The organism is Pseudomonas sp. S4_EA_1b (assembly GCF_016307435.1).
In the GTDB taxonomy this organism is placed as follows: domain Bacteria; phylum Pseudomonadota; class Gammaproteobacteria; order Pseudomonadales; family Pseudomonadaceae; genus Aquipseudomonas; species Aquipseudomonas rhodesiae.
Map to the genome: position 1 here is coordinate 1 of NZ_JAEILC010000098.1, position 51,163 is coordinate 51,163.

Here is a 51,163-nt window from a genome sequence, read left to right on the forward strand (position 1 = left end):
CACAACACTTGCCGTGTCGCTGGCACGAATGCCGGATCCTGGGCAAGTGATTTGGGCCGAGTCACTTGCGTGGCGGCCGCGGCGTATTTCGGTTCCTGTCAGGGTGTTGCGGGCCGCAACACTTGCTGTGTAGCTGGCACAGATTCCGGTCACGACCGCTTCGCTCTGGGCCGCGTTACCACGATATTCTGGTTGTCCACCTGACATCATGGATGTGTACCCCGATTAGGCTTCAGCAGATGCAGCATTCCGCTGAGTGTGTGTTTTGCGGTTTGTATCGACTCAGGGCTACGCGTCTGCGTTAGCGTCTTCGTCGGCTGCTCTGCGCCCTCTGGCGGGGCTGAAGCGTCTTGACGCTCGGGGCTCGCTTTTGCCTTGTCGTCAGGGTTCCATTGGCTGTTGAAATCGCCGCGAACGGCCATGCCGACGAGCGTCATTAAGTATCCAAGCGGGTTTCGGACCCCTCCCGAGTCACAGCGGTGGACCCATTGTTTGATGAGCGCGGTTTTCAACTCTGCTGGAACCTTTTGCAGCGCCAGGACCGCGTTCTGTTTTTGCTCGACCGGTAGTCGATGCAGTGCACCGAGCAAATCGGCAGCGATGTCGTTTGGTGTGGGCGGTACATGTACAGAGCTTTTACAAACATCTTTGTGTGTATCTGTATACGTACTATATGAGTTCGGATGCCGAACTAAGTCCGAACTCAGTGATTTACGGCTGAGTTCGGCATCCGAACTCTGCTCCAAAGCGATTCGCTCTTCGCCTTTTTCACTGAGTTCGGTATCCGAACTCAGTGGAGATAGAGCTATATTTTGCTGAGTTCGGATTCCGAACTCAGTCGCTTTAAGAACGACTGGAGCCTGCGCTTTGGTCCAGGCCTGGCTATTCATGCGGGATTCGATGATGTCCAGCCTGCTAGGTAAGCGTTGGCCAACATCAGGATCAGCTGCAAATTCCTTCCAGGCAATTTCTGCCACTTCGCGAATCACCTTGGTCTGGTGCTGCATTGACTGCGCGAGTAGCTGCAAGTAGTCCTTGTCGAACTCTATAGCTTCGGCCGGTGTGACCGGTTCGTCGTGAAGCAGGTAGACGTTGCCTTGCACTTGTCCACTCAGATCATTGCGCACCCGTCGCCCCAGGCTAAGCCAACGGGTGAGACGTAAGGTCACTAATGCTTTTGATACAGTTTCACGCGAGGCAGGCCTACCGGGTTGCATACCCAAATATGGCCGCAGTTGGTCATAGGTAGGGAACGCCGTAAGGCCGTCGTCATTGATCAGTAGGCGAAATACCTGCCAGGTGTTTCTTTCAAGCGGGGTTAAGCGATCATCCAAAAGCAATCGGCGAGGAACCGTTTCGTGTGGGTTCCCGCTGAAAATAATTCCGGAGTAGGGGGAAGACCCTTCAATCCCCGGAGGCGCCGACTCTTTTTTCTGAAGCAAATGAGCTTCAAGGTGACCCGAGGCCGAGTCTAAAAGCGTCGACAAGGGAAGCCGAGACAACCTCATAATACAGAGTCACCTTCCACCGATGTCGCTGCAGGCTGTGCAAGTCGTTGAGAAGACACAAGCTGTAGCCTTCTCGGAAGGCCAGGGTTTGCAGGAGGGTAAAGCCCTTCCTTTATCCAGGACTGAATGCGATGCCAGATGATGGCCAGGCTGAGGTTTTCGTGGGTCTCATCTGGGCTAGTATCCTGTGGAGCATTGAGTTCCTCGGCGACCAACATGGCGATGTCCAGCAACGCGAGACTGTCGCCAAGCTCTACCTGATGCTCTTGCATTAGGTGCGTCCATCGGTACCAAAGCTGAGCGTCCATCTCCTCACTGAATTCGCGCCAACGGCCACGACGTGCCGTCACGCCGATCATTAGGCGTTGAAGGGCCACATCCTGCGGAGACAGCCCGAAGAACTGTTGCAGCATTTGAGTGGTCGCGCCAAGTCGCAGCGCACGTTCAATCATGCGCACTTCTTCATCAGAACGCTGCGCGCCTGACAGTAGTTTTTTTACCATGTCCCCATCAATGGTGACGTTGCACCAAGACACGGGAGTGTTAAGCAGCAAGCTCAGTACTGAAGGTTGTTGGAGCTGAGCCAATATCTCTGGCTCCAGGCCCATTTCGATGCAGCGCCGAAGTTGGCCATTACGCATGTGATGAAGCACCTGTGACAGGATTGCTTCATTTATTGGTGTCTTGGACATGACGACTCCCCCTTGTAGAGTCCGTGTGTTAACTGGCTGAATTCGGACCGTTGTTGGCGACTGACTGGATTTCCAGGTCAATCAAACGTCTTGCGAGACGAATAATGCGGAACAGCTTCACTAGAGCGCCGTCGCTGAGACGGCATTCACTTTCAGGGGGCTGATCTTTTGTGTGAGGCTGGCCCAGTAAGATCTGGCCCAGTCCGGCTGCGAACTCAAAGTCAGCCAACGCGTCGATTTGAAGCTTGGGTTGCTGCTGAATCATTTTCAGTACGATGGCCATCGAGCCGCTCAAAGACTGGAGCAGCGTCAAGGTATGTTGGGCTGTGGCAGTAATTTCGACTTCCGCTTCGGGGTGTCGGTAGCTGAACCCGACGCCACCATCGATATCGATAAATTGACCTGGGGCTTTGACCGAGCTGGCTATTTCGCGAGCCAATTGAGCGATGTGCTGACGCAGGGTCGCGGTATTGTCTATTTCGCGTTCGATGTACCAAAGGTCAGAAATGGGATTGAGTCCGCCAGCTTGAACAGGGATGGCCACCAAGGCATTGGAGGCGAAGTCGGGCAAGACCTCACCGTCAAGCGCAGCGAGCTCCCGTTTCATCTTGTCGACTCTGGGAGAAGTCTTCACAGGGCTCGCAACGTGCCCATCGATACGTGCTTGGCGCTCTTGTGGGCTCATTTGCTCCTGCGGAGTTGGGGCCAGTTGCTGTTGCACCCCTTGAGGTGAAGGACTCTCTTTGGAGGGCGTCGTCTTATGTGTGCTGCCCCCCGAAGTAGTAGGGGGTAGTTGTAGAGGGTTCTGATTAGCCTCAATGCCATTGTTCGAAACGTTAAGTTGAGTCCCCCCCTCAAATTGCGATGCAGGGTACTGTGGCAGCTCAAGAACCGGCGTAGACCGGCGCAATTGGTCCTGGTTCTGAGTGATTTCCAACAGTATTTGCTCGTAGCCGAGGTTCAGCGGCTTTTTAAGGTGATCTATCAGTTCGTCCTGAAATCGCTGGAATAGAAATTCTTCAGCGTCGCCCTCAAACTGGGACAGTACATCTTGGAAAAGCGTATCGAAATCAAGGTGCTGCTCCTGCTCTTGATAATTGCGATCCCAGCACTGAAGAGCTGTTTTGCGCAAAGACAGAAGCTTTATGATTCTGTCTACTCCCAGTCCAGAGTACAGCGCGCCTGGAATTGCTGGCAGTAAGTACCGAATGGTGTCGTGCATACGACTCAAGTGAGACGCGGAGACCGGGTAGCCATCCGCTGACAGCCGCCGTGAAAGCTCACGTAATGAGATAGACTCCCCTGCCTCTGTTTCATACAGCGCTCTCGCTTTTTCGACCCCAATAGCCCGCTCAATGAACAGGAGCTGGCCTTGGAGGTCGTTTTCAGCCAAGTGGCCGGTGAGCGAGATGATTTCGCCCCGAACGGCGTCCCAGGGTCGAAATAGGCAGTGAAACTTGAAGTACTTCTCGTCGCCGGTCTCACGATACAACTCGTTTAAAATTGCCAGGCGAGTGTTGCCGCCGTTGCGGATCCGGTACTTATCTTCCCCAGGTTTACGAGTGACGGGAGGTGGCGTATCGAGTCCCCGATTTCGTATCGACTCTTTAATTTCATCGTACTTCGGGTTACGAGTCGTCCTTGGGTTTTCGTCATACGGCAGCGTTTCGTCGAGAGTCAACAGCATGGGGGTATCGACGATGGGGTCGCTCATTCGCGCTGCCACCGGCGACTTCGATTCAAACGCCGGCAGCAACAGCTTATCTTTCATGGTTTGGGCCAAAGACGCTTTCATACTCTGGCTCCTGGCTGCTCATAAGCCGGGCTTGCCGCCAAAAGCTGGTCAATGATTTTCAAAGCACGATCCAGAGCAGCTTCAAGTTCGGCAGTTGTCTCCAGCCGATAAACAATTTCTGAGTTCATCGACCTGGCGTTTTCACGTGCTTCCAACGCGATGCGTTCGCGCATCCCGTCGGGCAGGCGAATAACGAATTTTTCTTCATGCAGACGCTGTGGTTTGTTACTCATGGTGGGCTCCGATGCCTAGGGTAGAAAGTGTGTTCAGCGACGTTTCAACTGATCAGTGAGTTGGGTAGGTAACCCCTTGATGACTAATGAATTGGACGCCTCGTCGTACTCGATCTTGTCCCCTAGCAGATGCGCTTCAAAACTGATGGACAAGCCTTCGGCACGGCCGGTGAACCGACGGAATTGGTTGAGAGTGCGTTTATCCAGGGGGATTTCCGGCGACAGGCCGTAGTCCTTATTGCGGATATGGTCGTAGAACGCCTTGGGGCGATCTTCATCGATCAAGCCTGACAGTTCCTCCAGGCCCATGGGTTCACCGAGCTTGGCCTGGCTGGTGGCGTAGTCCACCAGGGCCTTGGTTTTCTCGCGGGCCGATTCGTCTGGCAGGTCTTCGTTTTCAACGAAGTCGCTGAACGCCTTGAGGAGGGCGCGGGTTTCGCCCGGGCCGTCGACGCCTTCCATGCAGCCAATGAAGTCGCTGAAATACCCCGAGATCTTCTTACCGTTTTTGCCTTTGATGTACGAGATGTACTGCTTGGATTGCTTGTTGTTCTGCCACTCGGACAAGTTGATACGCGCTGCCAGGTGCAACTGGCCAACGTCCAGGTGGCGTGAAGGAGTGACGTCCAGATCGTCAGTAACCACCACGCCTTCACTGTGGTGGAGCAGGGCGACAGTTAGGTAGTCGGTCATGCCTTGCTGGTAATGGGCAAACAGTACGTGGCCACCGGTGGAGAGGTTGGACTCTTCCATCAGCTTTTGCAGATGCTCGACCGCCGTGTGGCTGAAGGCGGTGAAGTCCTGGTCACCTTCAAAGTACTGCTTTAACCAGCCGCTAAACGGGTGCGCGCCGGACTCGGCATGGAAGAAACCCCAGGCCTTGCCTTGTTTGGCGTTATAGCTCTCGTTGAGGTCGGCAAGCATGTTCTCGATGGCGACCGATTCGGATAGCTCCGAATCGCGTGCCTGGAGAACAGCAGGTGTGCCATCGGGTTTTTTGTCGATCAGGTGGACGATGCAATGACGGATAGGCATTAGATTGCCTCCTGCGAGTGTAGGGTTTGAGCTCGATCAGCACGACGAATACGGGCTTTGGCGTTGAGGCCTGAGCGGTAATCGCTTGCGGTTGATGAGGTGTAAATCGATCCAAGGCCAGATTTCGTGAACTTGATATGGCCACCTTGAGTGCGAGACACCGTCCAGCCATTCGCTTCAGCAAACTTCACGAGTACACGAAGGCTCTCGCTTTTTCCGCGTAGGAGATTGGTGGTCATAGCTCTGCATCCCTGTCTGCCAGAACGTTACCGGTCTGGATCGCGATGATTTCAGCCTGATCGCCAGGAAACTTGGTACCGAGCTCATGCAAAAAGTGACGCGTAGCCTCACGTGCTCCAGGCACGCGGAACACCACGCTGCAGTGCTGAACTTCCGCGGGGTGTTGCAGGTGAGACATGACGGCCACTTTCAGCGAGCAGCACTGGAGGTAGCGGGGCACCCAAACCGACCAGAAGTAGCTGGATAGCAAGGCGCCCGCACAGAGCAGTTCAACGGTAATTGTTGCGCTGGGCGTGTTGGTCAGCTCGACGTAGCCGAGCTTCTCAAACTCCAACAGATCCTCACGCATGCTCATTGGGACCACGGTGCTGTGGTCACGAGCAAGGCGGCCGATCGCTTGAGCTAATGCGTCGAGCTCCACCGGGTTGATCCCAGATTTATGGGCATGAGCCACAGCAGAGGCTTCGAACACGGCACCGGCATGGATACTAGGAAATAGCTCGGCGCTACTGTGCATCCGACACCTCCTGAAGCTCCTCGATGTCATAGCTATTGCAAGTAGGGCAAATAAGCTCGTCCACTTCACCGCCGGGTAAGGCTGGAGCGCCACTCACTTGATGTTTCGGGTGGTGGCTATCGCATTGAAGGCACCAGTGAGTGATGCGTACGAGAGTATTCATCGCTGAGGTGTGCTTTTTCATAGTTGAGCCCCTTGCCAGCCGGCGTTGGGACTGAGGTTGGCAAACCGGGTCTGATTGGCGATGAAGGCTGTTCGTACGGTCCCAGTTGGGCCGTTACGCGCCTTGCCGAGAATGATTTCTGCAATGCCTTTGTGTTCGCTCTGAGGGTGGTACACCTCGTCCCGGTAGACGAACATAATCAGGTCCGCGTCCTGTTCAATCGCACCGCTATCACGCAGGTCTGCGTTGATCGGACGCTTATTTGGCCGTCGCTCCAGTTCTCGGTTGAGCTGGGAAAGCGCAACCACCGGGCAATTCATCTCTTTCGCTAGGGCCTTGAGGGACTGGGATATAGCGCTGATCTCGTTGGCCCTGTTTTCCTGACCTGGGCAGCGCATGAGCTGCAGGTAATCGATCAGGATCAAGCTCGGGTGTCCGAAGCGACGAGCTGCTCGACGAGATTTAGCTCTGATTACTGCAGGCGTGAGCGCTGATGAGTCGTCGATGACCAGCCGCTCTCCATAGCCATTAATACGAGAAACCGCTGCAGTCAGCTTCGGCCAATCATCATCATCGAGCTTGCCCTTCAATAGCCTGCCCAGATCGATATGGCCTAGGATGCCCATCAATCGATACATCAGTGCTTTGGCCGGCATTTCCATGCTGAAAACCTGAACTGTACGATCAAGCTTTGCCTGCAGAGCCGTATCTATGAAGTTCAAGGCCAGAGAGGTCTTCCCCATAGACGGGCGCGCGCCGAGGATGATCAGGTCGGCTTTTTGAAAACCCGACGTCAGCTCGTCCAGGTCCTCCAGGCCTGAAGGCAGGCCGGTCACGGTGATATTGCCGTTGAAATGTTCGTCTATTTGTTCGACGACGTTCGTCAGGCATTGGTTGATATTGACGAATTCCGTTGCGCTCTTGCCTTCACCCAGAGCGAACAGTTGCTGTTCAATTGATTCTTGAACATCCTCCGCACTTGCCAACGGGTCTGTCGCCTCGCGAGAGCATTGGTATCCAAGGGACATGAGCTGTCTGAGCCGAGAGCGATTACGCACGATGGATGCGTAATGCTCGATGTTGGCTACAGACGGCGTGTTTTTGGCCAGCTCGCCCAGATAGCTCAGCCCTCCGGCTTCGTCTGGCTCCTCCAACGCGTTGTGGACGGTGACGATGTCGAACGGAATGGACTTGTCAGCAAGGCTTGCCATTGTCCGGAACAGCAACCGATGGTCGTGTCGGAAAAAATCAGAGGCATCCAGTTTGTCTGCGACGAGATCCCAGGTGTTGTTGTCGAGCAGTAGCCCACCTAACACACCTTGTTCAGCCTCTACGGAGTAGGGAGGTGAGAGGTCAAGGTGATTCATTTCCCAGACTCCTGGCCTATCTGAAGAAAACCACTCCCGTTGCGTGCCCCCAGGGCTTTGACCATGTCGACTTCAACCTTCGCTGAATTGATCATGACCTGAGCAACCTCGGCAACCGCTTTGGCCCGTTCGATTTCCATTGGTCTTTCTGGGTCCAGGAGGCTCTCGATCGCGACGAACAGGTGATTACGTAGATCTTCAATCTTGTTCTTCATGTTCAACCTCCCGGATGGTGCGTTTGAGTTTGCCGATAGCGCGTATTGCGGATTTCAGCTCTTCCGGATACCGATGAATGGTGTTCCGACGCATACGTTCTGCTCTCGTCAGCAACTCCAGGTTATTCAGGGCTATATGGGCCTTGTTGCCGTCCTTGAAGCACACGCACATGTTTATAGGGACTGGTCCGTGATGCTCCTCCCAAAGCAGTACATGCACGGCTTTCCAGTCAACGGGTGGGTAACCGGTATCGGTGATTTTCTTCTGCTGATAACCGTCAGGAGTTGTGCGCAGGCTGCCAATAGGCAGCCAGTTCCCCGGTTTATTGCCGGCCTTAAACTGCGTCTGAGTCATACGGCCAGAGGAGGGGAGCCCCTTAAGGCCCTTATTCCATGGGACGGATCCCTTGGGAAAGCGGAATTCTGCGCCCAACTTGCCGTCAAGCCGGCCACAGAGACTACTGCGAAGAAACTCGGCGCTTTTGCTCAAGCCCAGCCGTTTGGCTTTGGCATAGACCTGATAGACGCTGAGCCCCAATTCGGCGGCTAGGACCTGAGTCGGTTCATTGGGATAGCGGGCAATGAGCGAGCGCTCTTCTGCCTCACTCCAAACATGGTGTTTGTGAACCGGGGCAAGCCCAAGTTGGGATCTGGCTTGTTCCAGCGCCGCCATGGCCAAAGGTGAAAGCGAATGAGTTCTCATTGGCTCCCTCCATGCCCAAGGGCTCCTTGTGACTGCTGTCCGACACCACGATGCAGCCTGGCATGCTTGCCCTGGTCCCATCCCGCTTGCAAAGAGCGGGTGTCATGACCTTTGGCTTCGATGGGCTTGATAATGGCTAGCGTTAGTTTTGGATGATGCCATTCCAGGTAGGCTTGGATCTCCAGCGCAGTGTTTTCGTCTATCCCACCTGCAAACTGGTTCACCTTAGAGGCGACGGCATTGAGCCAGCCCTCGGCAAACAGTTGGCCGCGGTGACGTTTGGTTTTCAGTTGGCAGCGCTTCTGCTGGGCAACATGAGCTCGTCGGGCTGCGACAAGCTGGTGATGCAGCGTTGAATAGGTGTGAGCTGCCAGATCGGGTGAAATACCTTTCCCCAAGAACTTGAAGGACCAGCCAAGTAGCGGATTGAAATACGCCAAGTGGCTGCAATCGAAGGCTTGGGAACAGATTGAGGCCAGGTTGTGCAGCCAATCCTGCGGTGCCCGACGGGTTTTGGTACCCACAATGGATTCTTCGATTGTATGGGCAGCGACTTCGGTGTGTTCCAAGTTGTACTGATTCATCAAATGGCGAGCTTGACGAAGTGCAATTTCCACTTCGTTTGGGGCAGCGCCTTGTGACTTGGCCAGCGCCATGAGTTTGGCGACCTTGCTGAGGACTTTTTGCTTGTCCATCATTCACCCCCTTCCTGTTGGAGGCGGGGGGAGAGCGCCTCTGACCACAGGCGAAGTGTTTCTTCCTCATCAGCAGAGAGGTGAGTCCGGGCAAGGCAGTCCGCAACCTTCTGTTTCAGGGCATCAAGGCGGTCTTGAACACTTGACCCATCGTCGTAAGCAATCTCTTGCTCAACAGCTTGCACAACGTCATTACGAAGAGAGAGAACCGTGCTTATCCAAAAAGCACTTGGGCTGGTCCAGCCAATGAGCTTTCGAGTTCTGGCAGGCGACAGGTAATCACGGAGCCTGAGATTGAACTCCCTAGGGGAATAACCATTCCTGAAAACGTCTGCTCGATTAAGCGTCAGCGCTGTTTTAAGAATATCTAGAAGAGGGTCCAAAGCCGTTGGCTCAGGAGCAAAGGGTTCTAAATATGTTTCAGCTACCAGGCGTTTGGCTTCGGCATATCGACTTTGCTGACGGCGTTTGGCTTGGTTTTCGTCGCGGCCGCGCTTTTCCTTCGCGTGCTTAATGTTCGAGTTCACTGACTCGATAAGCTTCGCGGCGTCCTGCAAAAGCTGAAGCTGGTCAACGCTCAACTGAGCGCCAATCCGACCGGGTAATTGGTAACCGCTTGTCAGGGCTCGGATTTCTCGTGCGGTTCCACTGAGCTTGGCTTGCAAGCTGCGCAATTGCTGAGCGCTGTAGTACTTGCCAACCTCTAGGATGAGGTTTGCAGTAATACTGCGGGCGTCGGTAATGGAGGGCTTCGCCATTTCAACGACCCTCCCTCACCAAGTTAGCTACCTTTTCCTCGGTCATGGCCTCGAAGCGGTCACGCCATTCTGGAAAAAGCTCAATGGCCAATTGGCGGATCACGACAAGGGCTGCAGGGGATATGCGGTTGGAAGGCTGTCTGTATTCCAAGCGGTGTACTGGGACGCCCAGGGATGAACTGTTACGAAACACCACTGCGGAGGGGACGACGCATTCCAGAACGTTGATTTCGTCATTGTCCTGGAAAATTTCCCGTACCGACTGCTCGATCATTTGCGCGTCGGTGGTTTGGTCGAGATTGTTGACGACGATCCGCACAGGAGGGATTTTCATGCCCAGGCGCCCATAGGCGCGCAGGCCGTCCAGCATCTGCATGGATCCCCGGCTGAACTCCCGTGCAGCGAGCATATTGGGCGGAAGTGGGGATATGACCAAATCAGAGGCTAGGACCACCATTTCGAGCATTGCCGACCTGGCGCCTTGGGTGTCAATCAGTACCAGGTCGAAATGATCTTTGAAGCCCGGCATCAGGTTGGCGAGTCGCAACCGTCCGTCAGGTGCTTGCAGGATCAGGCTGTTCAGTTGGTTGTTGATGTCGTTGGAAATGACAAGCGACAGGTTTGGTATCGTGGTGCTGGATATGATCTTGGCTGATTCGGTGATATTGAATGCCAGCAGGTCGTAGATGCCTCCTTGAGCTTCATCGACCAATTGGTAATACGAGGAGAGCGAAGGCTGTGCAGGATCTAGGTCGATCATGAGCACGCGCAGGCCTGCATCCGCACAAAAAGCGCCGAGGTTGGCCTCGATGGTAGTTTTGCCTACGCCGCCTTTGGTCGAAACGACCGCAGAGATTTTCATGGTTTGGAGCCTCTAATGTGGGTTCATTAGAGGCTGCGAGGCCACGGAAACAGCTATGTGTAGCGAACACGATCCTGGGCTATGAAGCACTAAAACCAATTGTCTTTTAACCAATTGGTCGTAGGTTCGAATCCCACACGACCCACCATTTTTGAAACCAGTTAACGCTGGGATCAGATCTTAAGATCAGAGGCCAAAAGCACTGATCGAATAAGGCGACTGAAAGGTCGCCTTTTTATTACCGGGGTATAGCGCAGTCCGGTAGCGCGCCTGCTTTGGGAGCAGGATGTCGGGAGTTCGAATCCCCCTACCCCGACCATGTTAAAAATCCTCGTATCGAAAGATACGGGGATTTTTTTTGTGCGCGCAAAAACTCAAAAGTTTGGCTGGTCACATGTGAAGAGGGGGCTTGCTCTCATATCGAGCAAGCCCCCTCTGGCCTTACTGTCAGTGCAACTTGAGCCTCGGCTCCGTCCCACGTCCGATCCTGCTGCCCAACATCAGCATTGCCGTGCGGAACACGCCGTACAGCGCCATCTGGTGCATACGGTAGAGCGATACATAGAACATCCGCGCCAGCCAACCCTCCAGCATCACACTGCCAGTCAGGTTACCCATCAGGTTACCCACCGCCGAGAATCGCGACAGCGAGATCAGCGAGCCGTAGTCGGTGTACTTGTACGTCGGCAATTGTTTGCCTTCGATCCGAAGCTTGAGGGATTTGGCCAACAGCGACGCTTGCTGATGCGCGGCCTGGGCCCGTGGCGGGACGTTACGGTCAGTGCCCGGCTGCGGGCAGGCCGCGCAATCCCCAAAAGCGAAAATGTTTTCGTCGCGGGTGGTTTGCAGCGTCGGCAGCACTTGGAGTTGATTGATGCGATTGGTTTCCAGGCCGTCGATGTCCTTGAGGAAGCCCGGCGCGCGAATCCCGGCAGCCCACACCTTCAGGCTGGCCGGAATCACCTGACCGCTGCTGGTGATCAGCGCATCAGCCGTTACTTCGCTGACCGCCGAATTCGTGAGCACCGTCACTCCCAGTTTTTCCAGGGTTTTATGTACCGGGCCGCCAATGCGCTCCGGCAGGGCGGGCAGTACTCGTGGACCGGCTTCGATCAACGTGATGTGCATGTTCTCTGGCTTGATCCGGTCCAGGCCATAGGCCGCCAGTTCATGGGCGGCGTTATGCAGTTCTGCGGCCAGCTCTACACCGGTCGCACCGGCGCCGACGATGGCGACGCTGATTTTTTCCACCACATCGGTCTGCCCGGCATGGGCGCGCAGGTAGTGGTTGAGCAATTGTTGGTGAAAGCGCTCGGCCTGTTTGCGGGTATCGAGGAACAGGCAGTGTTGCGCCGCGCCTTCGGTGCCGAAATCGTTGGTGGTGCTGCCGACGGCGATCACCAGGCTGTCATAGCCCAACACGCGCGCAGGGACCAATTCGCGGCCTTCTTCGTCGAGGGTGGCGGCCAATTGGATTTTCTGCTGCTCACGGTCGAGCCCGCTCATGCGCCCCAGCTGGAACTCGAAGTGGTTCCATTTCGCCTGGGCGACATAATTGAGTTCATCTTCCGAAGAGTTCAGAGAACCGGCAGCCACTTCATGCAGCAGGGGTTTCCAGATATGGGTCAGGTTGGTATCGACCAACGTGATGTTGGCGGTACCGCGCTTGCCCAGAGTCTTACCCAGGCGGGTAGCCAACTCCAGGCCGCCGGCGCCGCCGCCGACGATAATAATACGATGGGTCATGGGGATATCTCGCAAGGCTAAAAGAAATCGGTGCGGTTACCCCCGCGAGCGCCAGGCAGCTCATAGCGTCAGGTAACTCAAAAGACGGCTCAGCAGCCCGAGCCCGATCACTGCGACCAGCACCACACAGAGGAGCAGCCAGGGCCTGAAAGGCTTGCGCTCGACTCTGTGCTGGGAGAGTTGCAGGTATTCTTCGACACGTTGTTGGTCTTCGGGTTTCAGGCGGCTGGTCATAAAGGCCTCGTCAGGTAGACGTTGCAAAGGGGCGCCACGTTACAGGGCGGGGATCAGAGGCTGATGCCCACGTCGAACACTATGCTGCGGCCCAGATTGTTGCGCAAGAAATCCGGCGCATCGGGGTGCGCGAACAGCACTCGGGCAAAGGTCGGCCCCACCAGCGACAGCGAGCGCCAGCCTTGGCGCAGGTATTCGGTCGGCGGAGGGAAGTGACTGTTAAGGTCGAGCACTTCGCGCTTGAGACTGGCGAAGGCGACGATATCCAATTCGCCCAAATCCATCCCGCGCTCTTTGTAGTTATGCGCCTTTTTGCGCAGCGTCGGCGCCAGGCGCAGCAGGAACTCATGGGCGGGGATGCGCCGTGGCTTGGCTTCGCGGCGCACCAGTTGGCTCAGGGAAAACGCGCTGCGTCGACGCAGTAACTCATCGCGCCATTCGTCGTTCAGGCGCCGCCCCTCGTCCAGTACGAAAAACACTTCGAAGCTTGCATCGCGAAACAGCACGTCCGGCGGCTCTTGGCCGGCGGCGTGGAACTCTTCGGCGCGATAGGGCACATTCAGGCCTTGCAACAGGCGCTGGCACACCCAACGCTCACGCTCCCATTTGCGGGCATTGGACAGGAAAGCATTGGCTTGTTCGGCCGCTACGGTGAGCAGGCGCAAGTAATCTGAGTCATCCATGCTTGCAGCTTAGCGTTCAAATGATGACCACAGGAAGTCCCGGTGCGAAAGGTCGGTGTAGACTGGCGGCTCTATCGATCAAGCGAGCATGAGGAGTGCGCAGTGAAGTTATTCGTAGTGCTGTTCCTGGGTCTTTTGCCGTTATGGGCCCAGGCCGTCGAAGTCGGCGAGCGCCTCGCGCCCTGGACACTGCTGGATCAGTTCGATCAGGCCTATACCCTGGATGACCAGGCGCAAATCTTGTTGGTGGCCCGCAGCATGGACGCCGCCAAAATCGTCGACGGCGCGCTGCAAGGTCAGCCCAAGGGCTATCTGGAGGCCCGTCACGGGGTATTTGTCGCCGACATTCAGCGCATGCCGCGATTGGTCGCCAGACTGTTCGCGGTACCTGCCATGCAGTCGTACAGCTACCGGGTCATGCTGGACCGGGATGCGCGCATCGCGCCGCGCTACCCGGGAGCTGTGGACAAAGTGCTGTGGCTGCAATTGGAGAGCGGCAAGTTGATTGCGCAGCATGAATACGGCTCCGCGGCTGAACTGCGCCAGGCCCTGGAGCAGGTGAAACCGTGATCAGCGCCGGCGTGCTGACAGCGCCCACCCTCGGCATCGGCTGGCTGCTGTATGCGCCGGTGCTGGCGTGGGCGGTGCTGCGTTCGCCGTGGGTTGAGTTGTTTGCCGACCGACGGCGCCAGCATTTGCTGTTCGGCACCGTGTTTGCGCTGTTTATGCTGTGGTTGGTCCGGCGCGATTTCGATACCGGCGTTTCCTATCACTTCATTGGCATGACAGCCGTAACCCTGCTGCTGGACTGGCCGCTGGCGATTGTCGGTGGTTTTGTCGCACAACTTGGTCTGATGATGCTGGGCCGTCAAGACCTGGCCGCCATCGGCATCAATGGTCTTTTGTTGATTGTGCTGCCGGTACTGATCACGGAAGGCGTCGCACTGCGGGTAGAGCGCGCGCAGCCGCGCAATCCGTTTGTGTATATCTTCTGTTCAGGGTTTCTGGCAGCAGCGCTGGCGGCATTGGCGTGCCTACTACTGGGGCTGGGACTGTTGTGGTTCGACGGTCTTTTCGCCATGCCGGAATGGTTGGAAGACTTCATCGGTTACCTGTGGCTGATCATCTTCCCCGAAGCCTTTATCAATGGCACGGTGATCAGCGCTCTGGTGGTGTTTTGTCCGGAATGGCTGGAAACCTTCAATCGCACACGCTACCTCTCGGCGCCCTGGAAGGACGACGATTCGCTGCGTTGATCCAAATCAAACACCCTGTGTCACGGCAGGCCCATGCTCTGGGAAATTTTCCAGGAGTGCGGATCATGAGTGTGTATGAGTGGGCACGGCAGGAACTTCGCAGAAGCCAGGACGCGGCACAGGAGATCGGTTTCGATCCGGGCCTGACCCTGCGTGCCATGCTGAGCGCCGTCGTGCAGCAAAGCAAGGGCGTGCGCAGTTTCGAAGACCTGGCCGACGAGCTGCAGTACCTGGCAGAAAACCTCGACGACCAGCAGGAATACGCCTTTATGCGCCCTTAGTGGCGGGGTGGGAGGTCTTCGGAGAACAGTTCGTCTTCGGCATCCGGGGCCACGGGGATCTTGTGTTCTTCGGCGGCCCAGGCCCCCAGGTCGATCAATTTGCAACGGTCCGAGCAGAATGGCCGGTTGGGGTTGGTCGCTTTCCATTCCACGGGTGCGCCGCAGGTTGGGCAGTCGACGGTCAAGGGTTGGCTCATGATCGGCCTCCACGCAAAGTAAGGTAAAAGTGGTGCAGTCGCTCGACTTCGCTGTGCAGCCAGGCGAGGTCTCTGTCATTGACCAGTACGTCGTCGGCATGGTTCAGGCGGTCTTCGCGGCTGGATTGGGCCTTGAGAATGGCCTGCACCTGCTGCTCGCTGATGCCGTCGCGCTGCAGGGTACGCTCAATCTGCAGCGATTGCGGCACGTCGATCACCAGAATGCGTTGGGTCATGCTGTACTGACCAGACTCGATCAGCAGCGGTGACACCAGAATCGCGTAAGGCGAGCGCGCCCGTGCCAGGTGGCTGCGAATTTCTTCGGCAATCAAAGGATGCAACAGCGCTTCAAGCCAGCGGCGTTCCTCGGGCACTTCAAAGATCAGTTTGCGCAGTGCGCTACGGTCCAATTGGCCGTCGGGCAACAGCACGCGATCGCCAAAGTGTTCGGCGATGCGCGCCAGCGAGGGACGGCCTGGCTCGACCACCCAGCGTGCGGCGTGGTCGGCGTCCACCGCATCGATTCCGAGATCGATAAAGTGTTGGGCTGCCGCGCTTTTGCCACTGCCGATGCCGCCGGTCAGGCCGAGTATCCACGGGGTTGGAACAGAAGAAGTGCTCATTGGAAACCGACAGACTGCAAATAGAAGTCGGTTATTTGACCACCCCAGAGCAATGCAATCCAGCCGGCAATCGCCAGATAGGGCCCAAATGGCATTGGCGTGGACACCTGGGCCTTGCGCACGCGCATCAGTATCAACCCGGCAAATACCCCAACCAGTGACGCCATCAAGAGGGTCATCGGCACGATCTGCCAACCGCCCCAGGCCCCGAGCAGGGCCAGGAGTTTGAAGTCGCCGTAGCCCATGCCGTCCTTGCCAGTGACCAACTTGAACAGCCAGAACACCGACCATAGGCTCATGTATCCGGCCACCGCTCCCCATACGGCGTCGGGCAACGGCACCAGCAGTGCAAAGCTGTTGACGATCAGACCCAGCCACATAAGCGGCAGTACCAGCACATCCGGCAGTAACTGGTGGTCGGCGTCGATCAGGCTCATCGCCAGCAAGCCCCAAGTCAGCAGCAATACTGCCCCGGCTTGCCAACCAACGCCGAAGTGCCAGGCCACGATCGCCGACAACAATCCGCAGGCAAGTTCGGTGAATGGGTAGCGCAGGCTGATCCTTGCCTTGCAGTGAGCGCAGCGGCCCTTGAGGACCAGATAGCTGAGCAGCGGAATATTTTCCCAGGGGCGGATCCCATGATCGCACTGAGGGCAGCAGGAATTTGGGCGCATCAGGTTGTAGGTCGGCCCGACGGGTTCGGCCGGTAAGCCAAGTACTTCATGGGCCTGGGCACGCCACTCCCGTGCAAGCATCTTCGGCAGGCGCCACACCAGCACATTGAGGAAACTGCCCACGATCAGCCCCAGCACCGAAGCCAGGGCGACAAAGGCCCATGGGGATTCATTCAGCAGTAGGATCAAAATGCGCTCCCCAGTTGGAAGATTGGTAAGTACATGGCAATGACCAACGACCCGACGATGCCTCCCAGCACGACCATGATCAGCGGCTCCATCAGGCTGGTGAGGTGATCGACCTGGTTATCCACTTCGGTTTCGTAGTGGCTGGCGACTTTTTCCAGCATGAAGTCCAGCGTGCCGGATTCTTCGCCGATTGCCGTCATCTGAATCGCCATCCCTGGAAACAGACCACTGGTGGCCATGGCGTGATTCAACGGCATACCTGTGGATACGTCGCGACGCATATGCTCGATTGCCTGTTTGTAGGGGGCGGAGCCCGCGGCACCCGCCACTGAATCCAGGGCCTGCACCAGCGGAACCCCTGCCGCGAAGGTGGTTGAAAGCGTACGGGCGTAGCGGGCCACGGCTGATTTTTGCAGCAGTTTGCCTGCCAGCGGTGCTTTCAACAAACCGGCGTCCAGCCAATGGCGAAAGATTGGCGATTTTCGACAGGCCTGACGCAGGCCAATAACCCCCACACCAAGCCCCAGCGCGACGATCCACCAGGCATGTTGCATGAACTCCGACAGAGCGATAACTGCGAGGGTGAAGCCCGGCAGCTTACCGTTCACTTCGGCGAACAGGCTCTGGAACTGCGGCACCACATGCACCAGCAGCACGCCAGTGACAAGCCCGGCCACGATCACGACCGCGATGGGGTAGGTCATGGCTTTTTTGATCCTGGCTTTGAGCTGTTCGCTCTTTTCGCGATGAACCGCCAGGCGCTCCAGCAGCGTCTCAAGCGCGCCGGCCTGTTCGCCGGCCGCTACCAAATGGCAGTACAGCTCATCGAAATAACGCGGTTGACTGCGTAACGCTTCAGTCAGGGTGGTGCCGGCGGCGACCTGTTGTCTCAGGCTTTGCAGCAGTTCACCCACAGGCGGCTTCTCGACACCTTCGCTGATCAGATCGAAGGCTTGCAGCAGGGGAATGCCGGCCTTCAGCAACGTGGCCAACTGGCGGGTGAACAAGGTTATGTCGGCGGCTTTGATCGGCGCGGCAAGGCCTGGCAGCCGTGGAATTGACTTGCGCACACGGTCGGGGCGGATGCCTTGTTGGCGCAGTTGCGCCTTGACCACGGCAGGGCTGCGTCCGGTGCTTTGGCCGGACACCTTGCGGCCTTTGCGGTTGATGCCTTCCCAGGTGTAGAGCGTTACAGCGTTGTTCATGTCACGGTTCCGCGCGCAGGTCGTTGAAGTTTTTCAAAGCTTAGTCACGGGCTGAAGGCGGGCAGGCTGTGGTGGTGGATAAAATGTCAGAATGTGCGTCATGCAGGCGATTGACCACCGGCGGATGAGTACACTGGCGCCGCTGCACAACGCGGGGCGCAGGAAGCGCCTTGTCATGAGTTCTATTCTGGAGAGTGAGAGTGATGCGTCAGAAAGGTTTTACCTTGATCGAGTTGTTGATCGTCGTGGCAATCATCGGCATTTTGGCCACCATTGGCCTGCCCATGTACACCACCCATCAAGCCAAGGCCAAGTTCACCGCCGGCCTGGCTGAAATCAGCGCATTGAAGGCCGGGTACGAAGACACCCTCAATCAGGGCACCGTACCTACCCTGGCATTGATCGGCGGCACCAGCCCTACCGCCAATTGCAAAATCGAGGTGACAGGGGACGTTAAAACGGGCGCGGGCGATATCCGTTGCGAGATCCTCGATGCACCGGCGCCCGTACTGGGCAAGAGCATTGTGCTGACACGCAACGCCACCAGCGGCTGGACCTGCACCACCACGGCCGAGGCCAAATACGCCGGCAAGGGCTGCGGAGCCGGCGGCGCTTAGCGGTGCCTGTACCCACAAGGACGTTGAGGTAACCGATGGTGTTATCCGTACAGCAGCGCGGCAGTATTTTCCTGGTGGTGACGGTGTGCCTGTTGGTGGTGGGGATTTGTGCACCGTTCAGTGGGCACGATCTACAGCGGGTCATGCAGATTGCCATCGGGTTTTGTGCGGTGCTGTACGGAAGCTCGATTACCCCGACCGAGCCCTGGGTGGATCGCCAGACGGCATGGGGGCTGGCGCTCATCGTGGGATTGGGCCTGGCGTCTTCGCTGCTGGCCCATCAGCCGCTTTGGGCGCTGACCGAGATGGCGCTGTTCGTCAGCTGCGCGGCAATCGCGTTAGCTTTTGCATCGCTGCGCCGTCACGGCGGCGAGCCTTTGGATCGTGTGCTGCTGCTGATCGTGGTGTTGCTGTGCCTGATCAAAACCCTCCAGTACCTGTACGCCGGCGTGCTTGCGTTCGCCAGCGGCGGGCACACGATGAACCCTGATCTGCTGTTATCCAGCTTTTCCAACAAGCGCTTTTATGGCCAGTTCCAGACATTCACGCTGCCGCTGTTGGCATTGCCTTTGCTGTTACCCACAGTCTCTCGCTCATTGCGGGGGATGGCATTTGCGTTGCTATGCGCCTGGTGGTTGATCGCGATCAGCGGCGGTACACGCGGCACCTGGCTCGGCATGGCAGTGGCGGGCATGGTCGTGGCACTGATCGGGCCATGGGGGCGGCGTTGGTTGGGTTGGCAATTGGCGGGGATGCTGAGCGGCTTGTGGATCTACTGGCTGGTGTTTACGGTGCTGGCGACCTACCTGGGAATCGACACCTCCAATGACGCCAGCGAGCGCCTCACCACTTCGCTGTCGGGGCGCGGCCCGATCTGGTGGCAGGGTTGGCACATGCTGACTGAGCGGCCGTGGTTAGGCTTCGGACCGATGCACTTTGCCGATATTGCCAACAAAGTTGCCGCCCATCCGCATCAGGCTGTTTTGCAGTGGGCCAGCGAATGGGGCGTGCCGTCGACATTGTGCGTGGCGTTTTTGGCGGCGCGCAGTGGCTGGGCCACGATTGTCGTGCTGCGTGAGCGCGCGCAGTTCAGCGAGCGTGCGGATCTACTGCGCTTATGTCTGTTCGCTGCGTTGGTCGGTGCGCTGACGCAGTCCATGGTCGACGGTGTGCTGGTGATGCCCACGTCCCAGGTTTGGCTTGCGCTGGTAGTGGGCTGGCTGATGGCGCTGCACCCTTGGCGCACACCTGTAACGGCGTCATGGCCGTTGGCCTGGCGCGCATGGAAGCTGTTGAGCGCGTTGGCCATTGCATTGCTGGTATCTGTCGCGCTGCGCGATGTGCCCCATATCAAGCAGGCCCAGCGACAGTACCTCGACACCCTGGGCAGCTACTTGCAACCGCGTTTCTGGGCGCAGGGTGTTATCGCCCGCTGAAGGCCGCGAGTTGCCGGACGCCGGATGCGGTGCTAGCTTTAGTCCACCGCCCGTGTAGCTCAGCCGGTAGAGCAGCGCACTCGTAACGCGAAGGTCGCAGGTTCGATTCCTGTCTCGGGCACAAAGGCAACACTGTTTCAAAGGCAATGTTTTCAGCTGATCCCAGAATGGTTCTGAAGGCCAGACGAGCCGGCATTCGTGCCTGTTCTTTTGTATCTGCGCAACCTGATGTCCCAGATGCATCCCCATTCCTCGATCTAAGAGAACACCATGACCACGACTGAAATGACCCAGGAAGCCCGGCACGAAGCAGCTCTTGAGCACTACCTCAAGGAATCGCCGCAGCTTAAAGAAGAGATCAAGGACCTGAGCGCCGATGATCAGCGCGACCAGATTCAGTGGGCATTCGAGGACGAGGCCGAAAGCCAGGGCCTCCAACCTTGGGAACTGACCCTCAAGTACACCTCGACACCGGAAGAGTTCGAAGCGCAACGGCTGGTCCTGCATAAGGAAGCGGCCGAGGTGCTGGGTGTGGATTGGGATGAGTATTGCGAGATGAATAACCTGGTGGTTTAGAACAGAGCGGCAAGCTGCAAGGGGCCACTCGGCTTCCTTGCAGCGTCACGCTGACCGCTTGCCGCTTTTCAGAGGCTGAGCCTCATCGACAGGTCCACCGCCTTCACGTCCTTGGTCATCGCGCCGATGGAGATGTAGTCCACCCCGGTCTCGGCAATGGGCAGCAGGGTGGTTTCATTGATGCCGCCGCTGGCTTCCAGCTTCGCCTTGCCGCCGTTCAGGCGCACGGCTTCGCGCATGTCGTCGAGGCTCAACTCATCGAGCATGATGATGTCGGCGCCCGCCGCTAATGCTTCGCGCAGTTCCTCCAGACTCTCCACTTCGATTTCCACGGGCTTGCCGGGAGCGATCTTGTGCGCCGCCGTGATGGCCTGTGCAATGCCGCCGCAGGCAGCGATGTGGTTTTCCTTGATCAGGAACGCGTCGTACAGACCGATGCGATGGTTGTGACAGCCGCCGCACGTCACCGCGTACTTCTGTGCCAGGCGCAGGCCCGGCAGAGTTTTGCGGGTGTCCAGCAATTTGACTTGAGTGCCGGCAACGAAGTCCGCCAGGTACTTCGCGCGTGTGGCGACGCCGGACAGCATCTGCAAAAAATTCAGCGCACTGCGCTCGCCGCTGAGCAGCGAGCGCGCCGGGCCTTCGAGGTGAAAAAGCGCTTGATTGGGGCTGACGCGTTCGCCATCGGCCACCTGCCAGTGCACGGCGACCCGAGGGTCCAACTGCCGGAACACCGCGTCCACCCACGCCGTGCCGGCGATCACGGCGTCATCGCGGGTAATGATGGTGGCCTTGGCCAGTCGTTCGGCCGGGATCAATTGCGCGGTAATGTCGCCGCTGCCGATGTCCTCCAGCAGTGCGCGGCGCACATTGGCTTCGATTTCGGCGGTGAGGTCGGCAAGACGGAGATTCGGCATAACAGGCTCCACAAACAAAGTGCGTCGATTATAGGGGCTGTGTGACTGGGAACCCAGCCACCCGCTCATTTGTGCGCAAATCACAGAGGGCGCTGGCGCTTGCCCCCCGGTTTGCAAGATAATCTTGCGCCTTGCAATTGGCGTCATAGCTTTGACGTCTGCTGGCGTGCAGTTATCCACAGGGTTCGATGCGGCCTATCGATGATTGTCGCCCAACTCAATACCGCCGTTTCAGGAGGCCAGGATGCACAATGACGGAAAGGTGGTGCCGATTAATAAAGCGCATGCCACGCCATCGCCGCTGGCCCGCCTGCCGGTTGTGTTGCTGCAAGTCCGCGACAAGGCGGCGCAGCAGCTGCAGCAAGGCTTGCAGGAACTCTTCGATAACGCCGACGACACGCTGTTTGAAATGGCCGACAAGGCCCGCAGCACCGTCGATCACCATATTTTCTTTGAAGCCATGCGCGACCTGCGCCTCAAGCGCAAGAACTTCGAGCGTGTATTCATGGAGCGCCTGTTTGCCGCTTTTGCCGGCCTGGGCGACACCGGGCGCAGGGAGCTGCAGTTGGTGCCAGTGGTTTCCTACGATGCGGCACCCGGTTCGTCCCATGACGCACTGGAAAAAACCGTGGCGCTCGAAGCCATGCTGGGCCGCGTCCGGCATCGCGATGGACTGGCACTGTCGCAGCTCACTGCGCGGCTGAGTGCGGTACTGGGCAATGCCCAGGATGAGCGTGAGAACCCCCTGGGCCCGGCGCTGCTGTGCGAATTTTTCTTGCAGGCGGGGCGCAGCCTGGGCGTGGAGATTCGCGTCAAACTGATCATGCTCAAGCTATTCGAGAAGTATGTCCTCAGCGATGCCGATCAACTCTACGCCGAAGCCAATCAATTGTTGGTCGCCACGGGGGTGTTGCCGGAGCTCAAGACCGTGCCTTCGCGCCGTGCCGGTGGGCGGGCCGCCCGTGAACGCTCGCGCGAAGACGCATTGCCGAGCACCGATCAACCCCTCGACGAAAACGGCCAGCAAGCCTTTGCGGCGCTGCAAGCCTTGCTCAAACCCGTGCGCGGTAGCGTGACGCCGACCCTCGAAGCCAGCGCCGAACCCCAGCCTATCGCCACGCGGGACCTGCTGCGCCTGTTGTCCCATTTGCAGCAGTACGTGCCGACGCCGGACGCCGAGGACGATTTCGACCTGTGCAACCAGCTGGAGCAATTGCTCACCCGCGTCAGTGTCAAGAGCGGCAAGTCACGGGTGGTGGAGGAGGCCGATGAAGACGTCATCAATCTGATCGCCCTGCTGTTCGAATTTATCCTCAACGACCCTACCGTCCCGGACGCTTTCAAAGCGCTGATCGCGCGCCTGCAAATCCCAATGCTCAAAGTGGCGGTGCTGGACAAGAGTCTTTTCAGCCATGCCGGCCACCCGGCGCGGCGCCTGCTGAACGAAATCGCTGCGATGGCCTTGGGCTGCAACCTGTGCGATGACTACCCGCGTGACCCTTTGTACCTGCGCATCGAGCAGGTGGTGCAGCGTTTGCTCAATGAGTTTGTCGAAGATCCGGCGATTTTTGCCCAATTGCTCGCTGAGTTCAGCGCGTTCGCCGCCGATGAGTGTCGCCGCAGCGAGTTGCTCGAACAGCACACCCGCGATGCCGAAGAAGGCCGAGTGCGCACCGAGGCGGCCCGTCAGCGGGTGGCCGAGGTGCTCAATAGGCGGCTGCTGGGCAAAGTGTTGCCCCTCGCCGTGGTGCAGTTTCTGCAACAGGCCTGGAGCCAGGTGCTGTTGTTGGCCAGCCTCAAGCACGGAGAGGAGTCGGTGCAATGGCAATCGGCGCTGCGCACCATGGACGAACTGATCTGGAGCGTCGGCCTGCAGGAAGACACCGAGGCCGGGCGGCGCTTGCTGGAGCATTTGCCCGGCTTGCTCAAGGCGCTGCGCGACGGTTTGACCAGCGCGGCGTTCGACCCTCTCAGCACCCGAGAATTTTTCGTCCGCCTCCAGGCTATGCATGTGCAGCCGGCGGACGGTGTCGACGAGCTGATCGAAGTACGCGAGCCTTTGGTATTCAGCGAGCTGCCGCCGGACTCCGCGCTCGACCTGGCGCCCAACGATCCCGACCTGCTCAAGGTTCATCAATTGCGGGTCGGCGCTTGGGTCATGTTCCAGCAGGATGGCGCCTTTACCCAGCGCTGCAAGCTCGCGGCGATCATGGCCCCGGCCAACACGTATGTGTTCGTCAGCCGCACGGGGCTCAAGGTGCTGGAAAAAAGCGTCGGCCAGCTGGCGCTGGCGTTTAAGCAGGGCGTCTTGCAGGTTCTGGACGACAGCCCGCTGTTCGAGCGTGCATTGGCTGCCGTAGTGAGTAAGCTGCGGCAACTCAATCACGGCAAGTGATCGCAACCTCGGGGTCGAACGCGGCATACTGGTCACCTGTTGCCCCATTCAAGGAACCTGTATGCAGTTGGACCCCGCCAGCGGTTGGTGCCAGGGCATTCGTCATTGCCCTTCGCCCAACTTCAATCAGCGCCCCGCAGGCGAAATCTCACTGCTGGTGGTGCACAACATCAGCTTGCCACCGGCGCAGTTCGCCACTGGCAAAGTGCAGGCGTTTTTCCAGAATCGCCTGGATGTCACGGAACATCCTTACTTTGAAGGGATTGCCGACCTACGGGTATCTGCGCATTTTCTGATTGAGCGCGACGGGACGGTGACGCAGTTTGTGTCCTGCCTTGACCGGGCCTGGCACGCCGGTGTTTCGCAGTTCGAGGGGCGGGAAACCTGCAACGATTTTTCCCTGGGCATTGAACTGGAAGGCACGGACGAGCTGCCGTTCACCGATGCCCAGTACCGTGCACTGATCGACCTGACCCGCCAATTGCAGGCGGCTTACCCTGATATCACCCCGCAACGCATTTGTGGCCACAGCGATATCGCGCCGGGACGCAAGACCGACCCCGGCCCCGCTTTTGATTGGAAGCGCTTTCGCAGCGCCCTGCAGGATGGAGGACACACCTGATGAGTTTCCTGGTACTGGTGTTGGCGGTCTGGATCGAGAAGTTTTCGGCCCTGCGTCATCGGTTGCAGCGCGATGGCGGCTGGCTGCGCGAGCTGGCCAAACTGGAATCGAGCCCACGTATGGCGCAGCGGCCTTGGTTGATTCTGACCTTGTTAGTGTTACTGCCGGTGGCATTGCTGGCGCTGTTGCTGCTGGTACTGGAACCGGTGGCCTATGGCTTACTGGCGCTGCCGGTGCACCTGCTGGTGGTGATCTACAGCCTGGGCCGTGGCGATCTGCTGGCTGATCTGGGCCCGTTCCGCGATGCCTGGCGACGCGGCGACTTGCAGGCCGCCGAGCACGTCGCCGAGCGCGACCTCAAGCTGGGCGCCGACAGCGGCGAGCAACTGCTCGATCGGGTACAGGGCCACCTGTTATGGCAGGCCTACCAGAGCTTTTTTGCGGTGATTTTCTGGTATTTCCTGCTGGGCCCGGTCGCTGCCCTGGCTTATCGCCTGTTGGCGTTGGCCAGCGAACACAGCCAGAACCCGCTGGTCGCCGAGCGCGCCGGGCAAATGCGCCACGCCTTCGACTGGTTGCCGGTACGCCTACTGGCCGCCAGTTTTGCCTTGGTGGGCAACTTTGTCGCGGTCAGCCGGGTCATGCTGCACGAGCTACTGAGCTGGGACATCAGCGCGGCCCAACTGGTGGATAAAGTCGGTCTGGCCGCCGCCGAGATACCGGCGCCGGCAGTGGGGGCCGACGGTATCAACAGCCTTGACCGCCTATGGGAACTGCTGCTGCGCGCGGCTGTGCTGTGGTATGCCGGGTTCGCCATCTGGACGGTGTTGCCGTAAAGCGCAGACCGCGTTACGTGGGAGCCCCTTCGGCTCCCACTGGCTGTTAACCTTAAGTTACAAAACTCCCTTTCAAATTGAGCTATACAGACAGAGCGCCAAATAGTGGCTTTCTGCCGCCGCCCTGCGCCCTCAATAAAAATAAAACAAAAAGGGAGTTCACCTGTGAAGAGCTTGCTCTATCCCGCCGTCGCGCTGATGAACCGCCTGAGCTTCGGCCTGAAGTTCAGCCTGATCAGTGTGTTGTTCCTGTTGCCGATGCTGGTCACCAACTATTTCCTGGTGCGCGATTCGTGGCGCGAATTCCAGGGCACCCGCGTCGAACTGCAAAGCCTCGACGTGCTCGGCAGCAGCCTGGCCCTGCGCCGTGACCTGGAAACCCTGAATAATCAGGTACAAATCAACGCCACTCTGGGCCAGTCGGGTAAGGCGGGCGACCTGGAAGGCAAGATCAGCGCCTTGGAGCAGAGCGTACTGAGCCGCTTGCAGGGCTTTACCGCGATGGCCACAGACCCCGAGCAAATCGCGGTGTTCGAGGCCAAGCGCGACGAATTGATCGGCGCGTTCAAGGCCCAGCAACAGGAAACTTCGCTGCTGAGTAAAAGCGCATTGATCGGCAAGCTGCTGAACAAGGCGCAGATGCTCGGCCAGATCGTCGCCAGTCAATCGGGCTTGAGCCGCGACCCCCAAAGCGATCTGCGCCAGCTGACTGAGTTGATCACCAGCGTTACGCCGCAGGTGACCCAAACACTGGGAGAAGGGCGGGCCATGGGCGCCTATTCGCTGGGGCAGGGGTTTCTCAACTCATCGTCCAGCACGCGCTTTGACGAACTGCTGCAGCAACTGGAAAAACTCCACGGCGAATATGGCTTGAAACTGCAGGATGCGCTGGGCTCCAGCAGTGCCGCGCACACGGCGCTCGACGGTCTGGCCAAGGCCAGTAACGCCAGCCTCAAGCAAGGCAGTGAGCTATTCGAAGAGCAGGTGGTCATGGCCGAGACCCTCGATGCGCCCTGGCAGACGTTCTACGATGCGGTCAGCCAGTTGATGGCCCAGACCTATCAACTCGATGAGGCCACCCTGGGGTTTCTTGAGCAACAGTTGCAGCATCGCCTGACGCAGAACCGCCTGCACATGGTGGTGCTGGTGTCGGCGCTGACCGCCGTGTTTTTGCTGATCTTCTACCTCTACGCCGGTTTCTATGCCTCCACGCGCACCACATTGCGACATCTGGGCACGATGATGGACAAGGTGGCGGCCGGTGATATGACCGTCTCCTTCGTGGCGCGCAGCCGCGATGAACTGGGTGACCTGGGTCAGGTGTTCAACGGCACCGTGGCGAAAATCCACGATCTGATCGAGCGCGTCGGGCACACCGTCAACCAGGTCGAGCAGCAGGCCGGTCAGGTGGAAACGGTCTCGGCGCAGAGTAACCAGGCCGTCTGCGGCCAGCGTACACAGATCGAACAGGTGGCGACGGCCATGAACCAGATGTCGTCCACCGCCCAGGAGGTGGCCCGCAACGCCGCTGCAGCCGTGAGCAGCGCCCACAGCGTCAACCAGGAGACCGTCAGCGGTCGCGGCCTGGTGCAATCCCAACAGGGCAGCATCGCGCGGTTGGCGTCGGAGATCGACCAGTCGGTACGGGTGATCAACCAATTGGCCACCGACAGCCAGGCCATCAGCACGGTGTTAGAAGTGATCAAAAGCATCGCTGAGCAAACCAACCTGCTGGCGCTCAATGCCGCGATTGAGGCGGCGCGGGCCGGTGAGCAGGGGCGCGGTTTTGCGGTAGTAGCGGATGAGGTACGTACCCTCGCGCGGCGCACGCAGCAGTCCACCGAAGAGATCGAGCAGATGATCAGTCGCTTGCACAGCGGTGTGGACGCGGCGGTCAAGGCCATGGGCAGCAGCCATGAAATGGCCAATGGCACGGTCGGGCAGTCGGAACAGGTCCAGCAGGCGTTGGAGAATATCCTCGGTGCCGTCGGCATGATCGTGGATCAGAACCAACAGATTGCGGCAGCCGTGGAACAGCAGACCGCCGTGGCCCACGATATCGACCAGAACATCGTCGAAATCAATCGCGCCGGCGAGCATGCCGCCGACGGTGCGCAGCAGACCGCTGCGGCCAGTCAACGCTTGTCATTGCAGGTGGTGGAGTTGAAACAGCTGATCGGCGCCTTCCGCGTGTAAGGCGTAGGCGTAGGACTAAAGCGTTAACGGGTGTGGTGTGCGTCTGAATTTTCCGGGGTGTCTTTTCTGGCCGCGTAGATGAGTGAGAATTTATTTCATTCAAACCGGGAGCCGGGGAGGCACCACGATGACCGCTGCACTCGGCATCAAAGGGCAATGCGCCCATTGCGATATCACCTTTGAACTCAAGCCTTGGCAATTGAATGCCATCGCCATCGAAGAGCCCTTCGACTGCCCGTATTGCCACCGGGAGCTTGAACTCAAATGCCCTCGCCAACTGCGCCATTTCAAGTCCCTGGAATATTGGGCGTTGGTGCGTCCAAGCATGGTGACGTTCACTTGCGTGGTGCTGATCGTGGCGCTGGTGGCAGAGTGGGTGGGGCTGATCAGTGTGATTGGGCAGTTCAATATTTCGCTGGTGGTGTTGCTGGTGCATTTCATGGTGTTGCGCTATGCCCGTCATCGCCAGCGCATCACCCTCAACCTGCACGCCGTCGAACCGACGCTACCAATTGAACAACTCACGCGCATTGCGTGTGCTCGCCTCGGCCAACGATAGCGGGTCGATACCCATATGCTCGGCCAGGGCCTGGCAAATGTCCGGCAAGTGCTCGGGGCTGTTGCGCTGGCCGGGGTACATGGCGGGCGGCATGTCGGGCGAATCGGTTTCCAGCACCACCGCGTCCAGCGGCAGTTGTGCCAGCACCTTGTGCATGCGCAACGCCTGGGGCCAGGTGGCGGCGCCGCCCAGGCCGAGCTTGAAGCCCAGCTTGATGTATTCGCGGGCTTCTTCGCGGCTGCCGGCAAACGCGTGAATGATGCCGCCGCGTGGCACGCGGATGCGCTTGAGCGTGTCAATCACCGCCGCATGGCTGCGACGTACGTGCAGCAGGGCAGGCAACTGAAAATCCGCCGCCAGTTGCAGTTGCGCTTCAAACAGCTGTTGCTGACGTGCGCGGTCCAGGTGTTCGAGGAAGTAATCCAGACCGATCTCGCCCACCGCGCAGAGTTGCCGATGGCCTTGCAGGCGGGTCAGCCAGTCACCTAATGCCCTCAGATCGGCGGGGCGGTGATCGTCCAGATACACCGGATGCAGGCCGAACGCAGCGAACAGGCCTTCATCCGTCTGCACCAAATCCCACAACCGCTGCCAATTCTGCTGATACACCCCCAGCACCACCATGCGCTGCACGCCCAGCTCGCGGCTGTGGGCGAGGACTTCCCGGCGGTCGCTGTCGAATTCCGGGAAATCAAGGTGCGTGTGGGTGTCGATCAGCGTCACGTTCACGCCTCGTGAATACGCTGCTTGAAGGTGCGGCCGATGGCGTGTACGCCCGGTTGGTACTGCTCTTCTTCGATGGCGGCCAGGGCCAGGCGCAGCGCGGTGTCGGCGATCAACTGATGCTGCTGGGCCATGGCGTTGACCGGCAGCGGCAGGAAGTCCAGCAGTTGGGTGTCGCCAAACGTGCCCAGGCGCAGGGGCCGTGATTTGAGCGGGTAGTCGTGCAGTGCGTCGAACACCCCTTGGAGCAGCACGTAGGACGTCGTCACCAGCGCGTCAGGCAAATGGCCCAGCCGCTGCAGCAATTGCTCCATCAGCTGTCGGCCACAATCGCGGCTGAAGGCTTCGCCGTGTTCGATGAGCATCTCGCCGGTAAAGCCTTTCAACGCTTGCTGAAAACCGGCGGCGCGTTCCTGGCTGATACTCAGCTCGGGCCGCGCGCCGATCAGCACAATCTGTTTAGGCAACGGTTGCAGCAGGCTGCTGGTCAGTTGCTGGCAGGCCTGGCGGTCGTCGCTGACCACCGAACAGAACTGCGCCGGCTCCATCACCCGGTCGATGGCGATTACCGGCAGGCCTTTGGCTTGCAGCTCGCGGTAGCTGTCGTCGCTGGTGGGCAGGCAACTGGCCACGAACAGCGCATCGCACCGCCGGGCGCGGAACAGTTGCAGCAATTGCCGTTCGCTGTCGGCATCGTCGTCGGAGCTGGCGATCAACAATTGATAGCCACGCGCGCGCGCGCCTTGCTCCAGCAATTTGGCGATACGCGCGTAACTGGGGTTTTCCAGGTCGGGCAGAATAAAGCCCAACGTGCGCGTGTGCCGGCTGCGTAGCCCGGCGGCCTGGGGATTGGGGGTAAAGCCGTGGGCCTCTACCACCGCACGCACTCGTTCGACGGTGGCGTGGCTGATGCGTTGTTGGGCGGCTTTGCCGTTGATGACATAACTGGCGGTGGTAACGGACACACCGGCCAGACGTGCGATATCACTGAGTTTCAAACCGGGATTTCCTTGTTTTTTGGAGCTTGCCCCGACATTTTGTCCAATCGTAACCGATTACGGCACACGACCAATGTCCCAGCTCAATCGCCGAGTGGTCCTTCAAGGATGCACAATTAACGCGTAATCTGCCTTAAATTCTAGATTAAACGTTTCAGCCAGCGTATTTTTACGACGTTCGCGACCGAGCGGCTCCTGCCAACTGACCGCTCAGTCAGTAGTTTTCAAACACCCCTACACTGTTTTATTCAAAACAATACCTAGTGCGCCCAGCGCACTAACTAGGAGAACGGCATGCTTGAGCTCACTGTAGAGCAGATATCCATGGGCCAGGTGGCTGTGGATAAATCTGCTGCCTTGCACCTGCTCGCTGACACACTGGTGGCCGACGGTCTGGTCGCCGAGGGCTATCTGAGTGGCTTGCAAGCCCGTGAAGCCCAGGGCTCGACGTTTCTCGGCCAAGGTATTGCAATCCCCCACGGCACGCCTGAAACCCGCGACCAGGTGTTTGCCACCGGCGTGCGTCTGCTGCAGTTCCCCGAAGGGGTGGACTGGGGCGACGGCCAGATCGTGTATTTGGCCATTGGCATTGCCGCTCAATCCGACGAACACCTTCGCCTGCTGCAATTGCTGACCCGCGCCCTCGGCGAGACCGACCTGGGTGAGGCGCTGCGTCGCGCCGCCTCCGCAGAAGCTCTGCTGAAATTGCTGCAGGGTGCACCGCAGGAGCTGGCGCTGGATGCACAGATGATCAGCCTGGGCGTGTCCGCCGACGATTTTGAAGAGCTGGTATGGCGTGGCGCCCGCCTGCTGCGCCAGGCCGATTGCGTCAGCAACGGCTTCGCCGCCGTATTGCAACAGGTCGATGCGCTGCCCCTGGGCGACGGCCTGTGGTGGCTGCACAGCGAGCAGACCGTCAAACGTCCGGGCCTGGCGTTCGTCACCCCGGACAAACCCATGCGTTACCTGGGCCAACCGCTCACGGGCCTGTTTTGCCTGGCCAGCCTGGGCGAAGCGCACCAGGCCTTGCTTGAGCGTTTGTGCGCGTTGCTGATCGAAGGCCGTGGCCAGGAACTGGGCCGCGCCACCAGCAGCCGCGCGGTGCTTGAAGTATTGGGCGGCGAACTGCCGCCGGACTGGCCGAGCGCGCGCATCACCCTGGCCAACGCCCATGGCCTGCACGCGCGGCCGGCGAAGATCCTGGCGCAGTTAGCCAAGAGTTTTGACGGCGATATCCGTGTGCGCATCATCGATGGTCCGGCCACCGCGGTGTCGGTCAAAAGCTTGAGCAAGCTGCTCAGCCTCGGCGCCCGCCGTGGCCAGGTGCTGGAGTTCGTTGCCGAACCCGGCATTGCCGGTGATGCGCTGCCGGCACTGCTGGCCGCGGTGGAGGAGGGGCTCGGTGAAGAGGTCGAGCCGCTGCCGACCGTCAGCGCGCCCCCCGAAACCCTGGACCTCGAACCGCTGCTCAGCGCACCGGCCTCCGGTAGCCAGATCCAGGCTATCGCTGCGGCGCCGGGGATTGCCATTGGCCCCGCTCATGTCCAGACCCAGCAGGTGTTCGACTACCCACTGCGCGGCGAGTCACCGGTGATCGAGCGTCAGCGTCTGCATGCCGCCCTGACCGACGTGCGCCGCGATATTCAGGGGCTGATCGAGCGCAGCCCATCCAAAGCGATCCGCGAGATTTTCATCACCCACCAGGAAATGCTCGACGACCCGGAACTGACCGACGACGTCGACACTCGCCTTAAGCAAGGCGAAAGCGCCGAAGCCGCGTGGATGAGCGTGATCGAAGCCGCCGCCAAACAGCAGGAGTCGTTGCAGGACGCCTTGCTCGCCGAGCGTGCCGCCGACCTGCGGGATATCGGCCGTCGCGTGCTGGCGCAACTGTGCGGCGTCGAAACCGCCCAAGAGCCGAATGAGCCGTACATCCTGGTGATGGACGAGGTCGGCCCGTCCGATGTGGCGCGCCTGGACCCGGCGCGCGTCGCCGGTATCCTCACCGCTCGCGGTGGCGCCACGGCCCACAGCGCCATCGTCGCGCGTGCCCTCGGTATCCCCGCGCTGGTCGGTGCTGGCGCCGCCGTCTTGCTGGTCGCCGCCGGCACGCCGCTGTTGCTCGATGGCCAGCGCGGCCGCCTGCATGTGGACCCCGATGCCGCCACCCTGCAACGGGCTACCGTCGAGCGCGATACCCGTGAACAACGCCTGCAAGCGGCCTCCGCCCAGCGCCATGAAACAGCTCTTACACGCGACGGGCATGCCGTGGAAGTGTTCGCCAATATCGGCGAAAGCGCCGGTGTCGCCGCAGCGGTGGAGCAGGGCGCCGAAGGCATCGGTTTGTTGCGCACCGAACTGATTTTTATGGCTCACCCACAAGCGCCGGATGAAGCCAGCCAAGAAGCCGAGTACCGCCGCGTTCTCGACGGCCTCGGTGGGCGCCCGTTGGTGGTGCGCACCCTCGACGTGGGCGGCGACAAACCGTTGCCTTACTGGCCGATTGCCGAGGAAGAAAACCCTTTCCTGGGCGTGCGTGGCATTCGCCTGACCTTGCAACGCCCGCAGATCATGGAAGCGCAGCTGCGCGCGCTGTTGCGTTCGGCGGATAACCGCCCGCTGCGCATTATGTTTCCCATGGTCGGCAGCGTCGATGAGTGGCGCGCCGCCCGAGACATGACCGAGCGCCTGCGCCTGGAAATCCCGGTGGCCGACCTGCAACTGGGGATCATGATCGAAGTACCGTCGGCCGCCTTGCTGGCGCCGGTGCTGGCCAAGGAAGTGGACTTCTTCAGTGTCGGCACCAACGACCTGACCCAATACACGCTGGCCATCGACCGTGGCCACCCAACCTTATCTGCCCAAGCCGATGGCTTGCACCCGGCGGTGTTGCAGTTGATCGATATCACCGTGCGCGCCGCCCATGCCCACGGCAAATGGGTCGGCGTGTGCGGCGAACTGGCGGCGGACCCGCTGGCAGTGCCGGTGCTGGTGGGCTTGGGAGTGGACGAACTGAGCGTGTCGGCGCGCAGCATTCCCGAAGTGAAGGCGCGTGTGCGCGAATTCAGTCTGAGCCAGGCCCGGAGCCTGGCACAACAAGCGCTGGCGGTGGGTTCCCCCGCCGATGTGCGAGCCCTCGTGGAGGCGGTGTAAATGGCAAGGATTCTGACCCTGACGCTGAACCCGGCGTTGGATCTCACGGTGCGCTTGGCCCGCCTGGAACCGGGTGAAGTCAACCGCAGCGAAACCCTGCTGACCCATGCCGCCGGCAAGGGCGTGAATGTGGCGCAGGTGCTGGCCGATCTGGGGCATCAATTGACCGTGGGCGGTTTTCTCGGTGCGGACAACCCGCAAGCCTTTGACGCGCTGATCGCTCGTCGCGGTTTTGCCGACGCGTTTATCCGCGTGCCGGGGGAAACCCGCAGCAATATCAAAATCGCCGAGCAGGACGGTCGTGTCACCGATATCAACGCGCCGGGCCCGCAGGTGAGCGAGCAGGCGCAACAGGCCTTGCTCAACCAGCTCACTCTGATCGCTCCCGGTCACGATGCGGTGGTGGTCGCCGGCAGCTTGCCGCGCGGCGTCAGTGCGCAGTGGTTGCACCATGTGTTGGTGCAGTTGAAAGGCCTCGGTTTGAAGGTTGCCCTGGACACCAGTGGCGAGGCGCTGCGTGCCGGTTTGCGAGCCGGCCCGTGGTTGGTCAAGCCGAACACCGAAGAACTGGCCGATGCCCTCGATTGCCCCACCGACACCCTCGAACAGCAGCGCCAGGCCGCGCAGCGCCTGCACGCCCAGGGGGTGGAACATGTGGTGGTATCCCATGGCGCCGACGGTGTGAACTGGTTCAGCCCGACGCTGGCGCTGCATGCCACGCCGCCCAAGGTCAGCGTGGCCAGCACCGTGGGTGCCGGGGATTCGTTGCTGGCCGGCATGTTGCACGGTCTGCTCAGTGGCGAGGGCCCCGAACAGACCCTGCGCCGTGCCACGGCGATTGCCGCGATGGCGGTGACGCAGATCGGTTTCGGCATCAGCGATGACGCGCAGTTGGCGCATCTGCAAAGCGGCGTCGATGTACGCCCGCTCACAGAACAATAAGAGGGTTAGTCATGAAGTTAGCCATTGTTACTGCCTGCCCCAACGGCATGGTCACCAGTGTGCTGTGCGCCCGCTTGCTGGACGCCGCCGCGCAGCGCCAAGGCTGGAGCACCAGTGTCGAAGTGGTGGATGTGCAGCACCCCGAGCGCGCGCTATCCGACGCGACCCTGGCCGCCGCCGAGTGGGTGTTGCTGGTCAGCAGCACGCGGGTGGATATGCAGCGCTTCATCGGCAAGCGCGTGTTCCAAAGTACGCCGGCCCAGGCGTTGGCGGATGTGGAAGCGGTGTTGCGTCGCGGTGCTGAAGAGGCTCAGGTGTATGTCGCCAGCCAGGCGCCGGTCGCGGCAAAGAATGCCCCACGCATCGTCGCCGTCACCGCGTGCCCGACCGGCGTGGCCCATACCTTTATGGCTGCCGAAGCCTTGCAGCAGACGGCCAAGCGCCTGGGTTACGACTTGCAGGTCGAGACCCAAGGTTCGGTGGGCGCACGTACGCCGCTGAGCGCCGACGCTATCGCCAATGCCGATGTGGTGCTGTTGGCGGCTGATATCGAAGTGGCTACCGAACGCTTCGCCGGCAAGAAGATTTACCGTTGCGGCACCGGCATTGCTCTCAAGCAATCCGAAGCGACCCTGAACAAAGCCCTGGCCGAAGGCGCTGTGGAAAGCGCCGCCGGTGCGCCGGTAGCCAAGTCGGAAAAGACCGGCGTCTACAAGCACTTGCTCACCGGTGTGTCGTTCATGTTGCCGATGGTGGTGGCGGGCGGCTTGCTGATCGCTCTGTCGTTTGCGTTCGGCATTCATGCGTTCGAACAGGAAGGCACCTTGGCGGCGGCGTTGAAAACCGTCGGCAACAGCGCGTTTACCTTGATGGTGCCGCTGCTGGCCGGTTATATCGCCTATTCGATCGCCGACCGTCCGGGGATCGCGCCGGGCATGATTGGCGGCCTGCTGGCCGGCACCTTGGGCGCGGGTTTTATCGGCGGCATTTTTGCCGGTTTCCTGGCCGGTTACTGCGTCAAAGGCGTCACGCGCGTGGTGCGTCTGCCGCAAAGCATGGAAGCTCTCAAACCGATCCTGATCATCCCGTTGCTGGCGAGCCTATTCACCGGCCTGGCGATGATCTACCTGGTGGGCCCGCCGGTGGCGCGCATGCTCAGCGGCTTGACTGAATTCCTCAGCACCATGGGCACCACCAACGCGGTGCTGCTGGGCATTCTGCTGGGCGGCATGATGTGCGTGGACCTGGGCGGGCCGATCAACAAAGCGGCGTATGCGTTTTCCGTCGGCTTGCTGGCCGCCCACAGCGGCGCGCCGATGGCCGCGACCATGGCCGCCGGCATGGTGCCGCCCATCGGCATGGGCATCGCCACGTTTCTGGCGCGGCGCAAATTCGCCCAGACCGAACGCGAAGCCGGCAAAGCCGCGATGATCCTCGGGATGTGTTTTATCTCCGAGGGCGCGATCCCTTTCGCCGCCAAAGACCCGTTGCGCGTGATCCCGGCAAGCATCGCCGGCGGTGCGTTGACCGGCGCGCTGTCGATGTATTTCGGCTGCGTACTGGCCGCGCCCCACGGTGGTTTGTTTGTGCTGGTGATCCCGAATGCCATCAACCATGCGTTGCTGTATCTGCTGGCGATCGTTGCGGGCAGCCTGCTGACCGGGGTGGTGTATGCGCTGATCAAACGGGCGGAAGTGGTGGAGCTGAGCGTCGCGCCGGCCAACGCCTGACACGGTCTGGCAGGGCCCGAAATTGTGGGGAGGCAAGCCTCTCCCACAGAGTGTCACACCCGCTTCATCCCCGCGTGGTTAAGTGCCTCTTTTGAGACTCAAGAGGGCACCTGCATGAGCCACTTCGATCTGGGCCGTCGTCGCGTGATGCAAGCCGTCGGCGCCGGTCTGTTATTGCCGGGCCTGGCGCCGGCGGTGATCGCGTCGGTCAAGGACCGGCCGCAACTTACCGATGGGGTGCAGTCCGGCGATCTACTGGGCGACCGCGCGATGATCTGGAGCCGCAGCGACCGGCCCGCGCGGATGGTGGTGGAATGGGACACCCGCAGCGTGTTCAGCAACCCGCGCCGTTTTGTTTCGCCGCTGGCCGACAACCGCACCGACTTCACCGCCCGCGTTGAACTGACTGGGTTGCCTGCCGACCAGGCGGTTTTCTATCGCGTGCATTTCGAAGACGCCCAGAGCGGCGTGGCCAGCGAGCCCTGGTTCGGCCACCTGCGCAGCGTGCCGCAACAGCGCCGCGACATTCGCTTTGTATGGAGCGGCGACACCGTCGGCCAAGGCTTCGGCATCAACCCGGACATCGGTGGCATGCGCATCTACGAAGCCATGCGCTTGCGTCTGCCGGACTTCTTTATCCACAGCGGCGACACCATCTACGCCGACGGCCCGGTGCCGGCGCAACTGGCCACTGAAGGCGGGCGTATCTGGCGCAATATCACCACCGAGGCCAAGAGCAAAGTCGCCGAGACCCTGGACGAATACCGTGGCAACTACCGCTACAACCTCATGGATGAAAACGTGCGCCGCTTCAACGCCGAAGTACCGCAGATCTGGCAGTGGGACGACCACGAAGTGATCAACAACTGGTCGCCGAGCAAGCAATTGGACGAGCGCTACCAGACCCGCGACATCAACACGCTGGTGGGCCGCGCGCGCCAGGCCTGGCTGGAATATTCGCCGATGCGCCGCCAAAGCGCCGACGGCGGCGGGCGCATCTATCGCAAGCTCAGTTATGGCCCGCTGCTGGATGTATTCGTGCTCGATATGCGCAGCTACCGTGGCCCCAACGATGACAACCTGGGGGCGGCCAAGCCGTTTCTGGGGCGAGAGCAATTGGACTGGCTCAAGAGCGAACTCAAGGGCTCCAAGGCGCAATGGAAAGTCATCGCCGCCGACATGCCCATCGGCCTGGGCGTGCCCGACGGTGAAGTCAGCCCCGGCGTGCCGCGTTGGGAGGCCATCGCAAATGGTGAGCCGGGCCCGGCCCAAGGCCGCGAGCTGGAAATCGCCGAACTGCTGGCGTTCCTGCGTGCGCAGCAGGTACGCAACCATGTGTGGCTGACGGCAGACGTGCACTACTGCGCGGCGCATCACTACCACCCGGATCGCGCGGCGTTCCAGGATTTCGAGCCGTTCTGGGAGTTTGTCGCCGGGCCGTTGAACGCTGGCAGCTTCGGGCCCAATCCGCTGGATAAAACGTTTGGGCCTGAAGTGGTGTTCGAAAAAGCGCCACCGGCACAGAACACTTCGCCGTTTGCCGGGTTTCAGTTTTTTGGCGAGGTGAATATTGATGGCCAGACGGGAGAGTTGACGGTGATCCTGCGCGACTTGGATGGAGTCTCAGTATTCGAACAGAAGTTGCAACCCACCTGACTTGAAATGCAGTCCCACTGTGGGAGGAGGCTTGCCCCCGATGGCGGTGTGACAGTTAATTATCAGACGACTGATCCACCGCTATCGGGGGCAAGCCCCCTCCCACAGTGGATCGCGCGGCGTTCCAGGATTTCGAGCCGTTCCGGGAGTTTGTTGCCGGACCTGAAGTGGTGTTCGAAAAAGCGCCACCGGCACAGAACACTGACTTGCAATGCAATCCCAATGTGGGAGGGGGCTTGCCCCCGATGACGGTGTGACAGTTATTTATCAGACGACTGACCCACCGCTATCGGGGGCAAGCCCCCTTCCACAGTGAGTGACCTCAGTACACGTCGCGGCGATAGCGGCCTTGTTCGATCAAGCGCTCCACCGCCTCGCGGCCGAGGATATCCAGTAGCGCCTGGTCCACCCCGGCAGCCATGCCCTGTAAGCTCCCGCACACATAGATCGCCGCGCCATCGGCCAGCCATCTACGTAGCACGTCGGCCGATTCGCGCAGGCGATCCTGCACGTAGATCTTCTCCGCCTGATCGCGGGAGAACGCCAGGTCCAACAGCGCTAGATCGCCGCTGGCGAGCCAGCCTTGCAGCTCGTCCTGGCACAGGTAGTCGTGGGCGATATTGCGTTCGCCGAACAGCAACCAGTTACGTTGCTGGCCTTCGGCAATGCGCGCTTTCAGCAAGCTGCGCAGGCCGGCCAGGCCGGTGCCGTTGCCCAGCAGGATCAGCGGCACCGGCGCGTCCGGCAGGTGGAAGCTGCTGTTGCGCCGCAGACGCAGGCTGATCGCGCCGCCGAGAGCCGCGTGTTCGGTGAGCCAACCCGAGCCCAGGCCCAGGCGGCCGTCGGCGTGGCGTTCCTGGCGCACGATCAGTTGCAGCACGCCGTCGCTGGCAATCGAGGCGATGGAGTATTCGCGCATGCTCAGCGGCACCAGAGCATCCACCAGCGCTTGGGCGTGCAGGCCGACCAGATGCGCGCGGTTGTCCGGCAATTGGCGAGTGGTCAGGGCCTGATCGAGCGTCTGTGCCAGCCCTTCGATGAGTACGCCGTCGCTGCCTTGCAGGCCCAGGCCCGCCAGAAAGTGCTCGACTGCCGACGCGGGATTACGCGGCAGGATTTCCACCAGGTCGCCAGCGTCCCAGTGCTGCGGCGACGTCGACGTGAGGCCCAGCAGGTACACGCCTTCGCCTGCGCTGCCGGGGTTGAGCAGGGTGCGCTGGCTCAGTGTCCAGTGCTCGTACTGGGCGCTGGGCCAGGCGGCGGCGGGGGCGTGGCCGGTCAGTTCGCCCAATTGTTGCTGCCAGTGCAGTAGGGCTTGGGTATCGCCGCTGTCCACTTCCACCGGCGCGAACAGCGCCGTGCCGCCCTGGTTGGTCAGCCAGAAATGCAGGCGTCGGGCGAAGCCGCAAAAGTGCTGGTACTGACGATCCCCTAGGGCCAACACCGCGTAGTTCAAATCGTTGAGCGACAAAGCCTGGCCAAGCACGCCGCGCTCGAAACCACGTGCGCTGTCGGGGGCTTCGCCGTCGCCGAAGGTGCTGACCACGAACAGCGCGTTGTGCGCTTGGCGCAGGTCATCGGCATTGACGCTGCCCAGCGCCTGCACCTTCACCGGCAGGCCGGCGGCCTGCAGTTGCCCGGCGGTCTGCCAGGCCAGTTGCTCGGCGAAACCGCTCTGGCTGGCAAAGCCGATCAGCCAGGCCGGTGCGTCGCTGAGGTTGGCGCCGAGGCGCTGGCGGGCGTCGCGCACTTGGCGTTTTTTGCGACGGCGATCCAGGTACAGCAACCAGCCGGTGATAAAGAACAACGGCATCAACAGCGAACTGACGGTCAACACGATCCGCCCGATCAAGCCAAAGTAGCTGCCGGTGTGCAGGGCATAAATGCTGGTCAGTAACTGAGCCTTGAGGCTCTTGTCGGCGTAGCGATCGTGGGATTTGATCTCGCCGGAGGCCGGGTCCAGGTTGATCTGGTTGAGCGCGCGGTCATGGGGCGAGTCGCTCAGCAGGTAATACACGGTGGCCGGTTGCCCGGCAGCGCCTGGCATGCGGATGTTGTAGGCGCTCAGGTCCGGGCCGGCGTTGCTGTAGAGGCTGCTCCAGATCGCGTCGTAGTTGGCCACCGGTGCAGGGCCTGTCGGCGCTGGGCCGCGCGTGCGTACCCGTTCGTTCTGCGGGGCATCGGACAGCAGTTGGGTCAGCCCTCGGCTGTACCAATCGTAGGACCAGGACAACCCGGTGAGTGCCGCCAGCAGGTAAAACAGCAGGCACCAGGTGCCGAACACCGAATGCAGGTCCCAGTTGAAGCTGCGGCCCTTTTTGCGCCAGTCCAGGGTCAGCCAGGCGCGCCAACTCGCCACTTGGCGCGGCCAGCGCAGGTACAGGCCGGAGAGGCAGAAAAACACCAGGATCAGGGTGCAGGCGCCGGTGATCTGCCGGCCGGTTTCGCCGATGGCGAGGAAGCGGTGCAGTTGCAGGACAAAACCGAACACATCCTGGCCCACGGCGTCGCCCAGGTACTCGCCGGTGTACGGATCGAAGTAGCGCATCTGGCCACGTCGCTCACCCGGTGGCGGGGTAAAGGCCACGCGCGCGGCATTGCCGCTGTCACGTTCCACCCACAGCATCGCCACGGTTTTGCCTTCGGCGACTTCGAGCTTGCGCACCAGTTCGGCCGGTGGCAGCACCCCGGCTTCGCGTTTTTCCACATGCAGGACGCTGGGGTTGAGGGCCCGCAGTATTTCATCTTGGAACGACACCGCCGCACCGGTGATCCCCATCAAGGCCAGCACCAGCCCGGCAGTAATGCCGAAAAACCAGTGCAACTGAAACAGGGTTTTCTTCAACACGTCGGACCGCCTCGCTCATCGGGATATAAATGCCACGGCGCGCATTATGCCGTGGGTTGTCGAGAAACTTTGTTGTTTAACACGCAAAAGCCCCACGCATTCGATGCGTGGGGCTTATGGGCCAGCGTTTAGAAGTGGAAGCTGGTGGTCAGCAGCGCCGTGCGACCGGCCGCCTGGTTGGCGAAGTGGGTCGAGAAGGCTTTGTCGTAGTAGACCTTATCGGTCAGGTTCTGCACGTTCAGTTGCAGGTCGACGTTCTTGGTCAGCTTGTAGCTGGCCATGGCGTCGTAGCGGGTGTAGGACGGCACATACACGGTGTTGCCCACGTCGCCGTAAACCTGGTCGACATAGAACGCGCCGCCGCCAATGGTGAACTTGGGTGTAAGGGCATAGGTGGTCCACAGACTGAAGGTGTTCTTCGGCGTGTTGGGCATCTGGTTGCCTTCGTTGGAACCGGCGCTGATCACCCCGTTGCGACCGTTACGGCCAGCCTTGACCAGTTCGCTGTCCAGGTAGCTGTAGCCGGCGAACACTTGCCATTGCTCTGTGATTTTGCCGCTGGCGGACAATTCCAGACCATCGACCCGAGACTCGCCGGCGTTCTGGTAGGTGAGGGCATCCACCAGAATGCGCGTGTTTTTCTTCTCGGTGCGGAACACGGCGGCGGTCAGCGAGAGGCGGTCGTGGAACAGGTCCCACTTGGTGCCCAGCTCATAGTTGACGGTTTCTTCCGGTTGCAGATCGCTGGTGGCGGCGCCGGCGGACAGTGGGTTGCCGTCCGAACCTTCGCCGACCAGGCCGCCTGGCGGGGTGGCTGAGGTGGCATAGGAGGCATAGATGCTGCCGTTTTCCAGAGGCTTCCAGACCAGGCCGGCCTGCCAGTTGAAGAACTGGCTGTCGTCCTTAATTTTGCTGCGTGCCTTGACCGTCGCACTAGGCACCGCATTGGTGTTGGCTTCGGTGTCGAAAGTGTCGTAGCGCAGGCCGACGTTAAGCAGCCATTTCGGGTCCAGTTCGATGGTGTCGAACACGTACGCGGCGCGGCTGGTGGCTTTGGTGTTGGTGCCGTTGTAGTTGCGGGCGACGGAACCGGTCCAGGCATCGTCCGGGTTCGGGTTGCTCAGCGACGTGCATTGGCCGCCCAGGCCGCCTTTGGCCGGCGTGCACACCGGATTCGCGTTCGGGCTCACGGTGTAGCTGCTGACGCGGGTTTCTTCACCGGTGAATTCCAGGCCGGTGGAGTAGGTGTTTTTGAAGCCCAGGGCCTGGAAGCTGCCGAACAGGTCGGTCTGGTTGGTGGTCGTGGTGGTGGTGGATACACGCGAATTGGCCCGGCGCCACACGGTGCCGAACTTGTTCACGTTGAGTTTGCTGTCGTCGGGCTGGGTCAGTACGTAGTCCTGGCCAGTGCTGCCGTGGCGCAGGGTGTTTTTCAGGGTCATGTTGTCGTTCAGATCGTGCTCGATGGAGAACGTACTGATGTCGGCGCGGGTCTTGCGGAAATCGCGGCCTTTGAGGCCGTAGAAGTTATCGCTGTCGCCGCCGTCGTTGGGTTTGTCGTGGACGTGGGCGGTGGCGGTGGCCGAACCGTAGCCGTAGGGAATCCCCGAGTCTGGCAGGTCGTCGCTTTCCAGATGGTAGTAGCTGAGGTTGACGCGGGTGGGGGTGCCCAGGCCGAAGGTCAGCGAAGGCGCAACGCCCCAGCGGTCGTAGTTCACGGCGTCGCGCCCGGCCACGTTCTGCTCGTGGCTCATCAAGTTCAGGCGGAATGCGGCGCTGTCGTCGAGGAACTGGCGGTTCACGTCGAGCACGTAGCGGCGGGTCTGGTCGGAACCGTAGGTGAAGCCGCCGTTGGTGAAGTCCCGTGCCTGTGGGGTCTTGCTCACCAGGTTGAGGCTGCCACCGGCCGAGCCGCGTCCGCCGAAGGAGGAGTTCGGGCCTTTGCTGACTTCGATGGATTCGATGTCGAAAATCTCACGGCTCTGGCCGCCGGTGTCGCGCACGCCGTCCAGGTAGGTGTCGCCTTGGGCATCGAAACCGCGGATAAACGGACGGTCACCCTGGGGGTTACCGCCTTCACCGGCACCGAAGGTTATACCCGGTACGGTGCGCAGCGCATCCTGCAACGAGGTAGCGGCGGTGTCCTTGAGTACTTGTTGCGGCACCACAGTGACCGAGCGCGGTGTGTCCACCAGCGGTGCGGTGTATTTCTGCGAGGCAGCTTTTTCCACTTGGTAAGAGGTGTCGTCCTGTTCCTGGCCGGTAATGCTGGTGGCGCCCAGAGAGATGCTATTGCGCTCGCCTTTTTGTTCGGTGTCTTCAGCCGCTTGCGCCAAGTGGGCGGCAGAGCTGGCGCTCAGAGCGACGCCTATGGCCGAGGCCAGCATGCGTGGTGAACCGGCAGAGGTTTTTGTTGAAGTGCGCGACATGACGTGTCCTTTCCCCAAGGATGTGAGGCGGCGGAATATAGGGTGAACACGACTTTCTATCAATTGCGATACATTGCTAATTGCACTGAATTTACATTCTTTACACTTTTTGCTTACGGTTTTTACGATCTCATCCGTCCTTGGGTTTTACAGCGTGGATAAGAATCAATACCATTGGCGTCCCTCCGCACCCAGGTACTGCCCCATGCTGCTGCACATTCCCGGCCTGTTCTCCCGCGAGGAGGTGCAGCGCATCCGCCAGGCCTTGGAAAACGCCGATTGGGCCGACGGTAAAATTACCGCCGGGCACCAATCGGCCAAAGCCAAACACAACCTGCAATTGCCCGAAGGCCACCCCTTGGCCAAGGAAATCGGCACGGCGATGCTCGAACGCCTGTGGCAAAACCCGCTGTTCATGTCGGCGGCGTTACCGCACAAAGTGTTCCCGCCGCTGCTTAACTGCTACACCGCCGGCGGCAGTTTCGACTTTCATATCGATAACGCCGTGCGCCAACCCAAGGGCAGCCCTGAGCGGGTGCGCACCGATTTGTCGTCCACATTGTTTTTCAGCGACCCGGATGACTACGACGGCGGCGAACTGGAGATCCAGGACACTTTCGGTGTGCAGCGGGTCAAGTTGCCGGCCGGCGATATGGTGCTGTACCCCGGGTCCAGCCTGCACAAAGTCAACCCGGTGACCCGGGGCGCGCGTTACGCCTCATTCTTCTGGACCCAGAGCCTGGTGCGCGAAGACAGCCAGCGCACATTGCTGTTCGAGATGGACGGCGCGATCCAGCAATTGACCCGGGATGTGCCCGATCACCCGGCGTTGATCCAGCTCACCGGCACTTATCACAACCTGCTACGTCGCTGGGTTGAGGTTTGATATGAGCTTTTTGTTGCGTCGCCAAGAGGTGCTCACGGTCGAGCAATTGCAGAGCATGCTTGATGACTCCCCGGTGCGCGCCGCCCAGGCGATCCTGGTCGCGGCGAAGGAAGGGGTGGTGGATGCCCAGGCGTTGCTGGGGCAGATTCTGCTGGACGGGCGCGGTATCGAACGCGATCAAGCGCTGGCGCTGCGGTGGTTTCGCATTGCGGCACAAGGCGGGCAGTTGATGGCGCGCAATATGCTCGGGCGTTGCCTGGAACACGGCTGGGGCTGCGCCGTCGACGAAGCGGCGGCCGCGCGGGAATATCGCCTGGCGGCCGAGGCGGGGTTGGACTGGGGGTTGTACAACTACGCCAACCTGCTGGCCACCGGGCGTGGTGTTGCACAGGATCAAGCCCAGGCATTGGCGTGCTATCGCCAAGCGGCCGAGCGGGGTCATGCCAAGTCGATGAACTTGCTCGGGCGGTATCTGGAGGAAGGACAATTCTGCCCACGGGATCTGGAAGCCGCGCAGCAGTGGTATCGCCGTTCAGCCGAGGGCGGGGATTTTCGCGGGCAATTCAGTCATGCGGCGGTGCTGGCGGATAATGGCCAGATCGAAGCGGCGTTGGCATGGCTGCGCAAAGCGCTGGCGGGCGGGAATCTGAAGTTTCTGCGGGTGGCCCACACGGCGCTGGCGGCTACGGATGACCCGAGGATCCGGGCGATGGCGCAGGCTTATCAACAACGAGCCCGACAGTTGGAAAACCTATAGGAGCGAACCGCTCGCTCCTATAGGAAGCACGGCTTAGACGTAGTAGGACTTCAATGGCGGAAACCCATTGAACTCAACGGCGCTGTAGCTGGTGGTGTACGCACCGGTGGACAACCAGTACAAACGATCACCGATCGCCAGGTTCAGCGGCAGGCCGTACTTGTAGTTTTCGTACATGATGTCGGCGCTGTCGCAGGTCGGTCCAGCGATGACCACTTCTTCCATCTCACCTTTCTTCTCCGTCCATATCGGAAACTTGATGGACTCGTCCATGGTTTCGATCAGGCCGGAGAATTTGCCCACATCCGTGTACACCCAACGCTCGACGGCGGTGCGGGATTTACGCGCCACCAGCACCACTTCGCTGACCAGAATGCCGGCGTTGGCGATCAACGAACGGCCGGGCTCCAGGATGATTTCCGGCAGATCGTCGCCGAAATCTTCCTTGAGGAAGCGGATGATTTCCTCGGCATAGGTTTCCAGGCTGTTGGTGCGGGTGATGTAGTTGGCCGGGAAGCCGCCGCCCATGTTGATCAGCTTGAGGTGGATGCCGTCTTCTTCTTTCAGGCGCTCGAAGATCACTTTGACCTTAGCGATAGCCGCGTCCCACACGCTGATATCGCGCTGTTGCGAGCCGACGTGGAACGAGATGCCGTACGGCACCAGGCCCAGGTCACGGGCCAGGATCAGCAGGTCCATGGCCATGTCGGTCTGGCAGCCGAATTTGCGCGACAGCGGCCAGTCGGCTGTGGTGGAACCTTCGGTGAGAATGCGCACATACACTTTCGAGCCCGGCGCGGCCTTGGCGATATTGCGCAGGTCGGCTTCGGAGTCGGTGGAGAACAGACGCACGCCCTTCTCGTAGAAGTAGCGGATGTCCTTGGATTTCTTGATGGTGTTGCCGTAGCTGATGCGGTCGGCGCTGACGCCACGGTCCATGACCTTGTCCAGCTCGTAGATCGAGGCGATGTCGAAGCTCGAACCTTTGTCTTTCAACAGGTCGATGATCTCGACGGCGGGGTTGGCCTTGACCGCGTAATAAACCTTGGCGAATTCGAAACCGGCGCGCAGGTCATCGTAGGCCTGGCTGATCATCGCGGTGTCGATCACCACGAACGGGGTTTCTTGCTTGTCGGCGAACGCCTTCATTTTGTCAAAAGTGGCGCGCGCGAAATAATCTTCGACGTTGATCGACATGCTGGGAACTCCTAAGGGCAAACTGTATTGATCAATGGGTACAACTGAACGTCCTCCGTATCCCCACTTTGGTTCGCCTACTTCCCAAGGCATGTCGCCGAAAGCAAAAAGGCCACGGGATAAGCTGCCCTTGGCCTTGCTGTCTCGTCGTCAGTACTTGAGCCGGATGGATCGTTTCCAGCATGGACGTTCGGCGCGAACTTTAGGGCGTGAGGGGCCATAGATCAACTAAAAATGTCGCGTTTTTGCACGCGTTCGTCGCGCTGCGTTGTGCAGCTACTTATGTAACCGACCGGTGTGACGGAATGATGTTCCCCGCATGGGGGTAATTGAAGGTATTTCCCCGATAGATCACGGACCCAATGTGGGAGGGAGCAAGCCCCCTCCCGCACAAGATCAGGCCAGGGCGGTCTCGGCAGGGGAGACGATGCTGGTCTTGCCCCCACGGGACTTACCGGAGCTCAGGTACTCGGCAATCGACTCTTGCGTTACTTCCCCCAGGAACACCCGCTCGGCATCCAGCACTGGCAACCACGAGCGATTGAACTCGTACATGCGCGACAACAGGATGCGCAAGTGCTCGTCGTACGCCGCCGTGGCGTTGAACTCACGCAGGTACTGGCCGCAAGTGCCGGTCTGACGGTGCAGGTCGCGACGGCGCACATAGCCCAGTGCCTTGTTCTCGGCGCAGGTCACCACCACGTAGCGACGGTCGTGCTCGTCCATCAGTTCCAGCGCATCGGCCACCGGGGTTTCCGGGCTCACCGACGGGGCGTTGTCCGCCGCGTCTTCGGCCTTGACCAGCAGCAGGCGCTTGAGGGTGCTGTCCTGGCCCACAAAGTTGCTGACGAATTCGTCTGCCGGGTGTGCCAGCAATGTGTCCGGGTGGTCGATCTGCAACAGTTTGCCGGCGCGGAAAATCGCGATCTTGTCGCCCAGCTTGATGGCTTCGTCGATGTCGTGGCTGACCATAATCACCGTCTTGTTCAGCGCCCGCTGCATCTCGAAAAACTCGTTCTGGATCATCTCGCGGTTGATCGGGTCGACCGCGCCGAACGGCTCGTCCATCAGCAGCAACGGCGCATCCGCCGCCAAGGCGCGGATCACGCCGATCCGCTGTTGTTGGCCACCGGACAATTCACGCGGATAGCGATGCAGGTACTGCTTGGGCTCCAGCTTGATCATGCTCATCAACTCGCGGGCGCGGTCGTGGCATTTCTGTTTGTCCCAGCCGAGCAGTTTCGGCACGACCACGATATTCTCTTCGATGGTCATATTGGGGAACAGGCCGATCTGCTGGATCACGTAGCCGATGTTACGGCGCAGGGTCACTTCGTCGAGGTCGGTGGTGTCTTCACCGTTTATCAGGATCTTGCCCGAGGTGGGTTTGATCAGACGGTTGATCATCTTCAGCGTGGTGCTTTTGCCGCAGCCCGATGGCCCGAGGAATACACAGATCTCGCCTTCATTGACGGTCAGGCTGACATCGTTGACGGCGGTGACGGTTTTGCCGTTGCTTTGGAACGTCTTGGACAGGTTTTGAAGTTCGATCATTTGAGCAATCCTTTTGGAGTCAGCGAGCGTTGCAGCCATTGCAGAAGCAGGTCGGCGAAGATGGCCAGCAGGCTGACCAGTACGGCACCGACGATCAGCATCGACATATCGCTGCGGCTGATGGAGGCCAGAATCAGTACACCCAAGCCACCGGCACCGATGGTGGCGGCGATGGTCATCACACCGATGTTCATCACCACGGCAGTGCGCACGCCGGCGAGGATCACCGGCACCGCGATGGGCAACTCGACCATGCGCAGGCGCTGGCCGAAGGTCATGCCGATGCCTCTGGCGGCTTCGCGAATGCCCGGCTCCACGCCGGTGAGGGCCAGGTAGGTGTTACGCATGATCGGCAGCAGGGAGTAAAGAAACACGGCGGTAATAGCCGGCATCGGCCCCAGGCCCTGACCGAATTTGGAGTAGAAGGGCAACAGCAGGCCGAACAGGGCGATCGAAGGCACCGTCAGCAACACGGTGGCGCTGGCTTGCAGCGGGCCGGCCAGCGTCGGGAAGCGCGTCATCAGGATGCCCAGGGGCACACCGATAAAGATCGCCAGGATCACCGCGATACCGACCAGGGTGATGTGCTGCCAGGTCAGGTGCAGGACTTGGGCCCAATCAAGATGGGAAAAGGCGTTCAGGAATTCCATGTCTTCTCCTCGTTAGTTGATCGGATGCTGGCGCAGAAAATCAGCGGCCACGACGGACGGGCTTTCGTGGTCGACGTCGACGCGCGCGTTGAGTTGGCGCATGGTTTCGTCGTCGAACAGCGCGGCCAGCGGCTTGAGGTCGGCGGCCAGTTGCGGGTGCGCGTCCAGGTAGGCCTGGCGCACTACCGGCGCGGCGGTGTAGTCCGGGAAGTAATGCTTGTCGTCCGCCAGCAGTTTTAATTTGAAGGCGTTCAAGCGACCGTCGGTGGTGTAGACCAGGCCGGCGAACACTTGGCTATTGCGCAGCGCGGTGTAGACCAGGCCAGCGTCCATTTGCCGGGTGTTTGCGCGGGTCAGGTTCATCTCATACAGCTTGACCATGCCGGCAAGACCGTCGGATCGATTGGCGAACTCGGTGTCCAGCGCGACCAGGCGATGTTCCCGGGTGTTTTCCGCCATCGCCTTGGTGAGGTCGCTGATGCTGTTGATCCCGGGATGTTCCTGCGCGACCTTCTGTGGCAACGCCAGGGCATAGGTGTTGCTAAAGCGCGACGGCGCCAGCCAGATCAGGCCCTTTTTCGCGTCGAGTTCTTTGACCCGAGCGTAGGACTGTTCGCTGTCGAGTTTCTCGTCGATGTGGTTGTAGGCCACCAGCGACACACCGGTGTATTCCCATAACAGGTCCAGTTGCCCGCTTTCCTGGGCACTGCGCGCCAGGTTGCTGCCAAGGCCGCCGGTCACTTGAGGGGCATAGCCCTTGGTGCGCAAGTATTGGGAGGTGATCTCGGCGAGCAGGGTCTGTTCGGTGAACACCCGGGCGCCGATGCGGATTACCGGTTTTTCTGCGGCTTGTGCAAACCCTGCGCACAGCAGGACGCAGCTCAATATCAGTGTCAGCTTTTTCATGTGAATTCCTTTGCCAAGCCTTAAGACGGACGCAAGCCGCGTTCCAGCCAGAGGCGGCTGGCCATGGTCACCAGACCGTCCAGCAACAAGGCCAGCAGTGCCGTGCATGCGGCGCCGAGCAACAGTTGCGGCTGATTGTTCAGGGCGATGCCGGGGAAGATCAGACTGCCCAGGCTGTTGGCGCCGATCAGAAACGCCAGGGGCGCGGTGCCCACATTGATCGCCAGCGCCACGCGCACGCCGCCGATGATGATCGGCACGGCATTGGGCAACTCCACGCGAAACAGCACCTGGCGCGGGGTCATGCCGATGCCGGTGGCGGCTTCTTTGAGCGAGCCTTGAACGTTTTTCAGGCCTTCGTAGGTGTTGCGCACGATAGGGAGGAGGGAGGCGAGGAACAGCGCGAAGATGGCCGGGCCGCTACCGATGCCGAGGACGCCGAGGGCGATGGCCAGTACGGCCAGGGGAGGGACGGTATTACCGATGTTGAAGATCTGCATGAAGCGTTCTGCGCGCCCGACCATGTGCGGTCGACTGAGCAGGATACCGGCGGGGATGCCCACAACGAGGGCCGCCAGCATGGAGACTAGAACGAGAACTAAGTGAGCTTGCAGGTAAAACAACAAATCGTCGCGGTACAACTCGATCGTGTTGATGCCGATCCAGTGGATCAGCAGGGCCAGGAGCGCGACGACAACCGCGCCCCCTATCAGCCCTTTGCCATAGCGAATAGCCACAGGCGGACTCCTTTTTTCTTCTGTCGACGAACACATTCCTGCGTGGCATGCCATGGCTGGCTGTCAGCGAAAAGTGAACGCGAAATGCAGCTCGCCAATGCCGTCAAAAGCGGCATGAGTTCGAGCCATAAGCGCAGCCTCGTCAGGCTAACTTGCTGATTTTTCAGCCCCTGTTACGAGTGCGATAGCAGGGGAGTGGACGTCTCTACCTTTTAAAAGGTTCCACACTTGGCACCATTTAGCCACCCCTGATCGGGTGAACGGTGGTCCGTCACCTTGGGTTTGCGCTATACTCGCCGCCCTTTTTTGACTCACCTGCCAGGCGATTTCCCATGACCCACCAGGCCGCCGAAGTCGCGAAACGCCGCACTTTCGCCATTATTTCCCACCCCGATGCCGGTAAAACCACCATCACCGAGAAGCTCTTGCTGATGGGCAAGGCAATCGCAGTGGCCGGCACGGTGAAATCCCGCAAATCCGACCGCCATGCCACCTCCGACTGGATGGAAATGGAAAAACAACGGGGTATCTCCATTACCACGTCGGTCATGCAGTTCCCGTATCGCGATCACATGGTCAACCTGCTCGACACCCCGGGCCACGAAGACTTCTCCGAAGACACTTACCGCACCCTGACCGCGGTGGACTCGGCGTTGATGGTGTTGGACGGCGGTAAGGGCGTCGAGCCGCGCACCATCGCGCTGATGGACGTGTGCCGTCTGCGCGATACACCCATCGTCAGCTTTATCAACAAACTCGACCGCGATATCCGCGACCCGATCGAGCTGCTCGACGAAATCGAAGCCGTATTGAAGATCAAGGCCGCGCCGATCACCTGGCCGATTGGTTGCTACCGCGACTTCAAAGGCGTGTACCACCTGGCCGACGATTACATCATCGTCTACACCGCCGGCCACGGGCATGAACGCACCGAAACCAAGATCATCGAAAAACTCGACTCCGACGAAGCCCGCGCCCACCTGGGTGACGAGTACGACCGCTTCGTCGATCAGTTGGAGCTGGTGCAGGGCGCCTGCCATGAATTCAACCAACAGGAATTCCTCGACGGCCAGCTGACCCCAGTGTTCTTCGGGACCGCCCTGGGCAACTTCGGCGTCGACCATGTGCTCGACGCCGTGGTGGACTGGGCCCCGCGCCCGCTGCCACGGGTGGCCAACGAACGTACCGTGGAACCGGTGGAAGAGAAGTTCACCGGCTTCGTGTTCAAGATCCAGGCGAACATGGACCCCAAGCACCGCGACCGTATCGCGTTCATGCGCATCTGCTCCGGCAAATACGAAAAAGGCATGAAGATGCGCCACGTGCGCACCGGCAAGGACGTGCGCATCGGCGACGCCCTGACGTTCTTCTCCTCCGAGCGTGAACAGCTCGAAGAAGCCTACGCCGGCGACATCATCGGTTTGCATAACCACGGCACCATCCAGATCGGCGACACCTTCACCGAAGGTGAAGCGCTGGGCTTTACCGGTATCCCGCACTTCGCCCCGGAACTGTTCCGCCGCGTGCGCCTGCGCGATCCGCTCAAATCCAAGCAATTGCGCCAAGGCTTGCAGCAACTGGCGGAAGAGGGCGCCACCCAGGTGTTCTTCCCCGAGCGCAGCAACGACATCATCCTCGGCGCCGTGGGTGTGCTGCAGTTCGATGTGGTCGCCAGCCGCTTGAAAGAGGAATACAAGGTCGAATGCTCCTACGAGCCGATCACCGTGTACTCCGCACGCTGGATCGAATGCGCCGATAAGAAAAAGCTGGAAGAGTTCTCCAACAAAGCCGTGGAAAACCTCGCGCTCGACGGCGGCGGGCACCTGACCTACCTGGCCCCGACCCGCGTCAACCTGGCGCTGATGGAAGAGCGCTGGCCGGACGTGAAATTCCGCGCGACCCGCGAGCACCACTAAACAACATGTGGGAGGGGGCTTGCCCCCGATAGCAGTGTGAAGTGCGCCCCAAAAGT

The 51,163-nt window shown here is 60.2% G+C and carries 48 protein-coding genes and 2 tRNA genes; 20 read left to right on the forward strand and 30 right to left on the reverse strand.

The features are described from left to right. Positions 1 to 206: 206 nt before the first annotated feature. From YA0848_RS27165 to YA0848_RS27225, 13 genes are all read right to left on the reverse strand, one after another. Complete coding sequence (locus tag YA0848_RS27165; RefSeq protein ID WP_019816979.1) at positions 207 to 1,508, reverse strand: STY4528 family pathogenicity island replication protein; 1,302 nt, start codon at positions 1,506 to 1,508, stop codon at positions 207 to 209. Beyond that, the gene (locus tag YA0848_RS27170; RefSeq protein WP_008437329.1) at positions 1,505 to 2,200 is read right to left on the reverse strand and encodes a DUF2857 domain-containing protein; all 696 of its coding nucleotides are present in this window, start codon (positions 2,198 to 2,200) and stop codon (positions 1,505 to 1,507) included. Before YA0848_RS27170 ends, YA0848_RS27165 begins: the two co-directional genes overlap by 4 nt. Before the next feature lie 28 nt (positions 2,201 to 2,228). Further along, the gene (locus YA0848_RS27175) at positions 2,229 to 3,995 is read right to left on the reverse strand and encodes a ParB family protein (RefSeq protein WP_198712592.1); all 1,767 of its coding nucleotides are present in this window, start codon (positions 3,993 to 3,995) and stop codon (positions 2,229 to 2,231) included. Next, positions 3,992 to 4,228: an Arc family DNA-binding protein gene (locus tag YA0848_RS36465; protein ID WP_008437327.1), complete on the reverse strand. Its 237-nt coding sequence runs from the start codon at positions 4,226 to 4,228 to the stop codon at positions 3,992 to 3,994. Before YA0848_RS36465 ends, YA0848_RS27175 begins: the two co-directional genes overlap by 4 nt. A gap of 33 nt (positions 4,229 to 4,261) precedes the next feature. Beyond that, positions 4,262 to 5,263: a nucleoid-associated protein YejK gene (gene yejK / locus YA0848_RS27185; protein WP_008437326.1), complete on the reverse strand. Its 1,002-nt coding sequence runs from the start codon at positions 5,261 to 5,263 to the stop codon at positions 4,262 to 4,264. Then, a complete protein-coding gene (locus tag YA0848_RS27190) occupies positions 5,263 to 5,502 on the reverse strand; it encodes a type II toxin-antitoxin system HicA family toxin (RefSeq protein ID WP_008437325.1) in 240 nt (79 codons plus the stop codon). Before YA0848_RS27190 ends, yejK begins: the two co-directional genes overlap by 1 nt. Further along, on the reverse strand, positions 5,499 to 6,020 hold the full coding sequence (locus tag YA0848_RS27195; RefSeq protein ID WP_008437321.1) for a hypothetical protein: 522 nt from the start codon (positions 6,018 to 6,020) through the stop codon (positions 5,499 to 5,501). Before YA0848_RS27195 ends, YA0848_RS27190 begins: the two co-directional genes overlap by 4 nt. A gap of 180 nt (positions 6,021 to 6,200) precedes the next feature. Continuing rightward, the gene (gene dnaB, locus YA0848_RS27200; RefSeq protein WP_044275348.1) at positions 6,201 to 7,550 is read right to left on the reverse strand and encodes a replicative DNA helicase; all 1,350 of its coding nucleotides are present in this window, start codon (positions 7,548 to 7,550) and stop codon (positions 6,201 to 6,203) included. Continuing rightward, positions 7,547 to 7,765: a hypothetical protein gene (locus YA0848_RS27205; protein ID WP_008437317.1), complete on the reverse strand. Its 219-nt coding sequence runs from the start codon at positions 7,763 to 7,765 to the stop codon at positions 7,547 to 7,549. The genes dnaB and YA0848_RS27205 overlap by 4 nt, the downstream gene beginning before the upstream one ends. Further along, on the reverse strand, positions 7,749 to 8,468 hold the full coding sequence (locus YA0848_RS27210) for an HNH endonuclease signature motif containing protein (RefSeq protein WP_020301295.1): 720 nt from the start codon (positions 8,466 to 8,468) through the stop codon (positions 7,749 to 7,751). The genes YA0848_RS27205 and YA0848_RS27210 overlap by 17 nt, the downstream gene beginning before the upstream one ends. Further along, the gene (locus YA0848_RS27215) at positions 8,465 to 9,166 is read right to left on the reverse strand and encodes a DUF2786 domain-containing protein (protein WP_008437315.1); all 702 of its coding nucleotides are present in this window, start codon (positions 9,164 to 9,166) and stop codon (positions 8,465 to 8,467) included. The genes YA0848_RS27210 and YA0848_RS27215 overlap by 4 nt, the downstream gene beginning before the upstream one ends. Beyond that, positions 9,163 to 9,921, reverse strand: coding sequence for a hypothetical protein (locus tag YA0848_RS27220; protein WP_008437314.1), 759 nt, complete (start codon positions 9,919 to 9,921; stop codon positions 9,163 to 9,165). The genes YA0848_RS27215 and YA0848_RS27220 overlap by 4 nt, the downstream gene beginning before the upstream one ends. Position 9,922: 1 nt before the next feature. Next, complete coding sequence (locus YA0848_RS27225) at positions 9,923 to 10,783, reverse strand: ParA family protein (protein ID WP_008437313.1); 861 nt, start codon at positions 10,781 to 10,783, stop codon at positions 9,923 to 9,925. Positions 10,784 to 11,025: 242 nt separating this feature from the next. Here YA0848_RS27225 and YA0848_RS27230 point away from each other — a divergent pair. Beyond that, positions 11,026 to 11,102 (forward strand) — tRNA-Pro (locus YA0848_RS27230). Between the two features lie 128 nt (positions 11,103 to 11,230). On the opposite strand, the gene YA0848_RS27235 is transcribed toward YA0848_RS27230, so the two are convergent. The 3 genes from YA0848_RS27235 to YA0848_RS27245 are packed head-to-tail and all read right to left on the reverse strand — an operon-like array spanning position 11,231 to position 13,446. Beyond that, the gene (locus YA0848_RS27235; protein WP_034095826.1) at positions 11,231 to 12,529 is read right to left on the reverse strand and encodes an NAD(P)/FAD-dependent oxidoreductase; all 1,299 of its coding nucleotides are present in this window, start codon (positions 12,527 to 12,529) and stop codon (positions 11,231 to 11,233) included. A 60-nt stretch (positions 12,530 to 12,589) separates the two neighbouring features. Continuing rightward, positions 12,590 to 12,763, reverse strand: coding sequence for a DUF3094 family protein (locus tag YA0848_RS27240; RefSeq protein ID WP_034095827.1), 174 nt, complete (start codon positions 12,761 to 12,763; stop codon positions 12,590 to 12,592). Between the two features lie 53 nt (positions 12,764 to 12,816). Further along, on the reverse strand, positions 12,817 to 13,446 hold the full coding sequence (locus YA0848_RS27245) for a DUF1780 domain-containing protein (protein WP_017845475.1): 630 nt from the start codon (positions 13,444 to 13,446) through the stop codon (positions 12,817 to 12,819). Between the two features lie 102 nt (positions 13,447 to 13,548). Here YA0848_RS27245 and YA0848_RS27250 point away from each other — a divergent pair, with 102 nt between their 5' ends. The 3 genes from YA0848_RS27250 (at position 13,549) to YA0848_RS27260 (ending at position 14,983) form a co-directional block, all read left to right on the forward strand. Beyond that, positions 13,549 to 14,016, forward strand: a complete 468-nt coding sequence (locus YA0848_RS27250) for a hypothetical protein (RefSeq protein WP_034095829.1) — start codon at positions 13,549 to 13,551, stop codon at positions 14,014 to 14,016. Further along, positions 14,013 to 14,702 carry an energy-coupling factor ABC transporter permease gene (locus tag YA0848_RS27255; protein WP_034095830.1) on the forward strand — a complete coding sequence of 230 codons (690 nt, stop codon included), beginning with the start codon at positions 14,013 to 14,015 and terminating at the stop codon, positions 14,700 to 14,702. Before YA0848_RS27250 ends, YA0848_RS27255 begins: the two co-directional genes overlap by 4 nt. A gap of 65 nt (positions 14,703 to 14,767) precedes the next feature. After that, positions 14,768 to 14,983 carry a hypothetical protein gene (locus YA0848_RS27260; RefSeq protein WP_003171680.1) on the forward strand — a complete coding sequence of 72 codons (216 nt, stop codon included), beginning with the start codon at positions 14,768 to 14,770 and terminating at the stop codon, positions 14,981 to 14,983. On the opposite strand, the gene yacG is transcribed toward YA0848_RS27260, so the two are convergent. From yacG to YA0848_RS27280, 4 genes are read right to left on the reverse strand one after another with little or no spacing between them, the layout of a single operon-like run. Then, positions 14,980 to 15,180, reverse strand: coding sequence for a DNA gyrase inhibitor YacG (gene yacG, locus YA0848_RS27265; RefSeq protein ID WP_034095831.1), 201 nt, complete (start codon positions 15,178 to 15,180; stop codon positions 14,980 to 14,982). The two genes, YA0848_RS27260 and yacG, sit on opposite strands and share 4 nt — an antisense overlap. Then, positions 15,177 to 15,803 carry a dephospho-CoA kinase gene (gene coaE / locus YA0848_RS27270; RefSeq protein ID WP_169902845.1) on the reverse strand — a complete coding sequence of 209 codons (627 nt, stop codon included), beginning with the start codon at positions 15,801 to 15,803 and terminating at the stop codon, positions 15,177 to 15,179. Before coaE ends, yacG begins: the two co-directional genes overlap by 4 nt. Further along, positions 15,800 to 16,666: a prepilin peptidase gene (locus YA0848_RS27275; protein ID WP_034095833.1), complete on the reverse strand. Its 867-nt coding sequence runs from the start codon at positions 16,664 to 16,666 to the stop codon at positions 15,800 to 15,802. The genes coaE and YA0848_RS27275 overlap by 4 nt, the downstream gene beginning before the upstream one ends. Continuing rightward, positions 16,663 to 17,871, reverse strand: coding sequence for a type II secretion system F family protein (locus YA0848_RS27280; RefSeq protein ID WP_169902843.1), 1,209 nt, complete (start codon positions 17,869 to 17,871; stop codon positions 16,663 to 16,665). The genes YA0848_RS27275 and YA0848_RS27280 overlap by 4 nt, the downstream gene beginning before the upstream one ends. A 203-nt stretch (positions 17,872 to 18,074) precedes the next feature. Here YA0848_RS27280 and YA0848_RS27285 point away from each other — a divergent pair, with 203 nt between their 5' ends. From YA0848_RS27285 to YA0848_RS27300, 4 genes are all read left to right on the forward strand, one after another. Continuing rightward, on the forward strand, positions 18,075 to 18,488 hold the full coding sequence (locus tag YA0848_RS27285) for a pilin (protein ID WP_034111719.1): 414 nt from the start codon (positions 18,075 to 18,077) through the stop codon (positions 18,486 to 18,488). A 35-nt stretch (positions 18,489 to 18,523) separates the two neighbouring features. Next, positions 18,524 to 19,924 carry an O-antigen ligase family protein gene (locus YA0848_RS27290; protein ID WP_047881669.1) on the forward strand — a complete coding sequence of 467 codons (1,401 nt, stop codon included), beginning with the start codon at positions 18,524 to 18,526 and terminating at the stop codon, positions 19,922 to 19,924. 48 nt (positions 19,925 to 19,972) lie between these two features. Then, a tRNA-Thr gene (locus tag YA0848_RS27295) sits at positions 19,973 to 20,045 on the forward strand. Positions 20,046 to 20,194: 149 nt separating this feature from the next. Beyond that, complete coding sequence (locus YA0848_RS27300) at positions 20,195 to 20,500, forward strand: DUF6388 family protein (RefSeq protein ID WP_034095837.1); 306 nt, start codon at positions 20,195 to 20,197, stop codon at positions 20,498 to 20,500. A gap of 68 nt (positions 20,501 to 20,568) precedes the next feature. On the opposite strand, the gene nadC is transcribed toward YA0848_RS27300, so the two are convergent. Further along, positions 20,569 to 21,417 (reverse strand): carboxylating nicotinate-nucleotide diphosphorylase, encoded by an 849-nt coding sequence (gene nadC / locus YA0848_RS27305; protein ID WP_034095838.1) that lies wholly within the window; start codon positions 21,415 to 21,417, stop codon positions 20,569 to 20,571. 244 nt (positions 21,418 to 21,661) lie between these two features. Between nadC and YA0848_RS27310 the strand changes: the two genes are divergently transcribed. From YA0848_RS27310 to YA0848_RS27330, 5 genes are all read left to right on the forward strand, one after another. After that, positions 21,662 to 23,812, forward strand: a complete 2,151-nt coding sequence (locus YA0848_RS27310; protein WP_169902841.1) for a DUF1631 domain-containing protein — start codon at positions 21,662 to 21,664, stop codon at positions 23,810 to 23,812. Between the two features lie 61 nt (positions 23,813 to 23,873). Continuing rightward, entirely contained in the window at positions 23,874 to 24,434 is a 561-nt protein-coding gene (gene ampD, locus YA0848_RS27315) for a 1,6-anhydro-N-acetylmuramyl-L-alanine amidase AmpD (protein ID WP_034111723.1), read from the forward strand. Next, positions 24,434 to 25,270: a regulatory signaling modulator protein AmpE gene (ampE, locus tag YA0848_RS27320; protein ID WP_034095841.1), complete on the forward strand. Its 837-nt coding sequence runs from the start codon at positions 24,434 to 24,436 to the stop codon at positions 25,268 to 25,270. The genes ampD and ampE overlap by 1 nt, the downstream gene beginning before the upstream one ends. Before the next feature lie 1,491 nt (positions 25,271 to 26,761). Then, positions 26,762 to 27,466 (forward strand): methyl-accepting chemotaxis protein, encoded by a 705-nt coding sequence (locus tag YA0848_RS36785; RefSeq protein ID WP_371919189.1) that lies wholly within the window; start codon positions 26,762 to 26,764, stop codon positions 27,464 to 27,466. A 127-nt stretch (positions 27,467 to 27,593) separates the two neighbouring features. Next, on the forward strand, positions 27,594 to 28,025 hold the full coding sequence (locus YA0848_RS27330; protein ID WP_034095843.1) for a hypothetical protein: 432 nt from the start codon (positions 27,594 to 27,596) through the stop codon (positions 28,023 to 28,025). Here YA0848_RS27330 and YA0848_RS27335 read toward each other — a convergent pair. Both YA0848_RS27335 and cra read right to left on the reverse strand, forming a co-directional pair. Further along, a complete protein-coding gene (locus YA0848_RS27335; RefSeq protein WP_169902839.1) occupies positions 27,972 to 28,748 on the reverse strand; it encodes a TatD family hydrolase in 777 nt (258 codons plus the stop codon). The two genes, YA0848_RS27330 and YA0848_RS27335, sit on opposite strands and share 54 nt — an antisense overlap. Positions 28,749 to 28,750: 2 nt before the next feature. Then, positions 28,751 to 29,746 (reverse strand): catabolite repressor/activator, encoded by a 996-nt coding sequence (gene cra / locus YA0848_RS27340; RefSeq protein ID WP_034111727.1) that lies wholly within the window; start codon positions 29,744 to 29,746, stop codon positions 28,751 to 28,753. Between the two features lie 294 nt (positions 29,747 to 30,040). On the opposite strand from cra, the gene ptsP reads away from it, so the two are divergent. The 4 genes from ptsP to YA0848_RS27360 all read left to right on the forward strand — a co-directional run bounded on the left by ptsP (position 30,041) and on the right by YA0848_RS27360 (position 37,227). After that, complete coding sequence (ptsP, locus tag YA0848_RS27345) at positions 30,041 to 32,899, forward strand: phosphoenolpyruvate--protein phosphotransferase (protein ID WP_169902837.1); 2,859 nt, start codon at positions 30,041 to 30,043, stop codon at positions 32,897 to 32,899. After that, a complete protein-coding gene (gene pfkB, locus YA0848_RS27350; protein WP_169902835.1) occupies positions 32,900 to 33,841 on the forward strand; it encodes a 1-phosphofructokinase in 942 nt (313 codons plus the stop codon). A gap of 11 nt (positions 33,842 to 33,852) precedes the next feature. Further along, complete coding sequence (locus YA0848_RS27355; RefSeq protein ID WP_184316523.1) at positions 33,853 to 35,571, forward strand: PTS fructose-like transporter subunit IIB; 1,719 nt, start codon at positions 33,853 to 33,855, stop codon at positions 35,569 to 35,571. 114 nt (positions 35,572 to 35,685) lie between these two features. Beyond that, positions 35,686 to 37,227: an alkaline phosphatase D family protein gene (locus YA0848_RS27360; RefSeq protein WP_040267233.1), complete on the forward strand. Its 1,542-nt coding sequence runs from the start codon at positions 35,686 to 35,688 to the stop codon at positions 37,225 to 37,227. 322 nt (positions 37,228 to 37,549) lie between these two features. Here the strand turns inward: YA0848_RS27360 and YA0848_RS27365 are convergent, their stop codons facing one another. Together YA0848_RS27365 and YA0848_RS27370 are read right to left on the reverse strand one after the other, a co-directional pair. Continuing rightward, positions 37,550 to 40,075: a PepSY domain-containing protein gene (locus YA0848_RS27365; RefSeq protein ID WP_184316525.1), complete on the reverse strand. Its 2,526-nt coding sequence runs from the start codon at positions 40,073 to 40,075 to the stop codon at positions 37,550 to 37,552. Positions 40,076 to 40,203: 128 nt separating this feature from the next. Further along, positions 40,204 to 42,504 (reverse strand): TonB-dependent receptor, encoded by a 2,301-nt coding sequence (locus YA0848_RS27370; protein WP_034095851.1) that lies wholly within the window; start codon positions 42,502 to 42,504, stop codon positions 40,204 to 40,206. Positions 42,505 to 42,709: 205 nt separating this feature from the next. Between YA0848_RS27370 and YA0848_RS27375 the strand changes: the two genes are divergently transcribed. Beyond that, on the forward strand, positions 42,710 to 43,390 hold the full coding sequence (locus YA0848_RS27375) for a Fe2+-dependent dioxygenase (protein WP_169902829.1): 681 nt from the start codon (positions 42,710 to 42,712) through the stop codon (positions 43,388 to 43,390). 1 nt (position 43,391) lies between these two features. Next, positions 43,392 to 44,147, forward strand: a complete 756-nt coding sequence (locus YA0848_RS27380) for a tetratricopeptide repeat protein (protein ID WP_034095853.1) — start codon at positions 43,392 to 43,394, stop codon at positions 44,145 to 44,147. Between the two features lie 33 nt (positions 44,148 to 44,180). Here YA0848_RS27380 and YA0848_RS27385 read toward each other — a convergent pair whose 3' ends face one another. From YA0848_RS27385 to YA0848_RS27405, 5 genes are all read right to left on the reverse strand, one after another. After that, positions 44,181 to 45,344: a type III PLP-dependent enzyme gene (locus YA0848_RS27385; RefSeq protein WP_034095854.1), complete on the reverse strand. Its 1,164-nt coding sequence runs from the start codon at positions 45,342 to 45,344 to the stop codon at positions 44,181 to 44,183. Positions 45,345 to 45,740: 396 nt separating this feature from the next. Then, on the reverse strand, positions 45,741 to 46,898 hold the full coding sequence (locus YA0848_RS27390) for an osmoprotectant ABC transporter ATP-binding protein OsmV (RefSeq protein WP_169902828.1): 1,158 nt from the start codon (positions 46,896 to 46,898) through the stop codon (positions 45,741 to 45,743). Beyond that, complete coding sequence (locus YA0848_RS27395) at positions 46,895 to 47,548, reverse strand: ABC transporter permease (RefSeq protein WP_003188473.1); 654 nt, start codon at positions 47,546 to 47,548, stop codon at positions 46,895 to 46,897. The genes YA0848_RS27390 and YA0848_RS27395 overlap by 4 nt, the downstream gene beginning before the upstream one ends. 12 nt (positions 47,549 to 47,560) lie before the next feature. Next, entirely contained in the window at positions 47,561 to 48,454 is an 894-nt protein-coding gene (locus YA0848_RS27400; protein WP_034111735.1) for a glycine betaine ABC transporter substrate-binding protein, read from the reverse strand. 20 nt (positions 48,455 to 48,474) lie between these two features. Next, on the reverse strand, positions 48,475 to 49,227 hold the full coding sequence (locus YA0848_RS27405) for an ABC transporter permease (protein ID WP_232925194.1): 753 nt from the start codon (positions 49,225 to 49,227) through the stop codon (positions 48,475 to 48,477). A gap of 296 nt (positions 49,228 to 49,523) precedes the next feature. On the opposite strand from YA0848_RS27405, the gene YA0848_RS27410 reads away from it, so the two are divergent. Continuing rightward, positions 49,524 to 51,107: a peptide chain release factor 3 gene (locus YA0848_RS27410; RefSeq protein WP_034111736.1), complete on the forward strand. Its 1,584-nt coding sequence runs from the start codon at positions 49,524 to 49,526 to the stop codon at positions 51,105 to 51,107. The last annotated feature ends 56 nt before the right edge of the window (positions 51,108 to 51,163 follow it).

Coding starts and splice junctions, on each gene's coding strand:
- YA0848_RS27375 (WP_169902829.1), top strand. CDS start 42,710: ATGCTGCTGCACATTCCCGGCCTGTTCTCCCGCGAGGAGGTGCAGCGC.
- YA0848_RS27390 (WP_169902828.1), bottom strand. CDS start 46,898: ATGATCGAACTTCAAAACCTGTCCAAGACGTTCCAAAGCAACGGCAAA.
- YA0848_RS27195 (WP_008437321.1), bottom strand. CDS start 6,020: ATGCACAGTAGCGCCGAGCTATTTCCTAGTATCCATGCCGGTGCCGTG.
- YA0848_RS27370 (WP_034095851.1), bottom strand. CDS start 42,504: ATGTCGCGCACTTCAACAAAAACCTCTGCCGGTTCACCACGCATGCTG.
- YA0848_RS27235 (WP_034095826.1), bottom strand. CDS start 12,529: ATGACCCATCGTATTATTATCGTCGGCGGCGGCGCCGGCGGCCTGGAG.
- YA0848_RS27225 (WP_008437313.1), bottom strand. CDS start 10,783: ATGAAAATCTCTGCGGTCGTTTCGACCAAAGGCGGCGTAGGCAAAACT.
- YA0848_RS27245 (WP_017845475.1), bottom strand. CDS start 13,446: ATGGATGACTCAGATTACTTGCGCCTGCTCACCGTAGCGGCCGAACAA.
- YA0848_RS27205 (WP_008437317.1), bottom strand. CDS start 7,765: ATGAAGAACAAGATTGAAGATCTACGTAATCACCTGTTCGTCGCGATC.
- YA0848_RS27240 (WP_034095827.1), bottom strand. CDS start 12,763: ATGACCAGCCGCCTGAAACCCGAAGACCAACAACGTGTCGAAGAATAC.
- ptsP (WP_169902837.1), top strand. CDS start 30,041: ATGCTTGAGCTCACTGTAGAGCAGATATCCATGGGCCAGGTGGCTGTG.
- YA0848_RS27400 (WP_034111735.1), bottom strand. CDS start 48,454: ATGAAAAAGCTGACACTGATATTGAGCTGCGTCCTGCTGTGCGCAGGG.
- YA0848_RS27300 (WP_034095837.1), top strand. CDS start 20,195: ATGACCACGACTGAAATGACCCAGGAAGCCCGGCACGAAGCAGCTCTT.
- YA0848_RS27405 (WP_232925194.1), bottom strand. CDS start 49,227: ATGTGTTCGTCGACAGAAGAAAAAAGGAGTCCGCCTGTGGCTATTCGC.
- YA0848_RS36465 (WP_008437327.1), bottom strand. CDS start 4,228: ATGAGTAACAAACCACAGCGTCTGCATGAAGAAAAATTCGTTATTCGC.
- YA0848_RS27280 (WP_169902843.1), bottom strand. CDS start 17,871: ATGAACAACGCTGTAACGCTCTACACCTGGGAAGGCATCAACCGCAAA.
- ampE (WP_034095841.1), top strand. CDS start 24,434: ATGAGTTTCCTGGTACTGGTGTTGGCGGTCTGGATCGAGAAGTTTTCG.
- YA0848_RS27175 (WP_198712592.1), bottom strand. CDS start 3,995: ATGAAAGCGTCTTTGGCCCAAACCATGAAAGATAAGCTGTTGCTGCCG.
- YA0848_RS36785 (WP_371919189.1), top strand. CDS start 26,762: ATGTCGTCCACCGCCCAGGAGGTGGCCCGCAACGCCGCTGCAGCCGTG.
- yacG (WP_034095831.1), bottom strand. CDS start 15,180: ATGAGCCAACCCTTGACCGTCGACTGCCCAACCTGCGGCGCACCCGTG.
- YA0848_RS27170 (WP_008437329.1), bottom strand. CDS start 2,200: ATGTCCAAGACACCAATAAATGAAGCAATCCTGTCACAGGTGCTTCAT.
- YA0848_RS27210 (WP_020301295.1), bottom strand. CDS start 8,468: ATGAGAACTCATTCGCTTTCACCTTTGGCCATGGCGGCGCTGGAACAA.
- YA0848_RS27360 (WP_040267233.1), top strand. CDS start 35,686: ATGAGCCACTTCGATCTGGGCCGTCGTCGCGTGATGCAAGCCGTCGGC.
- YA0848_RS27395 (WP_003188473.1), bottom strand. CDS start 47,548: ATGGAATTCCTGAACGCCTTTTCCCATCTTGATTGGGCCCAAGTCCTG.
- YA0848_RS27220 (WP_008437314.1), bottom strand. CDS start 9,921: ATGGCGAAGCCCTCCATTACCGACGCCCGCAGTATTACTGCAAACCTC.
- YA0848_RS27380 (WP_034095853.1), top strand. CDS start 43,392: ATGAGCTTTTTGTTGCGTCGCCAAGAGGTGCTCACGGTCGAGCAATTG.
- YA0848_RS27385 (WP_034095854.1), bottom strand. CDS start 45,344: ATGTCGATCAACGTCGAAGATTATTTCGCGCGCGCCACTTTTGACAAA.
- YA0848_RS27290 (WP_047881669.1), top strand. CDS start 18,524: ATGGTGTTATCCGTACAGCAGCGCGGCAGTATTTTCCTGGTGGTGACG.
- nadC (WP_034095838.1), bottom strand. CDS start 21,417: ATGCCGAATCTCCGTCTTGCCGACCTCACCGCCGAAATCGAAGCCAAT.
- YA0848_RS27330 (WP_034095843.1), top strand. CDS start 27,594: ATGACCGCTGCACTCGGCATCAAAGGGCAATGCGCCCATTGCGATATC.
- YA0848_RS27190 (WP_008437325.1), bottom strand. CDS start 5,502: ATGACCACCAATCTCCTACGCGGAAAAAGCGAGAGCCTTCGTGTACTC.
- YA0848_RS27410 (WP_034111736.1), top strand. CDS start 49,524: ATGACCCACCAGGCCGCCGAAGTCGCGAAACGCCGCACTTTCGCCATT.
- YA0848_RS27165 (WP_019816979.1), bottom strand. CDS start 1,508: ATGAGGTTGTCTCGGCTTCCCTTGTCGACGCTTTTAGACTCGGCCTCG.
- YA0848_RS27355 (WP_184316523.1), top strand. CDS start 33,853: ATGAAGTTAGCCATTGTTACTGCCTGCCCCAACGGCATGGTCACCAGT.
- YA0848_RS27285 (WP_034111719.1), top strand. CDS start 18,075: ATGCGTCAGAAAGGTTTTACCTTGATCGAGTTGTTGATCGTCGTGGCA.
- yejK (WP_008437326.1), bottom strand. CDS start 5,263: ATGCCTATCCGTCATTGCATCGTCCACCTGATCGACAAAAAACCCGAT.
- coaE (WP_169902845.1), bottom strand. CDS start 15,803: ATGAGCACTTCTTCTGTTCCAACCCCGTGGATACTCGGCCTGACCGGC.
- dnaB (WP_044275348.1), bottom strand. CDS start 7,550: ATGAATCACCTTGACCTCTCACCTCCCTACTCCGTAGAGGCTGAACAA.
- pfkB (WP_169902835.1), top strand. CDS start 32,900: ATGGCAAGGATTCTGACCCTGACGCTGAACCCGGCGTTGGATCTCACG.
- YA0848_RS27215 (WP_008437315.1), bottom strand. CDS start 9,166: ATGATGGACAAGCAAAAAGTCCTCAGCAAGGTCGCCAAACTCATGGCG.
- YA0848_RS27310 (WP_169902841.1), top strand. CDS start 21,662: ATGCACAATGACGGAAAGGTGGTGCCGATTAATAAAGCGCATGCCACG.
- ampD (WP_034111723.1), top strand. CDS start 23,874: ATGCAGTTGGACCCCGCCAGCGGTTGGTGCCAGGGCATTCGTCATTGC.
- YA0848_RS27260 (WP_003171680.1), top strand. CDS start 14,768: ATGAGTGTGTATGAGTGGGCACGGCAGGAACTTCGCAGAAGCCAGGAC.